Below are 55,837 nucleotides of genomic sequence, written 5' to 3' on the forward strand. Positions count from 1 at the left end.
CCCAATTCCCAATTCCCAATTCCCAATTCCCAATTCCCAATTCCCAATTCCCAATTCCCAATTCCCAATTCCCAATTACTGCTAAGTAATCACTGCTGACTAATGACTGCTCTTTGAGCGTACTTCATGTTACTGAGAACCGCTATAGTTCCGATCGCCAATCAGCAATAATTTCCTCATCGGCTGCCGCCCCAAAATAGTTACACTTATATATATCTTTTGCGATTTGCTTGTGCTATACTTTAAGAATGGGAGTGGGGGCAGTTTTTAAATTAATGCACGAATTTCTATTGTCTAATAATACCATGTCAAGGGCAAGAAGTAAAGTAGTTGACCCCAAAAAAAAATGAAAAATTTTTGAGATATCATGAAAAAAAGTAAAGCGCAAAAATCGTCAAATAAAGATAGGAAACTAGCGACAATTATGACATACGACTACGACTTGTTTGTGATCGGTGCGGGCTCTGGCGGATTGGCGAGCTCCAAACGCGCGGCATCCTACGGGGCGAAGGTGGCGATCGCCGAAAATGACTTAGTAGGCGGCACCTGCGTAATTCGCGGCTGCGTCCCCAAAAAACTCATGGTTTACGCCTCTACATTTTCGCACCTTTACGAAGATGCGGTGGGCTACGGTTGGAGTCCAGTAGAAAGCAGTTTCGATTGGGAAAAACTCGTCACCACCGTAGACACAGAAGTGCGGCGGCTGAGCAAACTGCACATCAGCTTCCTTGAAAAAGCCGGAGTGGAATTAATCTCAGGATACGCCAAATTTATCGACGCCCACACCGTCGAAGTTGGCGATAAAAAATACACCGCTGCTAAAATCTTAATTGCAGTCGGTGGCGAAGCTCACAGGGTGGACATTCCTGGTATCGAACACGCCATTACTTCCCGCGAAATCTTCTTGATAAAAGAGCAGCCGAAACGGTTGGCAATTTGGGGAGGAGGTTACATCGGCGTTGAATTTGCCTGCATTATGAACGGTTTGGGAAGTCAAGTAACTCAAATCATCCGGCGCGATTTAATTTTGAATGACTTTGATGGAGAAATTCGCACTAACGTGCAGGAAGGAATGGTTAAGCACGGGATCAATTTTGTGACGGGAAGCTCGATCGCGCAAATTGAAAAAACCCCAGAAGGTTTAAAATTAACTTTGTCGGGAGAATCGGAAGAAACCTTGACAGTTGATGCGCTTTTGTGTGCTACCGGACGTTGGCCCAACTTGGAAAAATTGGGTTTGGAAAATGCGGGAGTAGAAACTGATCAAGGTGCGATCGCAGTTACCAAAGACAGCCGCACCAGTCAACCGCACATTTTTGCCGTCGGAGATTGCACCAACCGGATTAATTTAACGCCAATTGCGATCGCCGAAGGACGCGCTTTTGCCGATACTGAATTTGGCAACAATCCCAGAGCAATCAGTTACGAAAATGTGCCGTCAGCCGTATTTTCCCAGCCGGAAGCTGCTACAGTCGGCTTAAATGAAGAGCAGGCTAGAGCAAAGTTTCCCGAATCAATTAAGTGCTACACAGCCAAGTTCCGACCGATGTTTCATTCTTTGACAGGTGCAGACGAAAAGACTTTTGTCAAGTTAGTTGTTGAGACTAATACTGACAAAGTTTTGGGCGTACACATGGTGGGGAAAGATGCGGGCGAGATTATTCAAGGTATGGCGATCGCGGTTAATATGGGAGCGACAAAGAAGGACTTCGATGTGACTATTGGCATTCATCCATCGACTGCAGAAGAGTTTGTGACTCTGCGGTAAATCTTAAATCGGGACTGCCCACAAATTACTCGTATTACTCGTTACCAGGAAGAGCCTGGTAACGCAGATAGGCGAGGCTCTTCCTCCTCTTTCCCCAGCGAGGCAGAGCCTCTAGATATAGGTTCCCCGGCAGAGCCAGGGAACCAGTTAATTACTCGTTAATTACTCGTTACCAGGAAGAGCCTGGTAACGCAGATAGGTCGGCTCTGCCTCCTCTTTCCCCAGCGAGGCAGAGCCTCTAGATATAGGTTCCCCGGCAGAGCCAGGGAACCAGTCAAATCAGTTAAACCCATGCGGTAGTTGGTTTTCGCTTCTTCCTTCTTCCTTCTTCCTTCTTCCTTCTTCAATAATTTGAACCTTTTTCACACCTCTCCTGTCTAAACACTTCAGATAACGAACTGGTGGGGGAGACTTCACAGGTGTTAGGTGTGTCAGCCAATGTTTTAAACGATGACTGTTCCGACTCGGACTTAGTTGCTGAGTGTCTAAAGGGCGATCGCACTTGCTTTCGCTACCTTTACAAACGCTACCAACACAAAGTCAGGTCAACCCTTTACCAACTCTGCGGCCCGTCACTTCTTGACGATCTAGCACAAGAAGTATTCCTGCGAGTCTGGAAAGGATTGCCAAAACTCAAGCAACAAGACAATTTTTCTACTTGGCTTTATCGAATCACTTGGAATGTGGCTTCCGACCAAAGACAAGCATTTGCTAAACAGCATTCTTTTGACTCCAAGCTCAAAAATCAAGAAACAATGGATCGAGTTATTGTCAACAATCACACATCCGACTTGATGCAGTTACACTATCAAGATTTAGTGCAGCGCGGCCTGGATAAATTGAGCTTTGAACACCGTAGCGTTTTGGTGTTGCACGACCTAGAAGATATCCCGCAAAAAGAAGTATCCCAAATTTTGGGACTGCCATCAGGGACTGTCAAATCTCGCGTGTTTTATGCCAGAAATGCTATGCGGCAATTTTTGCAAAAACAGGGAGTTCACGAACTATGAAGGACGGAAATAGTGACAAAAAATTAGTTAATTTTTTAAAGCAACATCGCCCAAATGTTCCTGAATCTGCCCCAGATTTTGAGCTAAAACTTTTAGCAGCAATAGATAGGAATGAGGCGACGGTAGATTTGAATCACCTAGGAGAAGCGCGATCGATCGAGGCTACTAAAAAGTCAAAAATCCTCCGTTTTCCCCAATGGGCTTTTCCTACTGCGATCGCTGCAAGTCTGCTAGTTTTTGGGTCAGGTTATCGCGTCCTAGTTACCGCCCAACATCAGAAGGATGAGGCGGCACACCTAGAAGCATTTCTGGTCAATAACTGGGAGGCTGTATTGAAGGAGCCTTCAGCGGACAACTTGCTGGAACGATCGCCAACTGACTTGTTTAATTACGCTGTTACTCCTGACAGCGAACAGCCAAAAAATAACTAATCTCAAAGAGGTAATTTTCATGTCTATTCGCCGAATTTCTGCCATAGCAGTTTTAATGTTAACCCTCGGCACTACAGCCGCTGCGACAGCCGTTTCTGCCCCCGCCCAAGCGGAAACAATTGCCCAAAATCAGCCTTCCAATCGACCCGCTGGTAAGAAAGGCGGGCTGTTCGAGCAACTCAATTTAAGCGCCGATCAAAAGCAGAAAATGCAGGCTGTGCGCGATCGCTACAAAGACCAAGTTTCCCAGCGAATGCAAGCCGTCCGCCAAGCCAGACAAGAATTGGAAACAATGATGTCTAGTGCGACAACAAATGCCAGCCAAATGCGCGATAAAAACCGCCAAATCATGGGATTGAGACAGCAGTTAGAAGAAGCGCAATTTGAAAGTATGCTAGGAATGCGAGAAGTGCTCACGCCCGAACAGCGCACCCAACTATCTCAACTGATGCAGCAGCGCAGGGAAGCTGCTAAAAACCGGAGGCAAAACAGCCAAAAACCGCAGTAACATACAAGTAGTTTTGAGTCGATATTCTAGTATTTCAGGTGCGCGCTACTCAAGAATCAATTTGTAGCCTGCGCCTGAAGCACAGGAGAGTTAACTGTCAGCCACTAGAACTCAGTCAAACTGCAAAAAGTAATTTTACCCGCTAGTTATATTGGCAAAGTGTGCAGTGTTTACCCTACAATTAAGTTGTAAGGTATGCACTGCACACTTTGCTGATTAAAGTTACAGTAATTACAGTTTGCGATCGCATTAATACCACATAAATCAGATTTTTATCGGGATTATATCATGTCCGATAGACTACCATAACAAAAACGGTTCGTAGTGTGTCCTGGTTTCCGCTCCGGGATTGCGGTAAAGTCCGCACGCGCGATCGTTACTTATTGCGGTCAATCTATCGGATATTATATTAAAGGTTTAGATGCAGTTTTTGGGGAAACAAAATGATTTTCAATCTAATAGTGCGTCCGCGACTAAATTAGTTAGTAAATCTCATCAAAATTTCGCAATGAATATACAGAATAATTCAACTTACATTTATTTACACGGATTTGCTTCAAGCCCAGATTCCGCTAAGGCTAAATATTTCCAAAATCGCTTTTCTTCCCTAGGAATTGACCTAAAAACTCCCGATCTCAATCAAAACGATTTTTCCCGTCTCACCCTCACCCGCCAATTAAACCAAATAGAAACAGAATTTTGGCCAACCCAATCCTCCCCATCTCCGGCAGAAAATGTAAACAATCTAGGGGAAGTTACAATCATTGGGTCAAGTTTTGGCGGCTTGACGGCGGCTTGGTTGGCCCAGCGACAATTATCGGTAAAACGAATAGTTTTGTTAGCGCCCGCTTTTCAATTTCTCTCTCACTGGCTGCCGCTGTTGGGACAGCAACAGTTAGAAAAGTGGCACTCCGAGGAGTATTTACCAGTTTATCATTATGGCGAACAGCGCTATCTGCCACTGAATTATCAGTTTGTGGCAGAAATGGATCAATACCCTGAAGAAAAATTAATGCGGTCAGTCCCTACGTTAATTGTTCACGGGAAGCATGATACAATCATACCGATTCAAGCTAGCAGAAATTTTTCCGAGCACCGTCCCTGGGTGCAATTAATCGAATTAGAAGACGATCATTCTTTGGGAAATGTCCTAACGGAAATTTGGGAAACGATTCAAAAGTTTTGCCAATTTCCCAATTAAACTTAGACTGCACCAAAAAATTGGTACAAGTTTTCGATACTCCCAAAGTATCGAACATAAAATTTTAGACTTTTGTTCAAACTCTCAGATTTAATGGGAGAGTTAATCGAAAATCTAAAATTCTTCAATTTCAAATCGACTTACCAACTTGCAAGTGTCAACAATCAAATGACTGAACAAGATTCATCGACTCGCACCTTAGCCGTTGACATTGGCGGAAGCGGCATCAAAGTTATGGTTTTGAATGCTGAAGGTGAACCTCAGACGGAACGCAGCCGTTTAGAAACGCCTCAACCGCCGAAACCGGAACCGGTATTAGAGGCGATCGCCTCTTTAGCAAGCGCACAAGGAGAATTTGACCGAGTATCCGTCGGTTTTCCCGGCGTGGTTTGTCGCGGAATCACCAAAACCGCAGTAAATTTAGATCCGTCTTGGGTCGATTTTGACCTAGCAACTACCCTCAAAGACCGTTTGGGAAAACCTGTGCGAGTGGCGAATGATGCCGACATTCAAGGATTGGGATCGATCGCTGGGACGGGCGTAGAATTAGTAATTACCCTCGGCACCGGTTTCGGTTCTTCCTTATTTGTCGATGGTATTTTGGTGCCAAATCTAGAGTTAGGACATCACCCGTTTCGCAAAGGGGAAACTTACGAACAGCAATTAGGGCGATCGGCATTAGATGCAGTCGGCACCAAAAGATGGAATCGCCGTCTGGAAAAAGCGCTGGTTTCTCTGCAAAATCTGTTTAACTGCGATCGGCTTTACATCGGTGGCGGCAATACAAAAAAAATTGCTTTTGATTTACCGCCGCAGGCTAAAATAGTACCGAATGTCAGCGGTTTGTTGGGCGGGATCGCTTTGTGGCGCGATTTAAATAATCATTAGTCATTAGTCATTAATCATTAGTCATTAGTCATTAGTCATTAGTCATTAGTCATTAGTCATTAGTCATTAGTCATTAGTCATTAGTTATTAGTTATTTGTAAGAATGAAGAATTTACCAACTAGATATTAGAGATTAATGACTAATAACCCTAATAGTGTAAAACTAAATCGTAATTAGACCATCTACAATCTCAAAGCTGAAATCATACTATGCTGCCTTTTATCCGCCAAGACTTAGCCGAACTTACCGCCTACACTCCCCATCCGGGTGGCGCATCAACAGAATCAGCGCACTCGGAAATTGTAATCGATCGCCTAGACACCAACGAATGCCCCTACGACTTACCAGAAGAATTAAAACAAAAGCTTGCTTGGACTTACCAGCAGTTAATTGAAACAAATCGCTATCCCGACGGAGGCCACGCAGCACTCAAAGAGGCGATCGCCCAATACGTCAACGAATCCCTAAATGTCCCCCCCCTTAACCAGAGTGTTCTCCTAAATGTCTCCCCCCTTAACAAAGGGGGGCAAGGGGGAGTTACACGGCCCAAAAATGCCATTACAGCCGACAATATCTCTGTCGGAAACGGTTCCGACGAACTAATTAGATCGCTCTTAATTGCAACCTGTCTGGGTGGCCAAGGCTCAATTTTAGTCGCCAATCCCACCTTTTCGATGTATGGCATTATCGCGCAAACCCTCGGTATTCCCGCTGTCAGTGTTGCGCGAAAAGAGGATAATTTTGCGATCGATCTAGAAGCAGCAAAAAGGGCGATCCTCTCCGAGGGCTGCGCTAACGCCCAAAATCAAAATCCCCCCGTGCGCGCCGTCTTTGTCGTCCATCCCAATTCCCCCACAGCCAATGCTTTGACACCAGATGAGGTGGATTGGTTAGAAACATTACCGCCCGATATTTTAGTAGTAATTGACGAAGCTTATTTTGAATTCAGCCAAAATACCTTAGCAGACAGATTGCACCTACACCCGAACTGGGTAATTTTGCGAACATTTTCCAAAGCATTTCGACTAGCATCAATGAGAGTCGGATATGCGATCGCCCATCCCGAATTCACAGCCGCCTTAGAAAAAATCCGCCTACCCTACAACCTCCCCAGTTTATCGCAAACCGCAGCCGAATTCGCCCTAGCCCAGCGACAGCTACTGCTAGCAGTAGTTCCCGAAATTATAGCGGAAAGAGCCAAATTAATTGCAGCGCTAACTCAGCAGCCAAAATTGCAAGTTTGGCCGAGTGTGGCAAACTTTGTTTACCTGCGGGTGAAAGCCGGTGAGGGTAAATCGGCAGAACAGGAACAGCAACAAATCATGCAGCAGCTAAAAGCTAGAGGTACTTTGATTCGGCACACCGGCGGAGGTTTGCGAATTACGGTAGGAAGTCCCGAGGAAAATCAGCGCACAGTCGATCGAATTGGTGCGATTTTGACTTAATAAATTAGTTTGCAGCATCGGAATGCCAGTTTTTTATCCTTTCCTGAAAACCAAAATCCGATGCTGCGAAGTTATCGCGGTTATTTTCCCTGATAAAATATATGGCATTTTTAACGATCGATTTGCCTGGCCGCGCGAATAGTTTTGGGAAATACGCCTACTAAAAGTGCCAAAGCTTCATCGGGAATTTGTGCCACTGTTTCCCCATCAAAATATTGTTCAAACTGAGTTAAAATCATTTGTGCCCGTTCCAAAGCTACAGGCTTGGCCGTTAACTGTTCCGTTAACCGCACCCAATGTCGCCGAATTTCAAAAGCTTTCTGTTTTTCTTCGGGAGATTGAGGACAAACCAAACAAAAATCCCCCACCGGAATCGCCCGCACAGAGTCAACATCAAAAGCACCGCCAACCGCAGCCCCCGGCCCGGCAAACTCTGCGTGAAAGCGTTTAATCAAAATTAGACCGTTCCGGCGACGGCAATCTACCATCAACAGTTGGCCGTTGTTGATTTCTGCGAGAATTTCAGAGGGGTTGGTGTACTCAGTCAAATCTGTGCCAAGGTTTCGATGTCGCAAGTCCGGGTCTGCACAAAGGCAGATGCGGACAATAGCGTTAGAGTTAAAATCAGAGCTGGATGAAATCTCAAATCTGCGATCGTCCAGCGATCGAGATTATTCATTTAAACTTATAAATTAATACTGTCACAAGGTGGTAGCTTGAGCGCGATCGAATATCAAATGCAGGTAAAACAAGTAGTAGACACCCTGAAAGCGGATCTCCCGACGCTGTTTGAGAAAGACATCTCCTACGACATATACACAAAAGCCATCTATTTTCAAGATCCCGTCAACAAATTTAAAGGAAAAATCAACTACCGCATTATCTTTTGGACTTTGCGATTTCACGGGCAGCTATTTTTTAACGAGATTTACTTCGACCTCCACGACGTAAGTCAGACAGCCCCTGATACTATTGTGGCAAATTGGACTGTGCGCGGGACGCTGCGCGTACCCTGGAAAGCTCAAATTTTTTTTAACGGCTACTCTACCTACAAAATGGATGAGGACAGCTTGATTTACCAACATATCGACACTTGGGACAGAAAACCCGGAGAAATTTTAAAGCAGTTTTTGGGCAAGGGAACAGTTTTACTCAAATAGTAGCAGGGGACTGCACGTAAACCGTAGGATTTTCCATCGTAAACACAATACCGTGGACTGCAAGAGATTTAGCAATTTGAACGCTTGCTAACTCTAGTAGGCGTTTACGCACCTCAACCGCATTATCCTGAGAGCCTAAAATTGCCAAACTAACCCTTAATCTTTTTCCCGAACCATCGGCGAGAGCAATATTTGTGCTGTTAGGATCGATTCCTGATAGGAAAACAATTTTTTCCATAATAGCTTGCTGCACTAGAGCATATTCTCGTTCTCCTAAAGCACTTGCAAAATCCATATACAGTAACACCATAATTTTTTTGGCAAGAGTAACGTTTTCAATTTCTACACTGACTAATATAGAATTGGGCATCACAATAATTGTACCCGTACCGAGAGAACGAATTTTTGTCGATCGCAAGCCAATACTTTCTACTTTCCCCAACTCTCCAGCGGGTAGACGGATATAGTCACCAGTAACAAAAGGGCGATCTAAATACAATACTAGAGTAGCAATCAGTTGTTCGAGAATTTTTTGGGCTGCAAAGGCGACGGCTAAACCAACTAACCCCAAACTAGCAACCAAACCAATCAAGTCAAAGTTTACGCTGCGGGCAAATGTTACCAGTGCTACAATAAAGATAAAGACATTCAACACAGTTTCAAATACTAAAATTGCATCATCGCTACTGGGATTAAATTTTCCCCCAAACTTGAATCCATAGGTACGCAAGTAGCGGCTAGTAACTTTTGTAGATAGCCAATAGAGACAGCCAACTACAAATAAATTAGCAATCGGTTTTAGCAGCTCATACACAACTGGTGCTAATGTTTCTAGCAAGCTCAGAGACCAACTGATACAAATAGAGAGGACAGAAAATTGCACGAGGATTTCGCTTGGTTGAATAATTGCCAGATAAATATTTTCTGCTGAGTGGATGTCTAGCTTTTTTATGGCAAATCTCAATAAGGCTGGAGCGTAATGGCTAAATACAAAAGAGCTTCCTAATGCTCCCAAAAATATCAGCCACTGGGGCTGAGAAAATGGGGAAAAAATCTGATAACGAATACTTCGCAATACCGGGAACCATTCCGAACTCACTAGGGCGATCGCTAACCAGGCGAAACCAAAAATAACCTTGGTAAAAATACCAGTTTCCCACTTGGCTATTTTGGCAACAATTACCAACAAAAACCGCAATAGTATAATAATTCCTATGCCAATTAAAATCCACAAACTTCTCTGCAAAATGTATTGTGGAGTTCGTTCTTTTTTAGCCTTAGCGACCGCCCTTTCTAGAATATTTTCCCATTGCTTAGCTTGTTGAGACAAAGAAAAGTTTGGTAAAACATCGTTTGCCGTAACTGTCAACAGGTAATTGTTGTTTAATGAAATTGAGGTAGCGCTTGAATTAGGATCGTTACGCACATCGAAATTTATGACTTTCTCATTAGAAATCGCATCAGCCAGTAAATTATTGGCAAATTGGGTACGATCTAATGCTGAAAACCGATCCACAGGTTGCAAATAAAACAGCGGAATGCCATCAACTACTATAGGAGAACGAGGGCCGTCAGCACATCGAGCCAAACTCATCGGAAAAGTAGCCAAAAACAAAGCGATCGCAAATAAGAATATCAGCTTCATTGGTCGCTTAAATAGGAATTGGAGCATCCACATAAATCGTTGGTTGGTTAATGGTAAAAGAAATATTATGTTTTTGGAGTTGTTTGGTGATTTGTTGGGTAGCCAAATCCAGCAATTGCCGCCTCAATTCCATAGATAATTCATTAGAACCCAAAATGAAAAAAGAAATTTGGGCTTGGTTGTCACTGAAGGAAACCTCTGTGCTGCGCCAGTCTAAACCAAAAATGTCCATCGTGCTCTCCATCACGGTTTGGCGGATTAGTGCTTGCTCCTGAACAGATACCTGTTCGGGAAACTCTAGCATCATGATGGACATGACTTTCTTTGCGCCTGTAAAGTTCTCTATGGTAACTTCCGTCAGGGAATTATTAGGAATAACTGTGAGAGTGCCTTTACCAGAAGTACGAATTTTTGTTGACCTTAAACCAATACTTTCTACTCGTCCAAAAGTGCCTTGTTTGCCCATAGGCCCGTCGGATAAACCAATATAGTCTCCAACTTGAAAAGGGCGATCGAGAGTTAATACAATTCCTCCTAAAAATTGTTCTAAAGTCTTCTGAGCAGCAAAGGCAATAGCAACACCTCCAATCCCCAAGCTAGCAAGTATGCCTCCAACATTAATATTATGGCTAATGCAAAATACTAAAATTATTATTACAGCGATCGCAAAGTCTCCCAGATAACGAATTAAAAAGATAGACTCGCCTCTTACTTTAGGGTTGGACTCAAAAGTTGCGCCTAAAATTGTGGTATTAAAAACGTCTCGAAATAAACTTGACACTAGCCACCCGCCACAGAAAGTGATGCCGGCACTCAAACAAAACTCCATCAATTGTAGCCATTTAGTTTGAGGGATTAAAACTAACATGACTTCCATCGCCGACAGAGTTAATAACATTAAAATTAGGCTTCTAGAGGCAAGCAATACACCAATATAAGTCTGTGTCAATAAGCTTGGGGTAAACCAAGTTAAGATTAATCTCAAGGTTGGGAACGCTATCAGTCCAGCTAATCCCCCAATCCCTCCGGCTAGAAAAATCAGGATAACTTGCAAAAAGCGATCGCCATAATTTAAAGGCAGTTGTGTGAACATAAATAGCACATTAATTGTTGTTGTCATGGTCAAACCAACTGTATTATAATAGTTGAAAATTGACAGTTGAAGTTGACAGTTGACAGTCGTCATTAGTGCGAGCTTGAAAACTCGCGAACCTAGTCATTAGTCATTAGTCATTAGGAAGAAAAAAGAAGCAAGCAGGAATAATTTAGTTTAAGTTATTTAGGGGCAACTGAGTTATTTTCAGATTTGAGTAAAGTTTTGCGTAATGTTGCCTCTAGTTCCGGTGACAAAGCCAAAGGGATGCTCCCGGAGCGGACGTGCAAATCTCGTTGAGGAAACGGAATTTCGATTTCATGCTCTCGAAACAGTTCTTCAATACGGAAAAATAAATCACTCTTGACGCGATACTGTGCGATGGGTTCAACAATCCAAACCCGCAGCTCAAAATCCAAGGAACTCTCACCAAAACCCAAGAAAAAAACAATCGGTTCAGGAGTCTTCAAGACATCAGAATGTCCCCTACCAGCTTTTAGCAATGCCTCCTTAACTTGATTGATATCACAGCCGTAGGCAACACCAACTGGAATTCTGATTCGCGACACAGAATTCTCATAGTTCCAGTTAGTTACATCATCCTCTAAGAAGCGGGAATTGGGTAAAATAATCGAAACTTGATCTAGGTTGCGAAGCACTGTACTGCGAGCGCCAATACGGATCACAGTGCCTTCAATTTTACCGACATTCACAAAGTCGCCTACCCGAATCGGACGTTCAAAGAGCAAAATCAGACCGCTACCAAAGTTTTTAGCGATATCCTGAAATCCAAAACCGATACCAACTCCTAATGCACTAAAGATAATTGTTAGAGAACTCAGGTCAATTCCCCATATTTGCATCAGAACGATGGTTCCTATAACAACCAGCAAATATTTGGCAATCACAGCAACGGCTTCTTGACTGCCTCGACTGATACGGGTGACTTCCAAAATTCGCAGTTTAAATAATTTAGAAATAACGCCGCTAAGGACAACCCATCCCAGGATTAGAGCAGCTAGAATTAGCAGATCGGTGACTGAGTAATTGTTGCGTCCTACAGACAGGGCTTTAGATGTGAAAGTGCTGACTAAACTGCTGGTTAGGGTGTAACTCCAAATCCGAGTTACCGGAAACAGATTGGTAATGTAAAGGGCGGTGACAATCCAAAGCGCAACTCTTGCGAAAAACAGAGTTAAGTTAAATAATAAGTTCAGAGCTTTGGGCGAATCATCAACTCCAACTTCTTCGTTTGATGGTTCGACAAATCGCTGGATTGCAGCTTGTCTGGCCGATCGCCACAGCCATCCCAATGCTTTGTTGAGTGCGATCGCCAGCCCTACAGTAGCCGCTGCCAGCAGCAGCATATTTTTGATAAATCCGGCGCTTCTTTCTTCTTGAGCTTGCTGCAAAGCTTGACGGAGTTGTTGAGCCCAAAGATTAGCTTGTTCGGCGGGCGTGCGAGTTTCTTGCAGATCGGATTGAGTGACTGTCAGCAAGTATTTGCCATTAACCAGAATGGTGGGGTATTGATTGCGAACTTCTGTTGTGACTTCAACTGTTTCTTGAGATTGCTCAATTTGTTTGAGTCGCAAATTGAGCAAATCGGCCCGTTCGGCGGCTGTTAATGAGTCAGCATCGCTGACGCTAAAAAGCGGACGACCATCTACCACAATAGATGTCGCCGTCCGAGCGGCTTGAACGGGCCCGGCCAGCAAAATTAAGGTCAGCGCCAGGGCTGTGATGATTCCCAGTATTTGGTAACGAACAGATGAAAATTGCCGACGATTTAACATATTTTACCGATTTCAATGCTTCACTCCTCATATTCCGCGATGCTACGCCTCTCATAGACCTCCACCGCAAAGCAAGTTTTTGAAGAAGCAGGATGCCCGTTCTACAAGAATCGTTGGAGAGGTCTCAGGGAATTGCAAACTGGATATTGTTGACAAAGCCCCGTGCAACCATCAGAAGGATTAACGGCGCGGCAGTGCTTGAGGAATACCCTGCCAGCGCACTTTGGTACTTAATACTCAGATTCTTTTTGCATTATAACGGCTTGAACTGATTGAGTTACCCGCTCAGTTCCCTTAACACTGTTAGACAATGCTGGAAAGGACTGAAGTCCTCACTACCAACCGGCTCGAAAGGACTGAAGTCCTCACTACCAACCGGCAGGAAATGTTTAAGTATTAGTTTGAATCTAGTCCGGGCCGGCATTTGGAAAGTATCCAAGATAGAGAAAAAACCATCGCACTCTCTAATTACTCCGGTATATTCTCAACTCCCAAAAAGAGAGACAGTTCTTGATTTAAGCGACCCGATCGCACAAACTCAGCATAGGTGTCAGCTTCGATCGCCAGCAACTCCGCTCGAACTTGCTCAGCAATAAACGTGCTGAGATCGGGATATTCATCTTGAAGCCGATCGACCTCTGCCTCAATCCTCGTTAACTCCCCCTTAACCAGCGATTCTTGATACTCATAAAACTCCCGATCGACCCCCGGCTGGTCCTCCATCTCAGCCAACCGTTGCAACACCCTACCCAAAGCCGCCCGACGGGCGATCGCCTCCAAATACTCCCCGCGCATCGGCCCATCCCCCAGCAGATCCAGTTTTTCCAGAACAGGCTGAATAGTCAGTCCCTGCACCAATAAAGTAAACAACACCGTCCCAAAAACCGTCGCAATCACCACCTCCCGGCCCGGTAAACCTTCAGGTACGCTCAAAGCCAAAGCCACCGACACCGCACCCCGCAGCCCTCCCCACCACAACACCGTTTGCTCCTGCAGCGGAATGGCGGATGCGGCAAAACGGTTGCTAAGACTCCCCAGTCCGTAAATGGCGATCGCCCGCGTTACAATCACCGCCACAATCGTCACCGCGATCGCATCCAAATTTTCGCCCAAACTCCCAAACCGAATCTGATCGCCAATCAGCAAAAACACAATCGAATTTACAAAAAAAGCTAAAAATTCCCAAAACTCACTCACAATAATCCGAGTGCGAGGATTCATCCCGATGCGAGAACCAAAATTGCCCAAAATTAGCCCAGTCGTGACCACCCCAATCACCCCCGAACCCCCCAAATCCTCCGCAATCAAATAAGTACCGTAGGCCGAAACCAACGTCAGAGACTGCTCCACCAGAGGCAAATCGAACCGCTGCGTCAGATAAGAAATCGCAAACCCGATCAGCCCGCCAACCCCCAGCCCAATCCCCACCACCGTTATCAACTCCAGCACAATCGGCCCCGGCGATAAATTAGCAGTTCCCTGAGCAAAAGCAGCCAGAAATCCAAACGCCACAACTGCCATTCCGTCATTAAACAAACTTTCGCCTTCCATCAAAGTGCTGAGACGCTTCTCAACCCCCAACTCCCGAAACAAAGCCGTCACCGAAACCGGATCGGTAGCTGAAAGGGTAGCCCCAATCATCAGCGCAGTTCCCAAAGAAAGACCGGCAAACTGATTCAAACCAATTGCCACACCCGCAATGGAAATCAGCACACCGAAAACAGCATAAAGACAAATAGGAATTAAATCCTGTTTTAAACTCGACCACTTCAAATTCCAAGCAGCTTCAAACAGCAGCGGTGGCAGAAAAATCAACAGAATCAATTCAGGCGAAAGATTCACCAACCGCACATCGACCAAAGCCAGTCCTGCTCCCACAATCACTAGCAGCAGCGTATAGGGAATTCGGCGCAACCAACTAACAATTTGTGGCAGAGTTGCCACACTCAAAGAAACTGAAAGCACCAGTAAAAATTGCTTCAGATTGTCTTCAATGGCCACTTCTTGTAGACTCGTTTCTATCATTTTAAAATTTTCCTATTTGTAATGATCGGATTGCATATAGCAATCCTAAATGATTTTCTGTAGGGACACGGCAGTGCCGTGTCCCTACAGATGGGTTTTGGGGAAATCACATTCCGTCTTTTTGACACCAGTGTTAAAAACAGTCAGCGTGTCACTCCTCCTTCAACTGCATCCTGCTGAACAGAAGGTGAGGAATTTTGGGGCGGTTTTTTCAGAACTGTTTTTAACTGGACAATTGGTTGAGTTGCAGCTGCAGTTTTAGTAATATAGCGATCGGGCTTAATTTGCCATTTTGTTTGCAAATAATTGCGAACCGCCACCGATCGCCCGATCGCCGGCGCCCCAGCTTCCGAGGGCGCTTGACCGGAACTCATTTCAATCTGCAATTTAGGATTTTGCTGTACCGTCTTACCCAGTCGATCGAGCAATTGAACTTGATTTGCCGCAATTTGAGCTTGATTTAACGCAAAAGTAACCGTTCCAGCAACCGGCGCAATCCGATTGAAATTGACCTGCGCTGTAGGGTAATTTAATTGACTGCGGATATCATCCACCAGCAGCGCTTGTCCGTCGCGATCGAGATCCCGCGGACTAAAGTAAGCAATCTGAATCCTTAACGGCGTCAGCGGGCTAGTAATCGCCTGATAACTCATCAATTGAGCCGGTAGGGGCAAAATCAGGAAATCGAGGGCAGACTCCACAGCCGTCAAAAAACTCGATTGCAATTCCGCAACCGTCGGAGGAGGCTCCGGCTTGATTGTTGTTTCAGAAACCTTTGTTGGTAACAGCTCGTTAGAAGCTATGGGAATTTGAATCAGATTCAGAGCAATTGACTCCAACGGCCTCCCAAGTTTCGCTGACAGCAATTGCTTGTATTGCTCTCGTTCCGCTTCCGTGTAAACCTTGCTAGTAACTACCTGAAGTTGAGCGACTAATTTACGCTTTTGTTCTCGAAACGAAAGTTGACTGATGTACGATCGCACCTTACCATCAGGAAAGTTACCAAAGTTTTTTTGCCAGATTTCTGTAGTGCTATTACGCAGTTGATTTTCTTGCTGCTTGCGAGAGATTTCGTCACGAAGTTGATTGTAAGATTGATACAGAGGAATCGAAGTCAATAAAATAGTCATCAAAATCAGCAGCAGGCGACTTGGCAAACTACCGATGCGCTTCAATCGTTCCGACGCCGGAATTCGCTCGACCAAAGACTGCATCCAAATACTTTCTCCATTGGTTTCCCGCCACAAACGCACTCGCTCGCGCACGGGAAAACTATCAATATGCAGAACCAAAAACACCAGCATCGCCATAAACGTAATAGCGACTAAGTTGGTAAAAAACAGCAGCCCTCCCCCCCACGCCACCGCCAACCCGCTTCCGGGACTCAGACTCACCGACATCCCAATCCCGTAACCCACCACACACAGCGGCGGCATCAACGCCACCGCGATAGAAACCCCCGGAATAGAGGTAACAACCCCCTTAGCCTCCTTGCAAATAGCCACCGCCCCCACAGCCCCAGAAAACAGCGCTATCACTAAATCCAGCAAATTTGGCTGAGTTCTGGCCAGAATTTCGCTGGTCATTTCCTTAAACGGCAAAATCAATACCAACACCACCGCAAAGGAAATAGCCAGCGTGCAGCTCAAAATTAAATTAACGAGGGCCCGCAGCGCCAAAATCGCATCCCCAGCAGCCAAAGCCAGCCCGTTTGCCAAAATACTCCCCATTAAAGGTGAAATCAGCATCGCGCCAATGATGACGGCCGGACTATTCAACACCAATCCCAGGGTAGCTATCCCAGCAGAAAATAAAACTTGAATCCAATAACTGGCATCTGTCAGAGTCACGGACTGAGCAAGGTCCAAATAGACTTGTTCTTTGCGAACCGCGCTCACCCCTAAATTGTGAGCAAACCAGCGTCTCAACCGAAGGAACTGCGCTAATATCTTTAGGCGCTGCATTACATATCCTGAGAAACAATAAATATTTTTTACCAACCTAGTGTAGTGCATTGATGCCTATCTTTGTGGTGTCAGCATCAATAAGAGGCAGTTTGTGTAGCTTGGGTTGAGAGAAACTGAGATATTGCACTATTTTTTCTAAGCTGATCAAAACCGGGAATAGGATTAAAAATCTAAGTTTTAATCCTAGATTTTTAATCTTATTCCCGGTGTTTGCTTGTTGTGCAATATGTCAGGAAGCACGAATCCTACATTTCACTTCGCCCAACAATATCATCTATCATAAATCTTGCACCAATTTCAGAAATCGAGTTTTTGACTTCAATATTTAGTTTTCACTCAAAAATTAGGTCAAAAACCAGGTTTCTTTGGTTTCAAATGTCTAAAGGACTAATTAGCAGTACCGATAATTAAACCCGATCGCGCGGGCATATTCAACGCTACCTTCCGAGTTTCTCCCTCACCTTCCCAAACAAACTCACCCTTGCCAAACAGCAATTTCTCGTGAGGTAATTTCAAACTGGGAGTCTCAAAATTTACCTTTACCTCTTGAGTTGCCACATTCACCGCCACAATTATTTCCTCATCCTCCAAAATTCGCGCAAAGACGTAAACCGTGCCTTCAGCAAACAGAATTTTGTAAGTCCCTGTGCAGAGGGCGACGTATTTGTGGCGCAAAGCTATCAACTGTTTGTGGTAATCTAAAACATCAAGTTCCCAGTGAGCTTTTAAGGGAAAACTGCGGCGAGAATCTGGATCTAGAGCGCCCGGTAAACCAACTTCATCACCGTAATAAATGCTGGGAGCTCCGGGATAAGTTAACAGCAGCAAAGTCGCAATTTCTACACTAGCTCGATCGTCTCCAGCAATTGACAGCAACCTCGCAGTATCGTGACTGGCTAACAAATTTAGTTGAGTTAGCTGTATTTCCCACGGATATAATTCCAAAACTTTCTGAATCTTCTCGCCGTACTGCTTGGCAAACAGCGCCGGATAGGGGTAATAAGAACGACCTTCTAATTGGTTCATGTCTACCCGATCGCCCGCTGCAAAAGCAATAGTCGGGGCCGCAAACAGATAATTCATCACTCCGTCAAATTGACTGCCATCGAGCCATTCTCTGGCATCTTCCCAGACTTCGCCGACAATGTAAGCTTCGGGATTAACAGCTTTCACTCTGTCTCGAAATTCCTGCCAAAATCCCTCTGTTTTAATTTCAAAAGGAACGTCCAGCCGCCAGCCGTCAATGCCGAATTTAATCCAATATTCGGCGATTTCCATAATATACTCTCGCACTTCAGGATTGTCGTGATTGAACACGGGCAGCGCTCGATTGCCGTCCCAACCGAGATAATTAGCTGGGAAATTGCCGTCGTAGGCGGATAGGGGCCAGCCTTCAACTTGAAACCAATCTAGCCAAGGAGAATGGGGGCCGTTTTCCAGGATGTCGTGAAAGAAGAAAAAGCCGCGGCTGGCGTGGTTGAATACGCCGTCTAGGACAATTTTGATATTGCGATCGTGGGCTGCGTCTAGAAGCTCTTTAAACGCTGGATTGCCGCCCAACATCGGATCTACTTGATAGTAGTCGTGGGTGTGGTAGCGGTGGTTGCTGGCCGACTGAAAAATGGGGGTAAAGTAAATGGCATTAATGCCTAAATCTTGCAAGTAATCTAGCTGTTCCATAACGCCCCACAAGTCGCCTCCTTTGTAGCCTTGGAGGGTGGGGATTTCGTGCCATTCTTCCCACATGAAGTTTTGCAGGAGGCGCTTGCGGGGTTGTTTGCTTTTGGCAAAGCGATCGGGGAATATTTGGTAGAATACGGCGTGTTTAACCCAGTCGGGGGTTTGAATTTGCATACAATTTTCCTAGGTTGCTATGGCTTAGGCTACAGTAGCAGAGGTTTCTAGGGGATCTAGCTTTTGGTATAAAATATACGCTCGATCGAGTTTTGTCGATCGACCGATCGTAAAATATCACAAAAATTTGCCGTCAATCGGAGATTTATCACTGATTTTATCTGAGATATCGATCGTCCCGACTCAGGTGTGTCATTGGTCATCAGTCATTGGTCATCAGTCATCAGTGGTGTGTCGCTGGCTTTGGGTGCAACGTCATCAGTCAAAGGCTGGAACCATACCAAAGGGCGATCGAGCCTGGATGGATAAATTGCCACAAAGCGAGAATTAACAACAGAAAAATTGTAATTAACAGCCAAAACCCCGAACCTTATTCTGTCGTTAAACTTCCCTTATTTATCGATGGGTATTTTAACTCAAACCTCAAAATTTTTTTAAATATCCATGATTGATGGATGAGTATTTTAACTCACAACTCAACACTCATATAGCAACTCGAGCAACAGATGAGGTATCGATCCCTCAAGCCCTCAATCTCTCAATCCCCCAATCTAAAACTTGTAAGCTCGCGACTTGTCCGCTGGCGTAGCCGAAGCAAGCCGAAGTATCTAAAATCTCAACTTATCACCTTTTTGAAAAAGGCTACAACTATAGTCCCGCAGGCACTCCAACTCTCATAAACCTCGTTTTTTTCACTCCTGTAGAACCTGCGTAAAAAAATCGGTTTCTTGGAAAATCGTTGCTAATCCGAGAGATGCTCGATCGAGAACCTGGTATTTTTGCCTAGCCTGCGTCCTAGACTGTCTTATCGAGCGTAGGAACAAAGTATTTTGATTAAAAATCCCCGTTTCAGCACCAGCGACTGAACTCAAAACTCAAAACTTCCTTGCTCCCCCCCCTTGTCAAGAAGCCCTCACCATTAGACACTGAACTTGGAGAGTTAATCGACCCTAGGGAGAAAGTTCCTTGAAAAAAGTTTTAGCCATCATCCTCGGTGGCGGTGTAGGCACCCGCCTTTACCCCCTAACCAAACTGCGAGCCAAACCCGCAGTTCCCCTGGCCGGCAAATATCGCCTCATCGATATTCCTGTCAGTAATTGTATCAATTCCGAAATACTCAAAATCTACGTTCTCACCCAATTCAACTCGGCATCCCTCAACCGGCACATCGCCCGCACTTACCAGTTTTCTGGCTTCAGCGAGGGATTTGTCGAGGTGCTCGCCGCCCAGCAAACCCAGGAAAATGCCAACTGGTTCCAAGGGACAGCAGACGCAGTTCGCCAATATCTCTCGCTGCTAGAACAGTGGGACGTTGACGAATTCTTGATTCTCTCAGGGGACCACCTCTACCGCATGGACTACCAGAAGTTTGTGGAGAGACACCGCGAAACCAACGCCGATATCACCCTCTCGGTTTTGCCAATGGACGAGAAGCGGGCGTCGGATTTTGGTTTGATGAAAATCGACGAAAGCGGCCGCGTTGTTTCTTTCAGCGAAAAACCAAAAGGCGATCCGCTCAAACAAATGCAGGTGGATACTACTAAACTGGGACTGACAGCGCAGCAGGCTCAGGAAAGTCCTTACATTGCTTCGATGGGGATTTATCTCTTTAAAAAAGAAGTTTTGATTAAACTTCTGAAAGAATCTCCAAACCAAACTGATTTTGGTAAAGAGATTATTCCGAATTCTTCAAAAGACCATAACGTTCAAGCTTATTTGTTTGATGATTACTGGGAAGATATCGGAACGATTGAGGCTTTTTATGATGCTAACTTGGCTCTTACTAAACAGCCTAAGCCTCCTTTCAGTTTCTACGATGAAAATGCGCCGATTTACACTCGCCCGCGTTTCTTGCCGCCGACTAAGCTTTTAGATACTCACATCACTGAATCGATTATTGCTGAAGGCTGCATTCTCAAAAGTTGCCGGATCGACCATTCTGTGCTGGGAGTTCGATCGCGCATTGAAGCTGGATGTACGATTCAAGATACCCTGGTTATGGGTGCTGACTTCTATGAACCCGACGCCGAACGGCATTCGAGTTTGGACAACGGCGGTGTCGCCCTCGGTATCGGTGCGGATACTACAATTCGCCGCGCGATTGTGGATAAAAATACCCGCATCGGCCGCAATGTTCAAATAATTAATAAAGACCGAGTGGAAGAATCCAACCGCGAAAACCAAGGTTTTTACATCCGCAGCGGCATTGTCGTAGTCCTGAAAAACGCCACGATTCCTGATGGAACTATCATTTAGTTATTAGTCATTAGTCATTAGTGGTCAGCGATCAATTTTTTGATTTAAAATCAGCCACCTGAAAGTCAGGTGACTGATGATAAATAACTAAATTAGTGACCGATTACCAATGACCGATGACTGATAACTGATAACTGATGACTCAAGGGATTTTTTTTTAATTCATTATTAATTGCAACTGCTGATACCAGTTTGTCGCAATACTTGGCTTGATTTAAAGCACCGGGTTTTAATATGGTACTGTCTCTGTTACAGCCTTTCTCAAAAAAGTGAAAAATCAGTCGATTTTAGATTGGGATGGAGGGATTAAGAGATTGAGGGATCGATATTTCCTATGAGATATCGAACTGTTATACAGGGCGTTGTGAGACTGATATGTTCGATCGCCTGCGTCTGGCGGATGGCTTCTGATTCTTATATTTGCGATCGTAGCACGACTGACAAACGCGCTGCCCGTTTCTGAGCAACACACAAATCTCCGAACGATCTTTCCAGTCGTCGCAGCAGCCACAAGGCCAACTTAGCAAATAATTAATCATGTAAATACCCTGGTAGCGTCAAAAGCTTATTGATATATACTATCCTATCTTAATTTTTTTGAAAGTGTGTACTCTAGTTAACAAATGAGGAAGAGATTATCTTATATTTTTGTGATTTAAGTCAATGAAGAAAGTGTCAAAATAAGATATAGCGTTTCTCAAAAAGGTGATAAGTCAGTCGATTTTAGATACTTCGGCTTGCTTCGGCTACGCGACCGTACAAGTTTTGGATTTTAGATTGAATAATTTTTGATTGTCGATTTTCGATTGGGGAATTGAGGAATTGAGGGATTTTAGATTTTAGATACTTCGGCTTCGCTTAGCACAAGTTTTAGATTTGAGATTGAGGAATTGGGGATTGAGGGATTGGGGGATTGGGGAATCTATAGATTTTAGATTAAGCGATTGAGGGATTGAGGGATTTTTTATTGGGGGATTGAGGACTCGATCGCTCAATACTTCATATTTCGCTCAAACTGCTATAGTATAGCATCGGTACGGTTAGGAAAAAATGTCTCGTAAGGTTGTTGAATTCGGGCGCGTTTTAGGGTAAAGTACACTCACAATTTACGCTGGAAATTCTCCGAAACTTCCCGATAAGAACCTATTAGGATTGGGGTTGCTGGAAAAGCTAGAGACACAAAAGTGCGATCGCACCCTGCACCGCAAAAAACAGCAAAAAGAGCGATCGCCCGCGCCAATCTACCCTCATACAGAACTCGCACCAACTAGCCAGCAGCAGCTATCCCAGGCTCGCCTCAAGGGCGGCGGGACTCTCGGGCGCGCGGGCTACACCAAAATCAAGGGAGGCGCACAACGGCTAAAAATCTTAAATATCAGCCGGGTGCGGAAATTGCGATGTCCCGTAAGCAACAACCGAACTCGATCGAGTCCCAACCTTTGATAACCTATAATTTAAATCAGATGCAGCAGGCAGTTTTTACCCGAAGCATCAAACTAACTTGCGATCTTGCTAATTAGGGATTTATTTTTTCTAACAACTAACAACTAACAACTAACAACTAATAAAGAGAGGATTGCTTAATGGCTGCAACAGATTTTAAAGACTATTACGCTATTTTGGGACTCAACAAAACCGCCACTTCAGACGAAATGAAAAAAACTTTTCGCAAACTAGCGCGAAAATATCACCCGGACATGAACCCCGGGAACAAAGAAGCCGAAGCTCGTTTTAAAGAAGTAAACGAAGCTTACGAAGTGCTCTCAGACCCAGAAAAACGCAAAAAATACGACCAATACGGTCAATACTGGAAACAAGCGGCTACAACTGGCGGCGGATGGCCCGGCGGAAACAGTACAAATGTAGACTTTGGCGGCGTTGACTTCAGCCAGTACGGCAGTTTTGACGAATTTATCAATGCCTTGCTCGGCCGCGCTGGTGGCAGTGCTGGTGCTGGTCGCAACGGTCAGTGGAATTACAGCACCTACCGCGGCGGCACCGGCGGGCCGGGCGGTTTTGGGGGATTTGAAGATTTTGCGGGGTACGAAAACCGCAGCGCAGGAAGCTCTCTCGATACCGAGGTGACGATTTCCCTAACTTTGGGGGAAGCGTTTCGCGGCACTTCTAAGCGAGTCGCCACGGGCGAAGTTTCGATTCCTGCGGGTGTGAAAACCGGCAGCAAAATTAGGGTGAAAGGCAAAGGTCAAGTTGACCCGTACACGAAGCAGCAGGGAGATTTGTACCTCAAATTAGAAGTTTTGCCTCACGCTTTTTTCCAGTTTGAGGGAGAGAATTTAATTTGCGAAGTGCCGATAACTCCCGATGAAGCGGTGTTGGGAGCTTCGATTGAAGTGCCTGCGCCTGAAGGTACGATAGTGGTAAAATTTCCAGCCGGGATGCGTTCTGGCCAGTCTTTGCGGTTGCGAGGTAAAGGATGGCCGAAACCGAAGAAGGATGAACGCACTGATTTGTTGGTCAAAATTGCGATCGTCCCGCCCAAGGAACTCACGGCCCTAGAGCGCGAATGCTATGAAAAAATCCAGGCCAATCGCACTTTTAATCCCCGGAGCAATTTAAGCCAAGCGCTACTTTGAAACAACCTGTATTGCGCGTACCAGACAACGCCAATAAGGAAAGCGAGTCATCTGTGGGGTTGAGGGGGGTTTGCAAATATCGCGGATCTGAAGTTATCGATATTGGTGAACCCGTTGTGCATTGGATGCAAGCTCGATCGATCTATTCGTACTCGATCGTTCCACTTTCTCAAGACTCATCGCTAGCTGTTAGCTGACTGGGTTGGCTACCTTCTTGGATTTTAATGCTAATGTTTTTAGCTCCTTTTTTCTCCAAATCTTTGATGTAGCCGTTGGTGTTATGAGAAGCTTCATCTTTGCTTTCGTAGGGGCCAAAATAATAGGTGCGCTTGGGCAAATCTGTGTCAACTTCCACCCACCACTGGCGACTTCTACCGCCCATTGGTTGAGTTAGTATCCAGAAAGCAGCAACGTACATACCTAATAAATAAAGTCCGAACATAGTAGCTATCCCTGAAGTCAAGTAGTTTGTAATGTTCTTAAGCTACCAGGACAAATAGAGCTATGGATCGTCCTATATGCTGATTTAGCTCTGGTAATTGTTGAGGGTGAATGCTGGTTAATATCTGCATTTTGGTGGAGAATAGTTTGAGGTTTCGGCGATGTAAGTCGTTGCAACACGTACAAATTCTACTCCCAGCGGACTAGGAGAAGATGATGTTGATATTATTGTTGAGGTTTCAGTTAACTCAACATTCAAAATTTTTAAGCTGCGATACTCTCTGAAAATTCATCTTCGTCAATGGTGAGAGCTGAAGGCTGACACCGTTTGATGCGGATGCTTACTCTTTTGGCTCCTTCGCTTTCCAAATCTTCGAGATAGCCCGGAGTATGACTGGAGGCTTCTTGGTCGGTGTCGAAGGGGCCAAAATAATAGGTACAGCGAGGCAAATCTGTGACGATTTCTACCCACCATTTTTCGGGTCTGCGGGAGTTGGGCGCAGCAAGCACTGACAAGACTACGATGTAGATACAAAATAAATAAAATCCGAGCATTTTTCCTCTTTTGGGGTTATTTATTTTCTATTGGGCTTATGCTTATGAACCGGGTTTTTAGGATACGTTAGAGGTTGCAGAGTATCTCTCAAGAAACGGGGTTTCTCTTGTCCTGCGCGCAAGTCTTGTTATAAATTTACCAAGGCAATTTGTGCGATCGCCTCGATCTAAGTGCTGATTTTGAGGCGAGATATAAAATCCTAGGGAATAAGCTATTTTGTATTTAATTTTAAGCTCTATCGCTATAAATTGTCACGAGAGTTTAAGTATTGAGTAGCTGGCAATTTAGATGGGCGACAGATTGGTTTGGGAAATATGCCGAAATGTAGAGTGACTTTACGCTACCACCGCCACAGCTTAAAAAACTGTGGCTAAAATAGCAAAACCCGCCGCGGCGGGTTGTTTTGTTAAGCTATAAAATTATTCCAACAAATCTGATTTGTCGGCCCGCATCAGGAGGCTGAGGTTTAACGCTTGCCTTTGGGGAACTGTTCGATGCCAGCCCAACCGTAAAAAACTAGCTCGTCGTTTTGAACTCGGCAGCGGTCTACTCGTAATTGAGTGCCTTCTAAGGCAAATTTGTCTAAATCTAGCAAGTTATTTACGTGGGCAATTATAGCTTGACCCAAGTCTACTGCTTGCTGGTCGCCTCCGTATGTAACGCTGACAAATTGGATTTTGCGTCGGTCTTCTACTTGCAATTGAGCTGTAATATCTATGTTGACTGGTTCGCTGGAATTGCCGATCGCAATTTCGGACTGCAGCCTAATTGATTTGTCTGTTCCGAAGCTGACTTCTGTGTTTTGAAAGTGCAGAGATTGCTCTTGATATTTCAGCTTCTGGAGTTTTTCAACTACAAAAGGTGTGTTGAATGAGGTGGTTAAATCCGATCGACTTAAGACTATTCGCATATTTGCCTGGGTAGGCTGCCGCAATTTCACGCTTCCTGCAAAAATCGCCCCAAAATCAATGGAGAGTGCTTGCAGGTAGAGTTCCATCACTTCTATGCGAAGGCCGTTGTACATCAACATACCTTTGCCAATGAAGTCGAAACCATCGATGCTTCCCTGCAATAGTTTGGCTACTGGTTCGACTCGGATGTTGGCTTCGGCCTTTTCCGAACTTTTGAATAAGGCCGCGATCGCAGCTCCTGCTACTTTGCTGACAAGGCGATCGCCACTTTGACCTTGAAAGGATGTACCGCTAAACAAAGCTGCTACCATTTATGCGTTTGCTGATCTAATGTCGCTATTATAACCTCCCATTAAGAAATGTTAAAATAGCTTGTGCTTATTCACTTTATAAGTTGATCTTGTTTTTGATCTGCCTAGAAAGGAATATATTTGAAATTTAAGGACTCAGCGGGGTGCCTTGGAGACAGGCGCGATCGAGCAAAGCTCCATCCCATATGGTTTGTTCGATCGCAGCACAGAGCAAATTAGCCCCCGTCAGGTTAGCCCCGCGGAGTACGGCTCCATTCAAGATGGCTTCTTCCAAATCAGCGCCGGACAAATCAGCACCGGACAAATTAGCATGGCTCAAATCGGCAGATTGCAAAATTGCCCGAACCAAAGCTGCGCCGCGCAAATCGGCACCGCGCAAATCGACACCGCTCAAATCCAAATTGCCGATCGCAGCGCCTGTCAAAAAAGCACCCCCAAAACTTGCCTCGCGCACTAAAGCATTAGCAAAGGAAGCTCCGCGCAAATCGGCATTCCGAAAATCTGCGCCCCGCAAATCTGCGCCGCTCAAGTCAGCGCCGCGGAGGTTTGCTCGCAGTACCGCCCGCTGCAAATTAGCACCGGCGAGATTAGCTCCTGCTAAGTTGGCTTGAGACAAGTCGGCACCAGCGAGAGCGGCCCCTCCTAAGTCTGTGCCGGCTAAATCTCTGCCGGCCAACATATAAACTTTGCCTTTGCGTATAGCTTCGAGGTCGTTAGTCATTAGTTTTTGGTCAGTTGTCAGTTGGCAGTTGGCAGTTGGCAGTTGTCAGTTGGCAGTTGGCAGTTGGCAGTTGGCAGTTGGCAGTTGGCAGTTGGCAGTTGGCAGTTGGCAGTTGTCAGTTGGCAGTTGGCAGTTGTCAGTTGGCAGTTGGCAGTTGGCAGTTGGCAGTTGTCAGTTGTCTGTTGTTACCAATAACAAATAACAAATAACAAATAACAAATAACAAATAACCAATAACCAATAACCAATAACCAATAACTACTAACTAAAAACTACTAACTAAAAACTAATTCCCGCCATCATTTTATAACACCGGAGCGGCTGCGGTGGTTCGATCGCCCGATTCTTCCAACCAGACATTCGGCAATTGGCTGGGGCGGTTCGGTAACTCCATCAAACCCATTTCTGCGAGTCTGACGACGTTACCGAGAGTTTCTACCAAAGCCGGATCGAAGCGAGTACCCGACTGTTGCCGGCACTCTTCCAAAGCGGCGATCAAACTCAAGGCCGGACGGTCGCCGCGCGGTTGAGTCAGTTCTTGATAATAAGCTACCAATCCCAAAATCCGCGATGCAATAGGTATTTCTTCACCTCGCAAACCTTCGGGTCTGCCGCTGCCGTCCCATTTTTCCAGTTCGTGCTTGACAATTTCGGCTACTGGTGATATCTCCGGCATGGCTTGCAGCAGTTGGGAACCGATGAAACTGCGATCGCGCCAAAATGATAGAGTTGATTGGTCGAATTGATCGGGAGTGCGATCGAATACTTCATTTGGGGCCGAAACCAAGCCGACTCGAAACAGCAATCCGGCCAACCGTAGACGACGCAACTGCAAAGCCGGTAAATCCAGCAATTGCCCCAAAGTTTCTGACAGCGCCGCTACCTGCAAAGAAGCTGCGGGATTTGAACTATCGCGTTCGTCCACGCGCTGGGCCATCCGCAGAAAAGCTTGCAGTTTGTTGGCGTTCAAATTGCGGCTGACGCGCAAAGCTTGACCTTCCAATTCCCACAAATCGCGGGTTTGGCGGTTAATTGCTACCATTTGCTGCTGAGAACTTTGCAGGTAAGTGACGATCCGCGATACTACGCCGCTAATATCTGCCAAGGGCGGGCCTTTTGTGGCAAGAATCGATCGGTAAATTTCCTGCAAACTGTCGGCTAGGGGAGAATTATAATGTCGTGTCTGTTCTATAAAAATTTCTGCGGAGGCTGACACTAAGGACTGGTCAAAAGACCACAAACCGTAGAATTTTCGCTCTGTATCAACTTCTGGCTTGCCCTCTGGCAAATATTCTTCGCTGGAAAGTTCGCGGCAAAGCACCATTGCTTTGTATGTTGGAGCGAGGATGATTAAATTCCATTCTTCGATGATGGGGTCGTTTTCATCGAGATTGATTAAAGATACATTTTCTAATTGACCGGTTTTGTGGGTAGCGAAACCGCTGTCGGCTACTGCGCCGATGACAACGCGCCGAGAGGCGTTAGCAATATCCAGGTAGCGATCGGCTTCCTGCAAATACCATTTTCCCTGCTGAAACGTCACCAAAACTAGGGGTTTGAGTTCGAGTTCCTCCCCGCTGCTGGTTTGCAAGATGTGGTCTTCTAGGGCGTGACACAGGGCTACTAGGGTGTTTTTGAAGTAAACCCCGTAGCTAGAAGGCAGTTTTCCGTCGGGAAGTGTAGCTTGTAGTCTGGCGAGAGTTGATTCTGGATTCATTGCAAAAGGCGGTGCCGGCTCTTATTTATTGTAGCGGGCGATCGAGTTTTTTTAGCATTTTTTCTCATTCCCAGGCTCTAAACTGCGGCGCATCTAATTGTAACAATCTTATTTTTCTAAACTTTTGTGGGTGGGATTTGAGTAGCGCCCAAAAAGTTAAATTTAAACTGGCAATTTCAGGAACCCGGTTTCTTGCGTGATTTATCGTCACTCAACGCAAAACTCGTAGAAACCGGGTTTTTAGCGACATATCGATCAGCAATGAAACTGTCGCTACGTCTTGTCTGAATAAACTTTGTTTTACTTACCTTTTGTCCCAGAAACGTCCGCAATTAAATCGTCTTTATCAACTTTCGGAACAAAATCAGGCCGTTCTTTGGATTCCCAGCCGGGGGGACGCTTGGAGTTGTACCACGCAATGGAGCCGATACTAACCGCAGCCACAAATCCAACACCAAGAACTGAGATGGGAATAATTAGGTTGCTTTCTACCATTAGGTTAAAATCCTTATTTACTTTACTTCTTTATCATTTTATGTGCTTTGGGCGATCGCGCAATATATCTGAAGGCTGAAAAAGTGAGTGCATTGCAGCCATAATACTGAGATATGGGAATTTGGGGGCTGATTTTATGTCGCTGTTGACAATGGCATTGCTGTTAGCTGCCAGTTTTGCCCTCGGTGCTTTGCCGCTTACTAGCTGGGCGGTGCGACTGTTGGGCGGCGGTGATTTGAGGCGGTTGGGCACGGGAAATGTTGGTGTTTCGGCTGCTTTCATTCACGGCGGGAAATTGGCGGGGATTGCTGCGGTGTTGGCGGAAGTTGGCCGGGGTATTTTACCGGTTTTGGCGGGCAGATTTTACTTCCCGGATGCACCGGAAATTGCGATCGCCCTGTTGATTCCTCTAGTCGCTGCCCGGTACGCGATCGCCGGAGGTGGAGGTGTCACTAATGCCGTTTGGGGTCTTTTGGTGTTTTCGCCGCCGGTGGCTGTCTCGTCTGGCATCTGGGGGCTGCTGGTGTGGGGTTTGGCACAGCGGTGGTGGGGTAAGGGCGATCGGGCGAGACTGTTTGCTTCCCGCTGCGGCTGTCTGTGCACTCCTCTCTGGGTTTGGGTGTGGCGGCAATCAATGCCCGAATTTTTAGCAGCAGCCGGATTGGCTGTTTTGTTAGCAGCGATTAATATCCGTCAGGGTGATGATATGGCTTTATCTAAATCGGAACAATTGTTTTCTCTAGATGACTCGCTGGATGCTGCAATCTGCGGCGATAAAGCTGCTAAGTTGTCTCAGCTAAAACGCGCTGGTTTTAATGTTCCTAATGGTTGGATATTATCACAAGAAGCGGGCATCGGGCATCGGGCATCGGGCATCGGGCATCGAGGAAATAGTGATGATTTGTCAATTTCTGATGCTTTAATCCAAAACCTTAAAGCTAAAATCCCAAATCGCATAATTGTGCGCTCTTCGGCTGCGGGAGAAGATGGCGATTTTAGTTCTGCCGCCGGACAATATCAAACTATTGGGCCTGTTTTGACTGAAGCAGAATTGCTCGACGGCATTAATTGCTGCCACCAGTCTTATTGGACTTCCGAAGCTGTGGCTTACCGCCGCCAGCGACAACTCCCCGACACTCAAATGGCTGTTTTGATTCAGCCTTATATTGAAAGCCAAATTGCCGGAGTTATGTTCAGCCGCAATCCTTTAGATGGCGGTTCCCAAATCATTATTGAAGCTTTGCCGGCAGGTGCTGCATCTGTTGTTGGCGGGCAAGTTACTCCGGTTCATTTGGAAGTGGATTTTAGCCAAGTTGAAACTTTAGAAGAAAATTTAAGCGCCCTAGAATTTAGTTCAATTCTTGATAAACAAATCATCGCAGAATTAGTCAAACAAGCGCAAGCCATCGAAGCTTTTTTTCATGGCATCCCGCAGGATATTGAGTGGAGTTGGGACGGGGAAAAAATTTGGATTTTGCAAAGCCGCCCGATTACCAATTTGCAGCCGTTTTGGACGCGGACTATTGCAGCAGAAGTGATTCCCGGTGCAATTCGCCCGCTAACTTGGTCGATTAATCGGCCGCTGACTTGTGGAGTTTGGGGAGAGATTTTTCAGGTGGTTTTGGGCGATCGCGCTGCTAATCTAAATTTTAATGAAACAGCAACTTTGCTGGGTTCCCACGCCTATTTTAATGCGACTTTGTTGGGCGAAATTTTTCGGATGATGGGATTGCCTGAGCAGGGTTTGGAATTTTTGCTGAGAGGGCAGAAGATGGGTAAACCGCCTTTGGGGAAGATTTTGCCTTCTTTGCCCGGTTTGTGGCGTTTAGTGCAGCGGGAGAGGGCGCTAAATGCAGATTTTGAGGGCGATCGTACTTCTGTTTTTATCCCCGCGCTGCAAAGTCTGGAGAAGTCAGTTGGCAGTTGGCAGTTGGCAGTTGGCAATAGTAACAATGCCCAATGCCCAATGCCCGATGCCCAATTCCCAATGCCCAATTCCCAATGCCCAATTCCCAATGCCCAATTCCCAATTCCCAATGCCCAATTCCCAATGCCCAATTATCAATATTTGTCCGAGTTGTTCGCGAGAGCAGAGCAAATTCAGGAGTGGCTGAAACCGATTACTTATTACAATATCTTAGGGCCGATCGGGCTGGCAATTCGCAAGGCAATTTTTCGCGTTCCCGATGAATGGTTGGACAATGGTAATGCACCGGAAATTGCTTCGGTGCGGGCTTTGCAGCAGTTAGCAAAAAAGTTGCGACAAGCTGCAATTTCACAATCGGACGAGACTATTTCAACGCCACAACTAACGCAGATATTTGCTGAAAGTTCGGCGCTGCAAGCGGAATTTGCACAGTGGCTTGATACTTACGGATATTTGAGCGAAGTGGGGACCGATATCGCTGTTGCTACTTGGCGCGAACAACCGGAAATTTACCAAAAGTTAATCGTAACTATGGCTCAAAAATCTGCTGTAACTAATTTAGATGAAAGTCGAAAGTTGGGCTTGAGTTTTTGGCAGAAATGGCGATTGGATAAATGTCAGGAAAGAACTGCAGTCAAAAATGAAATTAGCCAAGTTTACGCCCGGTTGTTGGCTGATTTGCGCTGGACTTTTTTGGAGATTGAGGCTTGCGGATTGGTAATGGATGTATTTGCGGAAGCTGGGGATATTTTTTATCTGGAATTTGGGGAGATTCAGCAGTGGATTCGCAGTGGCGCGAGTGTTGGTTTTCAGGATACCATTAGCCAAAGGCGCGATCGCCTGTTAACCGATCGCGATCGCCCGATTCCCCCTGTAGTCTACGGCAATTTGCTGCCAAATTCTCGGCAAAGGTCGATCGACTCAGCAACATCTGCAACTGGCATTATGCAGGGAATCCCCGCAAGTATCGGCTGCGTCGAAGGTTTTATCAAGATTTGCCGCACCGCCACTACAGATTTAGGCGAAAGTGCGATCGTTGTCGTACCCTACACCGATGCAGGTTGGGCACCCCTGCTGTTAGGAGCAACAGCAATTATATCTGAAGTTGGCGGCCAATTGTCTCACGGAGCAATAATCGCGCGCGAGTACAAAATTCCCGCCGTTATGAATATTCCAGAAGCTACAACTCGCCTGCGAGACGGTCAAAAAGTGCGGGTAGACGGATATCTCGGCACTGTGGAATTGCTCGAATAAACGAAACGAAAAATAATGTAAAAACTCATGCCTGCGGTACGGGCAGGTTTTGCCAACAATAATTACCTAACCACCATAATCTAGTAAATGCGCCCCGACAGATAAAAAAGCCGTTTATTCACAATGGTGCAAGATATCCGCCCTACAAACCGCTCTCAAATTGCCTCTTTCCTAAAGTAAGAAATTCTGCACAACATAGTTCCCCAGATTTCTACCAGAACTCAAACCATCTACGTTAGCAGTCATGAAATGGATGCCTCCGTAAAGGCGGCTCATCCCCGATTCGTCAGCAGCTTCGGCAAAGTTTTCAAAAGTTCGCAAACTGTTGACAGATTTATCTCCCTTGTCCGCAAAGCCGTAATCCGAACCGAATGCAGCATTCAGAACAGGCTCTGCCGCACCGCTAAAGGTACTGTGGCCCGACGTGTACTCGGGGAACGGCGGAGTCGTTAGCAGCGGAGTCCACAGGGGGTCGGCTGTCGTGTTGGGGTTGTTGTCTCTGTCAGCTTCGCGGATAGCTGTCACCGGTCGCCACAAATTGTACTTGTACTTGGTATCCCAAGAGACAACAGCAGCATCGGCGAGGGCAAAATTTAGCAGGGCGAACAACCGGGCGTTATCTTCCAGAGAGTTACCCGCCAGGGCGGCTGCATCTTCGGCGATTTGGTTCCAGTGGCCCGGAGGCGTAAACGTGCCTGCACCGTTGGCCCAGAAGTTGGCGATGGCAGTTTGATCTGGGGTGCGCGTGAGACTGTCACTTTTGCCGATTTCTTTGATGAAGTTAACTTCCTCTGCGTACTTGGCGCTGTCAAGGGCGAGGGGGCCCTCTGTGCGAAACTGAGGACCGCTAGTCATAACAAAGGGAGTAACGCCGGGCCACTGCGGCGCCAGCCCTACAGCAAAAGCGGGGGTAGTCGGCGTCCAGAGACCGGGCTCGGTTGAGGGGGTGTACGGCACTTCTATCTTTGTGCCGTCTGCACTCCGCAAATCGATAATTTGGTCGGCAACTTTTTGTCCGAGGGCGATGCCGTCTTCTTTAGATTTACCGTCAGGAATTTTAGCTAAAGACGATGCGTATGCTTCGTTGAATGTGGCTGCTTGGGCTGGGTAGAGGCTGACTAAGACGCGGAGGGCAGCGGCTGCTGTGGCTGCTTCTGGTGATGTGCCTGCTGGTGCATCGATGCTGATCCGGTAAGGGCTGTATTTTTTGCTGATGGAGTTAACAGAGTCGTAAACGGCTGCCTGAACCATTGCCATGTTCCGGGAGGCTTGGGGAGGCGCGGTGTTGCCTGTCCGCACTGCATTCAGCATGACTCCGTTCCAATCGAGGATGGGGTTTCCCGATAGTTGAGTTGTGAAGTTGTCGCGGTTGATCGTGCTGCTGTTGACTCCTGGCAATACTGCTAAATATTCGCCCGTGAGTTTGTCTTGAATTACGGTGCTGTTGCTGTTAGCGTCCGTGCCTTGCTTGATGTCTAAGTCTTCAAATGTGAGGCCGTCTAGCAATCGAATTTTGTCGCTGCCACTGCCGAAGTCTGTGATGTAGTCGGCCGTGGCTAAAGTGCGGCCGCCATTGTCTTTAGCAATAGCAAATATATCATCGCCTGTGCCACCGGTCACGGTATCGCTACCTGCGCCGCCGTAAATGATATCGTTGCCGGAGTCGCCCAAAATTAGGTCGCTGCCTTTGCCTCCCCAGAGAATGTCATCGTCTGCACCGCCGGAAATCGTATCGTTGCCTCGATCGCCGCATATTTTGTCTTTGCCTGCATCGCCTTCGAGATAGTCGTCTCCGCTGTTGGCATAAATTATGTCGTTGCCATCCAAGGCGTTAATTCTGTCTGGTTCTGAACTTCCTTCGAGATAGTCGAATTTCGCCGTACCGGTAAGAGAAACCATTGGTATTTATGGGAGATTGTTCGTTAAATAATAGCAAAGACTCACAGTACAGATAAATGATCGCATCTGTTCGCTTCTGATTTATCTTATGATATTTTGCGCTTACTACGTAAATACCCTGACTTCAACTTTATGAAATCTTTAATGTTTAACTTATTTTTATAAATTTTGGGAATTCTTTGTACACAAAAGTACCTAATTTGTTCTAATTATTTACCATCTTACTGGCGTTCTTAATATTTTTTTAAGTTATCTACATGGTGAGAATAAAAGTATAAAATAACCGTAATTAATTCGGTATTTACTTAAGTACAATAGATGTGTGCGATTATTTGTTAAGCACTTCTCAATGCTGCGATCGGGTCGAGTTTGGAGGCCTGACGCGCCGGGACAACGCCGAAGAACAGACCTACAGTGCCGGATACGCTGACTGCAAGGGCGATCGCCACGGGTGAAATGCCAGCTTGCAGGGGCGTGAAATTACCTACAAGCAAGATACCGCCGACACCTACGCAAGTACCTACTATCCCTCCGGCAGCGGATAAAATTATAGCTTCGACGATAAATTGAAACAGGATATCTTGTTGCGAAGCCCCGATCGCCTTTCTGAGCCCGATTTCTTGAGTCCGTTCGCTTACAGATACTAGCATAATGTTCATAATCCCAATTCCGCCTACTAACAAAGAAATACTAGCAACAGCAGTTAGCATCAGTGTCAGGGCCCCGGAAATCGAGTCCATTGTCGCCATTAAATCTTTCTGATTTCTGACAGTAAAGTCATCTTCTGTAGTAATCTTGTGCCGCAGTCTCAGCAAGTTTTCTACCTGAAATTGAGCCGCGTCCATTTTCGACTCATCTTGAATAGAAATAAACAGCGAGGTGACAGCTAAACCGTAGGGAGATTTCCGCCCGACAATGCGGTTTGCCATTGTGGCGATCGGCACAACAGCCGAGTTATCATAATTCGTACCAAAAGATGTACCTTTGGATGCCAATACTCCAATCACTTTCATGCTGACATCTTTGACTCGTACTTGTTCGCCGAGGGGGTTAGCATTGTCAAACAGTTTCTCGGCCAATTCTGAACCGAGCACTACAACTTGATTGTTTTGCTTAACATCGAGTTCGGTCAAAAATCGCCCTTTAGCCATTTCAAAATTTCTGACTTCTAGAAATTCTGGAATCGTGCCAAAAATGAGAGCCGAAACATTTTTGTTGCTGTAGCGAACAATCTCCGAACTGTTGAGTTCTGCTGAAACACCTTGCACCGACGAGACTTGAGTGGCGATCGCCTTACCATCCTCTACTATCAATGTTTGAGGCGCGCTGGCGATCGAACTTCGCCTAGCATTGGGCACTCCCGGCCTCACGATCAATACATTTGTACCCAGGGATTGAACTTGTCCTGCTACAAATTTTTGTGCTCCCTCTCCAATTCCAATCATCGCAATTACCGAAGCGTTTCCGACAATCATCCCAATCATCGTTAAACTGCTGCGAGTTTTGTTTGCTACCAATGTTTGACCGGCCATTTTGACGCTTTCAATAAAATTCATACTTTGTTGTTTGTTGTTTGTTATTGGTTATTTGTTATTGGTTATTTGTTATTTGTTATTTGTTATTGGGCATCGGGCATCGGGCATCGGGCATCGGGCATCGGGCATCGGGCATTGTAATTGAAACCCACAAATAACCAATGACTAATGACTACTGACTAATGACTACTGACTACTGACTACTGACTACTGACTAATTAAGCACTTCTCAATGCGACAATCGGGTCTAATTTAGCAGCTTGTTTTGCGGGTACGATGCCGAAAAATAAGCCGATACTGCCAGAAACACCGACTGCAAGGGCGATCGCCACTGGAGACACGCTAGCTTGCAAAGGAGTGAAAGCAGACACCAAAAGCACACCGCCGATACCGAATCCAGTGCCGATCGCGCCACCAGCAGCCGACAAAATCACAGCCTCAATCATAAACTGAATCAAGATATCCTGCCCCGAAGCACCGATCGCCTTTCTCAGTCCAATTTCCTTAGTACGTTCCGTCACAGAAACCAGCATAATATTCATAATTCCAATGCCGCCCACAAACAGCGAAATTGCCGCCACAAAAGCCAACATCAGAGTCAAAGCACCAGTAATGCTGCCCAAAGTCTTCATTAAATCCTTCTGATTTCGGACAGTAAAATCATCCTCTTTAGTAATATTGTGGCGCAATCTGAGCAGATTTTCTATTTGAAACTGTGCCGCCCGCATCAAACTCTCATCCTTGATTGAAACCGAAATAAATGTTACCTTTGTCCCGTAGGGAGACGAGCGGCCGACAATGCGGTTTGCCATCGTTGTCAGCGGCAAATAAACATTCATATCTTGATTGTCGCCAAAACTCGAACCCTTTGACTGCATGACACCAATCACTTGAAAAGTCGAATTTTTGATGCGAATATATTGACCTATCGGCTGTGTATTGCCAAACAATTGTTCGGCAGCTTCTGAACCTAAAGCAACTACATTTTCTTGTCTTTCTAAATCTAATTTGCTTAAAAATCTACCTTTGGCAACATCAAAGCTTCTGACTGTCAGAAATTCTGGGTTGGTTCCGACAATGGAAGATGAGACGTTTTTATTGCGGTAAGTAACGAGTTGACTATCATTTAGAGTTGGTGAAACTTCTTGGACGGAAGGAACTTGAGATGCGATCGCCTCTGCATCTTCCAACACCAAAGTCTGAGGCGGAATCACCGGACGACTTTGCGCTTCAGGACTTCCGGGAATGATAAACAGCAAGTTTGAACCCAGAGAGTTAACTTGTCCCGCAATAAACGTTTGAGCTCCTTCGCCGATACCAATCATCGAAATGACAGAGGCATTACCAATAATAATTCCTAACATCGTCAAGCTGCTGCGGAGTTTGTTTGCCGTCAAAGTTGTGACAGCCATTTTGACACTTTCAAAAATATCCATAATTCAATTTTAGTAGTTTGTAGGGTGCGCACTGCGCACCGGTTAAGTTGATCGGATAAGCAATAAGCACCGGCTGACTAAATTTCAGGAAATCAGGACTGACGACCTAATCATCTTGGGTGCACAATGTCAAAGAAAGTCAATGTGTTAAATCTGAAGCACATAAGAAGCATTAAACCGCTATTTCACGTTCGGATTAGTCATAATTAAAGCAAGGAAAATTGCCTGGAATGAGCTTAGGTTCAAAATGAAAACGCTTCGGTGGGCTACAAAGTCAACCGGTGCGCAGTGCACACCCTACAAACTAATGACTAATGACTAATGACTACTTTTGATTCTTAATAATATCCTCCAACTTTTTACCAGCAGGAAGTTCAGTAAACACCCGATCGCCCGCCTTGGCACCCTCCAAAATCTGAATCTTGTTACCAATAGTCGATCCAACCGTCACAGGCATAAACTTCGGCTGCTGTTTCTCATCGGGAACTAGCACACCCGTTTGACCTTTATTAGTCACAATTGCCACCGTCGGCACAACTAAAGCATTGCTCAGCTTTTGACCGACAAATCTCAAATCTACATTCATACCCGACTGCAAGAAATCCTTGCCAGAGTCGATCGCAACTCGCACTTGAAACAGCGTCACATCCCGTTCCTTAACTGCTTCTGGCGCAATTAACTTAACGCGGCCTTTAAACACTTTATCGGGATAAGCATCAGCCACTATTTCAACTATTTGACCAGGTTTAATTTGACTGATATCTGCTTCCGGGACTTTCGCCAAAACCTCCACATCTCTAGCCAAAGCGACAATCGATGTCGAAGTAGCCGAAGTAGCTTCCGATGCCGAAGTTGCCGGAGTTACAAAAGCTCCTTGAATGGCGTATCTTTGGGTAATAATTCCCGCAAAAGGAGCGCGAACTTTCGTATCTTCTAACTGCACTTCTTGAAAACGGACTTGAGCCTGAGCTTCGGCTAAATCAGCTTTAGCGGCAGCTATTTCTTCGGGGCGAGCACCGTTTTCTTGGGCGGCCAATTGGCTTTTTGCTTCAGCAACTCCTGCTTCGGCTTTAGCGATTTCTTCTGGACGGTTGCCGTTTTCTAGTTGCGTTAATTTGCTTTTTGCTTCGGCAACTTCTGCTTCGCCTTTGGCAATTCCTTCCGATCGCGTACCGTTTTGCAACTGTTTTAATGCTTGCTGCTCGACATCGACAGCAGCTTGCAGTTGCTTAATTTGCGACTGCCGACTTTCTTGCAGTTGTTGCAGGCGTTTTTGAGATTCTGTTAATTTAGCTTGAGCAGTGCGATCTTCTTTGATTAATTCATCCAGTTTATCTTTAGCAAGAGCGCCTTCTTGCACTAACGGGCGGTTACGTTCCACCCGCTTAGCTGTTAGTTCGGCTTGGGCTTTACTCGATTCAATTTGCGTTTGTGCTTGGGCAATTTCTTGTTTAACACTGCCGGTTTGAGCATCTGCTAAGCGAGCTTGAGCTTGGGCTAAACGAGCTCGCCCTTGGCCTACTTCTTCGATGCGGCTACCTGCTCGCAGTTGCTGCAAATTAGCTTGAGCTTGGGCTAAACGAGCTCGCCCTTGGTTTACTTCTTCGACGCGGCTGCCGGCTTGGAGTTGAGCCAGAGTCGCCTCGGCTTGATCTAAGCGCGATCGGGCGCTGGCGATGTCTTCCGATCGATTCCCGGCTTCGATTTTGGCTAGTTTGGCTTGCACGCTGGCTTCGCGGGCTTTAGCTTGAGCCAGTTGAGCTTCTACATCGCGGCTTTCCATCCGCGCCACGATTTGTCCTGCTTCGACTTTATCGCCCTGTTCGACAAATAATTCTGCGATCCGCCCGGAGCCTTTGGGGCTGAGATTCACGCGCTGTACGGGCTGCACCGTACCGCTAGAGGTGATCCGCACGGTGAGGTTTTGGGCTTCCACCGGCACTGTCATCGCGGCGATCGCATCTACTTTCGGCTGCGATTTACTATTTACTAAATATATGGTAGTCGGTACAGCTAGCAACCCGGCTGCAACCAACCCGATCGCCCACCGCTTCGACTTCGGCGCGGGCTTCTTCGGAGACTGCTTTTGGGCGGTTTTATTATCTGCAATTTTGGTCTCTGGGGCCTTGGTGTCTGCAATCTTAGAATCTTCCACCTTGACCTGAGCAGCTTCCTCTTTAGGACTAACTATCATACCGACTTACCAGCTAATTTAATCTCAGGATTACCTTAAAGGTAAAATTTTTGCGGATGCTTGGCATCGTCTTTGAGACTCATCCTATCGGGTGATTTAAAAAAAGTTCCCCAACCAGCACCTATAAACAATTATAGCTAATTATTGCAGCATATTAAATAATGTTAAGCTTTTTCAGTCTCAAGATGTGGGCCCAAACTTCCCTCGCGCCAAACTCAGTCTATGGGAAGGCTTTCTTTGGGGTGCGATCGAGCGCTTGGTTGCGCCACAGTCATCGCAGGGCGATCGGGCAGTTTTAAGCTCGTAACCTTACAATATTAAGACGCGGATTATCATAAACCCGGTTTGGCGATCGCCAAGCTTAAATCCTGAATACATCTGCCCCGAACCCGCAACAGGTTAAAATATTTTGCAAATCCCTTAAAAATGGAAAACACCAAAAATGAATCGTCCTCAAAGCGTTACAATTCTGGCAATTTTGCAGCTAATTAGCGGGATATTCAGTATCCTTGACGGCTTGTTCATCTTGCTATTTGCTGGCATTTTTGGCGGTCTCGGTGCGGCAGTCGGCGGCGCAAAAGTTGGCACAGTAATCGGCGGATTCATTGCAATTTTTGCTGCGATCGCTTTAATTATCGGCATTATTTCCTTAGTCTTAACTTGGGGTTTGTTTCAACTCAAAACTTGGGCTTGGACGGGAACATTAATTATCCATGTCATCGCCATTTTGGCGCAAATTGCCAAATTGTTTGGCAGCGCAGGTGCAGCAGTTAATTTTTTAACTTTGGGTTTTGCAGCAGCTAGCATTTACTACCTGCTGCGGCCGGATGTTAAACAAGCGTTTTCTATTGGATCTATTAATCGTTTCTGATTTGTGAATAAGATTTTTTTTTGAACCGCAGAGGCGCAGAGGACGCAGAGAAAGAGAGGCAAATATAGAGGTTTACAAATAGTTTCAGGATTGTTATTGGCTCTAATTAACGGTAGCGAATTCTTGGGTCGAAAAAAACATAGGAAATATCAACCGCCAGATTAATCAATACAAAAGTCACAGACACAAAAATTACTCCTCCTTGAACAATGGGGTAATCCCGCGCCAGAATTCCGCTGTAAATCCAAGAACCAATTCCCGGCCATGAGAAAATCGTTTCAGTCAGAATTGCGCCGCCTAAAAGCGTTCCAAACTGTAAACCAATAGTTGTGACGATCGGCAAAAACGCATTTTTCAAAGCGTGTCTCAAAATTACCCAATATTCCGGCAAACCCTTCGCCCTCGCCGTGCGGATGTAATCTTGCTGCATCACTTCCAGCATAGCAGCACGGGTGATGCGAGCGATAATTGCTAGGGGGATAGTTCCTAAAGTCAAGGCTGGAAGGATGAGATGGGCGATCGCATCCCGGAAAGCCACCAAATTCCACTTCAGCAAAGAATCCAAAACATAAACACCCGTAATCGACTTAAAACCCAACCCCAAATCTACACTAATCCGCCCGCTAGGAGGCAGCCATTTCAGATAAACTGCAAACAAATAAATCGACATCAATCCCAACCAATAAACAGGCAAAGATACGCCTATTAAGGAACCGCTCATCGTTAGATTATCGAGCCAGCTATTTTTGCGAACAGCAGCCAAAATTCCCGCCGGAATTCCGATAATAACTGCCACCAACATCGCCGCCACCGAAAGTTCTAAAGTAGCAGGCCAGCGAATTTTAATTTCATCAATTATCGGAATCCCGCTAATAATGCTATTTCCCAAATCAAAGCGAAGCAAACTCCCTAAAAAAGCCAAATATTGCAAAGGTAAAGGCTGATTCAGACCCAACCTCGCTCTTAAGATTTCCACCTGTTCGGGAGTTCCCCGTTCTCCCAAAAGCACAGTCGCCGGGTCTCCCGGTATCAAATGCAAAAAAGCAAATACTAGCAGAGTGATTCCGAAAAGGACTGGCAATATTCCCAGCAAACGTTTAACAATATATTTAGCCATTTTTATAATTAATAATTCGCAACTAATAATCTCATATTTGCGGCATTTTTATAACAAATACATTTCTATTACTCTCTTTTTTTTGAGTCCCCGAAAGCGGAATTTGTGTGTGATATCAAATTCGGTAGCATCGGAACCAATGAACCGCGAAGATGCTTATAGCGCGTTAAAAAAAACGTACATCTTCTTCTTTCTCTAACTTCGCGTTCTAGCGCTGACGCGCCGCTTCGCGTACTGCGCCTTCGCGGTTCATATCAAATCCGGTAGCATCGGAATAATTCAGATATATATTCTCGGACTCTGTGTACTCTGTGTACTCTGCGGTTAAATCATTCCGATGCAACCGGAAACGATATCATTCGATCTTACCACCTATTAATTATTATTCCGGTGCAACCGGAAATGATATGAAGCAGCGATTTCCAATCCCCCGGAATTGATGGTTTAATTCATCCGATTTTGGAGCGCAGATCATTCTATGCCACACAGGTAAAACCAGCTATTTTCAAGACTTGCTCACATCCTCAAAAGACTCCGATCCCAAAGGACTCGGAACCCAACCTTGAATATTCTTGCGCTTCCCTAAAAGCGGCTGCGAATGTACGATCGGCAAACGCACAGCTTCCCCATGCAAAATCTCGCTAACTTCCGCATAAATTTTCGCCCTAACTGCTTTATCCCCACTCGCCCTTCCCCGATCCAAAAGTTCCAGAACTTTCTGATTTTTCCAATTTCCCAAATCCGCCGTCGAACCAGGCCCGAAGTGAGGATAATAAAAATTGTCTGGATCGCCATAATCTCCAGTCCAACCCATCATAAAAGCTTGAAAACCTGGAGGTTTTAGCCGATCGGCCAAATAAGCAGACCAATCCTTTGTCAGCAACTTTACCCGAATCCCGATCGCGCTCAAATCCGCCGCCAAAGCTTCAGCAATCGGCTTCGGCGTGGGAAAATAGGGACGGCTGACCGGCATATACCACAAATCCAAATCAAAACCGTTCGGATAACCGGCTTTCGCCAGCATTGCTTTAGCTTGCTGCGGGTTAAATTCGTAATCTTTAACTTTGTCTGACTGCGCCAAATTCAGCGCAGGCGGAACAAATTGCGAGTCATATTTGCCAAGTTCTCCCCAGAAAGCTTTGACTATGGCTTCCTTGTTGATTGTTTGGGCGATCGCCCGCCGCACCTCTGGTTTCGACAAAGGCGCGTAACTCGGATTTAACGCTAAATAACCCACATTAAAAGAAGGACGCAAAACAGTTTCTAAATTAGCATCCGCCTGCACTTCTTTCAATTGATCTGGCGTTAAATCCACAGTAAAATCAAGTTGACCGGCCCTCAATTGAGCCAGCCGCGCCGCCGGATCGTCAACAAACCGAATTACCAACTGATTGACTTTCGGCGTTCCAGTTTTCCAATAATTCGGATTTTTTTCTAAAACAATGCGATCGCCCGAGATCCATTCCTTAAACACAAAAGGCCCCGTACCCACCGCCAGCGACCCCGGAGTGCCGTATTTAGCCCCCGCTTTTTTCACCGCCGCCGGACTCGCCATCCCAAAATAACCCGACCCAATCGCCGCAGGAAAGGCAGCAAAAGGTCGATTTAAAACAAACTTAATCGTAGACTTATCAACAACGGTCACATCTTTTACCAGGGAATCTTTATCACCCTTAAATCCTGCAAAAAAGTCTTTCCAAATTTGATAAGTTTTCCCCGATTCTCGAAAACCGTCAGGATTTTTGGCATCCCACCAGCGATCGACATTAAACTTAACAGCGTCCGCATCAAAATCCGTCCCGTCGTGAAACTTTACCCCTGATCGCAATTTAAAAATCCAAGTTTTACCATCCGTAGAACTCGACCATTCCGTAGCGAGACTCGGTTCCAGTTCCACAGTTCCCGGTTTAAAATCAGTCAAGCGATTGTAAATTTGGTCGATCGCAATCACCGAATTGCCATCCGTAATATTTCCCGGTTCCAGATTGACAGGCGGCCCGCCCGCACCGTAAACTAAAGCACCCGGTGGAACTGCGGCGGGAGTTGGCCCAGTTGGAGAATTATTGCTAACCGTGTCTGAAGTAGTGCTGCAATTTGATAGAATTACAGCCATCCCAAAAAATAAACCTAATAAAACTAAACGCCAGGATTTTAACAATCTCATCTCAATAACTTCCGTTTAATAGCAAATTATACTCATATAAATAAAATTCTAAACGGCTCTTTCTCTCCCCTCTGCGATCTCTGCGTTCTCTGCGGTTCATTTCTCTTTCTAGCTACCAAGAGTGCGATCGGCGGTTTGTTGAAAAAAAATCTATAGCGGTTCTCAAAAAAGTGAAGTACGCACCAGCCACCCGCACCCGCGAGGCTTATTCCCGCGATCCGGTGTACCTCACAGCCAGGAAAAACGCTATAGTTTACTTCATAAAATAGGATTGCTATGGGCGATCGCACCACAAGCCTACAACTCATAACTCTCTTCACCCAGAGTCCCCGATTCTCCGATACCGAGAAACTCTTCATCCTCTGCTTCCTCAACAGCCAAATCAAAACTTTCAACCACAAACGGCAAACCGGCTGCCATCAAACCGCGCTGAATGCGATCGGGCGTTTCCTCAAACAACACAAATAGCGGATGAACCGCCTCAGCTTCATCGCTGAAAATATGTCTGTAGCGGTGCGGCATCACCCATTCGTAACCATTATCCAGCCAAACCTGAGACTGCCGCCAGCGACCCAACAAAGCAGAAAAATCCTCGCCCGGGCGGTGAATGAAAATCAAAATTTCCACTCCAATTTTAACTTTCCATTCGGGATCGCACATCAAAATCACCAAGTCGCAGGGCAAACAAACCGCCTGTCCGGGCGATATGCTAGTCCCCCCGCTTCCCGCATAGGAAACCCCGTCCCGCAAGCGCGCAATGGGCAAAGGAATGCTTATTAAACTTTCGTTGGCCCGGCGGATACTCGGAATCATTTCCATGTAAACCCGATATTTTTTCAGCAGGGCGATCGCGGCAGAAGATTCGCTGTACTCTGCTAGTAAGGCCTCGTAATGTGATTGTTTAACAGACATTTTAAATTAAGTAATAGGTAATTAGTCAACAGTCAACAGTCAACAGTTAACAGTCAACTGACAACCGCAAACTGCCAACTGACTGCTGACTATTTTTTACATCTTCTGAAACACTGCGAACATCGGCAAATACATCGACAGCAAAATCGAACCTACGATACCACCGACGACAACAATCATCAGAGGTTCTAGCATACTGGTAAGTCCTTTTACTGCTTCTTCAACTTCCGTTTCGTAGAAAGCGCCAACTTTCATCAGCATCTTGTCAAGTTCCCCAGTTTCCTCACCAATTGCCATCATTTGAATGGCCAAAGACGGGAAAACTTGCTGTTCTTGCAAAGCAATACTGATCATGCCGCCGCTTTGAATTTCCTGTCTCGCATATTCGATCGCATTAGATATCGCCTGGTTTCCCGCCACATCTCGCACAATTTCCAGCGAATTGAGAATCGGCACGCCCGATCGCGTCAGCGACCCAAATATCACGCAAAACCGAGCCACAGCAGATTTTTCGATCAAATCTCCAAAAATCGGTAACTTCATCGCAATCCGATCGATTTGCAGGTGGCCCATTGGAGTTTTGTAGTACATATCGAAGGCAAATTTTAGCGCTATAATCACCCCAATAACTGTTATCTGTTGGATCGGAGGCCAAGCCGTACAAAATGCACTAATTGCCAACATAAATAGCGTAAAAGCAGGCAAATCTGCACCAATATCCTTAAAGATTTTAGCGAAAGTTGGCAGCAAGAATATAGTCATTGCGAAAAAAATCACGATCGCGATAGAGAACACAGTCTTCGGATAAGACATCGCCGAATTAATTTCAGCCTCCGTTTTGTGATTTTTTTCCATCATCAGCGCCAGACGGTCTAGGGTTTCATCCAGCACACCACCGACCTCTCCCGCCGCCACCATACTGATAAACAGTTGGTCAAAAACATCAGGAAACTTCGCCATCGCCTCTGCCAAGTTTATCCCCTCCTGCACGTCAGCATTCATGCTCCTGAGCGCTCGCTTCAACTTCGCATTAGAACACTGCTCGTGCAGCACGGAAAGGCATCTCACGATCGCCACCCCGGCATTAAACATAGCCGCAAACTGACGAGCAAAAATAGCCATATCCTTAACAGTAAGACTGGTAAAGTTATACTCGATTTGCTCCTGAATCGCACTGAAATCAAAACTACCTTTCGGTTTTTCGCGGACAACGTTGGTAGCCACAGCTCACCTCTGAAAATTTATTAAAAATTAGTTGTCAGTTGTCAGGTGTTAGTTGTCAGGTGTCAGTTGTCAGGTGTCAGTTGTTAGTTGTTAGTTGTTAGTTGTTACCCATAATTAATAACAAGGGCCAACAGCAAACTGACTAATGAATAATGACTAATGACTAATGACTAATGACAAATGACAACTGACTACTGACGGAATTAATGAGCTCCTACCTTGGCGCCACCAACAGGTGCTGGGCCAATCAAGCGTTGGAGTTCGTCAGCCTTAGAAGCCTTCGCCATTGCCGATTCCCAAGTGATTTTCCCGGTTTTGTAAAGTTCAGCCAAGGCCATTTCCATCGTCCTCATACCCAACTTCGCTCCCATTTGGATTTGGGAGTAAATCATTGGAGTTTTACCCTCCCGGATCAAGTTAGACATAGCTGGAGTATTCACCATGATTTCCATAGCGCAACAACGGCCGCCCCCAATTTTCACTACCAAATTTTGGCTAGCAATTCCGACTAAAGAGTTAGACACCTGGGCGCGAACCTGGGGCTGTTGAATCGGTGGAAACACGTCCAAAATCCGATCGACCGTTGCACCGGCAGAGTTAGTGTGCAGCGTTCCCATCACCATGTGACCAGTTTCTGCCGCCGAAATTGCCAGACCGATCGTTTCCAAGTCCCGCATTTCCCCCACCAGAATCACGTCAGGATCTTCCCGCAGGGCTGCTTTGAGCGCATTAGAAAAACTCTTAGTATCTTCGCCCTTTTGACGCTGGTGAAACAAACTCTTGACATTCGGAAACACGTATTCGATCGGATCTTCAACTGTGAGAATGTGCTCTGCCCGCGTCCGGTTGATCAGATCCAACAAAGCAGCCATCGTAGTAGTTTTCCCGGAACCGGTTTGTCCCGTCACCAACAACATACCCCTCGGTCTTTCCGTCATGTCCCGCAAAATCTGCGGCACGCCTAAAGCATCTGCGTTAGGAATCTTGGAAGCCAGAGCCCGCATACAAGCAGCCCAAGCACCCCGCTCCCGGTAGACATTGACCCGGAACCGAGCCAATCCTCTCACACCGTAAGCACAGTCGAGCTCCCACTCCATTTCCAACTGCTTGCGCTGCATATTGTTGAGCATTTGGAAAATCAGGATTTGCACTTCCTCAGCAGACAGAATGTCGCCGTATTGCGTTTGAGGAGTTAGTTTACCGCTGACTCGGAAGAAGATCGGCGCACCCGCTTGGATGTGTATGTCCGAACCCCCTTGCTCTACCAGGGACTCCAGTACGTCTTCAATCATCAGACCCATAGATACCTCTCCTAGATCGAGTTGATAGTTATTGACTAATTTAACTCAGTTAACAGTTAACAGTTGACAGTGGGCAGTTGACAGTTGACAGTTGGCAGTTGGCAGTTGGCAGTTGGCAGTTGGCAGTTGACAGTTGACAGTTGACAGTTGACAGTTGACAGTTGGCAGTTACTACCAATAACTAATGACTACTGACTAATGACTACTGACTATTGACTACTGACTATTGAATCAATCCAAAAAGCGCGGTGTCAAGCAGTAGGGACAATCCAGCATCTCGGGCTTCAATTCGGCCCGACAAGTTTTGCAGGTAAGTCCCTGCTTGCGCTTAGCTTTCATTTCCGCCTCCAAACCCGAGTCAGTAAATGTCACCCGCTCGACTTCTTCAAAGGTAGTCGCGCCTTCTCGCACCAACTGCAAGCTGTAAGCCAACAAAGTTTTCATCCCTTCTTCTACTGCTGCTTCCTTAATTTGCTCTGTGGGAGCTCCTTGAGTGATCAGAGTTTGAAGCCGCTCAGTATTTTTCAGGTACTCGTAAACCCCTACCCGTCCTTTGTAACCTAGGCCGCCGCACTTGCGACAAAGTTGCTCGCGTTCTGCGAGTTCCTTCCTTTCTTCGACGGGTACAGTGTTGGCTTTGTGAACAGTCAGATCAATTTCTTGAGAAGCCGACAGACCGTACTTACCGAGTTCTGCGGCAGTAGGCTGGTAAGGAATGCAGCATTTGTCGCAAACGCGCCGCATCAGACGCTGAGCCAACACGCCCAACAGAGCGGCCGAAACCATGAACGGTTCTACGCCCATTTCTGCCAAACGCGCGACTGCCCCGGCTGCGTCGTTGGTGTGCAGCGTCGTCAGCACCAAGTGTCCCGTCAAAGCAGCTTCCAGAGCCGTTTTTGCCGTTTCCTTGTCCCGCGTTTCCCCCACCAGCATCACGTCAGGGTCTTGCCGCAAAAATGCCCGCAGAATGTTGGAAAAAGTCAAGTCTTTTTCCCGAATTACTTGACATTGGGTAATTCCGGGCAAAGCATATTCGATCGGGTCTTCCGCCGTACTGATATTAACCCCCGGATCGTTGCGTTCCGCCAGAATCGAGTACAGAGTAGTTGACTTGCCCGAACCCGTCGGCCCCGTCACCAAAATTAGCCCGAACGGACGGCTAGCAGACTCTCGGACTAAAGCCAAAGTTTCCTCGTCGGAGATTAACAAACCCAAACCCAACTGAGTGCTGGAACTGTCCAAAATCCGCAGCACAATTTTTTCGCCGTACCGCGAAGGCAAGCTGTTCACCCGGAAATCCACCGTCCGTCCCTCGAACACCCGGCGGATGCGGCCGTCTTGAGCTTGTCGGCGTTCGGCAATGTCTAGGTTGGCAATAATCTTGAAACGAGCCGTAATCGCTTGGACTACCTGCTTGGGAAACCGGAAATACTCTTGCAGCACCCCGTCTTTCCGCATCCGAATCCGCATGAACTCTTCTTGAGGTTCTACGTGGATGTCAGACACTTTTTCCGACAAAGCTTTAGCCAAAATGATATTCACGGCCTTAATTACCGGAGCTGCTTCAGCATCGTCTAAGGTGTTAGCTAGGTCTTCTTGATCCGAACTCTCCTCTTCGAGCGAGAGCTCGCCAAAATCTCCCTCCCCTAAATCCATCTTTCTCTGCTTTTCGACTTCAGCTTTTTTAGCTTCCCTCTTAACTTCGTCGTCTTGATAGGCGGAAGTTATATCCTGATAGTCGTCTGGGGTAATCACCAAGCGCTGAAAACTCAAGCCGTGAGGCTTCAAAATCCGCCGCAAATCTTCTTGAGCGTTGAGGTTGTCGGGATCGACCATTGCCACCACAACCGCCGGAGGCTCAGTTTCCGTTTTGGCTACGGGTAAAAATCGGCCTTGGTGACAAATATCGATCGAAATCTTCAAGCCCTCAAGCATAACTCCGAGTTGCTCGTTAGACAGGGCGCTCATCTCCGGGTCAAATGCCTCAACACCGTAGACTATCTTCCTTTCAAACATCTGCTGCTTTTTATAAAGCCGCAGCAATTCTGGTGGCAATGGCTGCCCGGTAAGTGCTTCTAATACCTCCGTCAACCGCTTGCCCGAGTTCCGGCTATCAATTTGAGCTTGCTTCAGTTGGTCGATGTTGACGTAACCCGACTGAATCATCTTGTTGAGAGCCGGAGTAAAAGGGCTCAGAGCAACTATCGATGTGGAGCGAAGCCCCTGGGATGCGTTAGTCATAGAAAAACACTCAATAGGTGGGAAACTCAGTCACAAAGAGTGCTGAGAGGAAAACCAACGCGGGCTTTTAACCCTCGTATGCTTTGCTTATGGATGAGCTATTGTGATTTGATGGCTCAATCCGTATATGTCAAGTGTAAGCTCGTAGTCCGCTCTAACTTTGGTCTACAAATTGACGAGAGTTTGGAGGGGGTTGCCGATGCTTGCCATCAGATATTGTTCGTGGAGTGCCGACTTTGTTTAGTTACCGGATGAACCCGCGAGATACTCTGGTTATAGCCTCGTGGCACATCACTTGGGGATTTGCCCTGGGGTGTGTCGCTTTTGTGCGATCGTTTTATATTCGCAAATTGTTTGGTCAAATGACCGGGCCCTCGCAGGCGCGGTGCGTCTGTACTAGGTTCAAGCTCGGCTATGTGCTTGTTAATGATGATAGCTTTGACTAAGGGGTCGATCGATCTTTTGAGATATATTTTGATTAATTATCTGCGATCGCCCGATCGGAGTCCGATCGCGCCTACTTTGAGCAGCTCTAGTTTTGGGTCGCCAAATATTACTGTAATTATATAGCAGTTCTCACTTTCGATGAGGTTTCGCTCCCTCAATCTCAAATCTCAAATCTCAAACTTGTACGCTCGCGATTTGTGAGCCAGCGATTTGTGAGCCAGCGAAGCCGAAGCAAGTCGAAGTATCTCAAATCTAAAACTGGTACGCTCGTGATTTGTGAGCCAGCCTAGTCGAAGCAAACCGAAGTATCCAAAATCTCAACCTGTACGTCACTTTTTAGAGAAACGCTATACCTTGATATCCCACCTTTGTCACTCAAACTTGATGATTCATAAATCCTGGCAATCACCTAATTAGATATTTTTCGTATTTACAGATTGCTAATCTAGATATCAAGATATAATTTTTATGATTTTCATTTCCAAATATTTCAAATTTTAAAAGCTTAAATATCAGCAACACAAAACAGTTTAAACCAGCAGTTACAGCATTTTTATGATAGGTAACGGATTCCCAGAAATCGCTCAATAGCAAAACATAACTTTTGAAAAAAACTTTTATTATATTAATTCATCCTAACCTGTTGAATTTTTATCATCTTATCAAGACTAACAATGTATTTGATTCGTTAAAGAGGATTAACTACTATTTTATATAAAAATAGTGGTTAATTATATTGTCAAAACTCTCTAGACAACCTCGAATTGCAAGTATTGATGGCGTAGCATTAATATTTTACAACTCTTATTTTATAATTAGACTCGAATTATAACCAGCAAACCAGATATTATAATCCAATCGCGGGAATAGCACTTTTTTAAAAAGGCTTTTTACCAATGGAGAAATGCTTCCTGTTTTTCAACCCAATAACTTACTTCAAATTTTGCCTTAAACAATTAGATTGATTGACTTAATTTAACTGTATTTTTAAGCAGATTTTGAATCTATAATTTCCCTAAAAAAGCGATAAACTGTAATAGCAAAAGCTATTATTAAGAAATTTCCTAATCTTATTAAAACATACAAGTTCGCGCTGTGCCAACTTTCATCGCAGCAGAGAGACACATTGCAAAATCAATAGTTTGAAGGGCGCTGAGACAGGCTAAACTCGGTCTGCTAGCGAGGGAAAATTGCCAGGGATAGTATAAATTCAGACTGACACTGATACTCTAAAAAAAGATTTAAATGCGATCGTATTAATCCCAAACAAGGCTCTAACAAAAGGTTTGTTACTGGCTCCTGCGATCGGTAGAGATATAAACAACACTTTCAAGATTTTATTGAAAGCTTGGACGGATGTTTCGACAAAGGCGCGAAATATCCTATAAATTAGAGGGTGCCATACAGAGTAAATTCTAGTTCTCTCGATTTACCGGGTTAAGTGTATCTGCTAGAATTGATAGGGTTCTGTCGCGCAGCTATTATGATTGAAGAGGAAAAACAGCAAGATCTAGATCCTGGCTCAACTGGGGAAACCCCAGAGGGTTCGCCAATGGCAAGCGAAACTCCGCCAGCACCAGCAAACTCGAACGAATCTGCCGATTGGGAACTCGAACTTGCTCGAGCTTATCAAAGTGCTCAGGCTGACTCGAAGCCAAACGCCTCCGGGGATGCTCTCACGGGCGGTTCCACCAACAGTCCGACTGTAAATGATGGGGCTGAGTCTTGGAAGAGGGAACTGGCCGAGGCGAGAGATGAAAAAGAGGCTTTGAAAACTCAAGTGCAAGCCGCATCCGCTCAAGTAGAAGAGCTAAAAAATCAAAGTCTCCGCCTAGCAGCAGATTTTGAAAACTTCCGCAGGCGCACCCAAAAGGAAAAAGAAGAGTTGGATTTACAGGCAAGATGTGGCACGATTAAAACCCTGTTACCGGTAATCGACAATTTCGAGCGCGCTCGATCGCACATTAAGCCGCAAACCGACGGCGAAATGAACATTCACAAAAGCTACCAAAGCGTTTACAAGCAAATGGTAGACAGCCTCAAGCAAATCGGGGTTTCTCCGATGCGCCCCGAAGGCGAACAGTTTGACCCCAACTTTCACGAAGCTCTACTGAGCGAACCAAGTGACGAACACGAGGAAGGAACAATCATCCAAGAACTAGAACGCGGCTACATTCTGGGCGATCGCGTCTTGCGACACGCCAAAGTGAAGGTTGCAGCGCCTGGGATATCTGTGGTAGCCTCAGATGAAAATCCCGATAGTTCGGAAAGTTAATCGGGATACAACCTACTGCATTCCTCGAAGTCACTAACCCCCGAAGAGAATTCGGGGGCGTGAAGGCGGCAGGCTCACTAACTTCTTAACTATGGACTAAAAGCGGATTGGCGCTTTTTCAACAAATTCGGAAAAATGTTTGAACCCGTCCAAAAACGGGTACCTTCCCCCCGACTCATACCATTTTCGATTGGTGATTTGTGATAGGGAATGACTGACCTCATAAAAATTTGGAACCAAGGCCGATATTTGAATTTTTTCTGGGAACAGGTATGTGTAGCATCGATTCCCAAATTTTAGACTTTTGTGCGAGATTCCACATTAATCTGTGGAGTCAATTCTTCAATCTAAAATATAAAATCGATCGGTCTTTATATCTGGCCCTAGGACATCAAGTTTATTTCCTACAAATCCGGTCGGGTGGTGCTTGTTAAAACAAGCTGAGTCGTTTTTCATCCCCCAACTTGTAGTTGGACGTTTGCAAACATCCTACAAAGTTTTATGAGGCGCTATGGTAAAAATTATTGGAATTGACTTAGGCACGACTAACAGTTGCGTAGCTGTGTTAGAGGGCGGTAAACCCGTCGTGATCGCCAATTCGGAGGGCGGCCGCACAACTCCGAGCATCGTAGGATTTGGTAAAGGGGGCGATCGCTTAGTCGGTCAACTAGCCAAGCGGCAAGCTGTAACTAATGCTGTAAATACTGTCTACAGCATCAAACGATTTATCGGACGCAGGTGGGACGACACGGAAGAAGAAAGAGCCCGCACTCCCTATACCTGCATCAAAGGCAAAGACGACACCGTTAACGTCCAAATTCGGAACAAGGTTCACACCCCCCAAGAAATCTCGGCAATGGTACTCCAAAAGCTGAAGCAAGATGCTGAAGCTTATTTGGGACAACCTGTGACGAAAGCCGTGATTACAGTGCCAGCTTACTTCACAGACGCTCAGCGGCAAGCTACTAAAGACGCCGGTACGATCGCGGGTTTAGAAGTCCTGCGGATCGTCAACGAACCGACGGCGGCCGCCCTTTCCTACGGACTCGACAAGCAAAATATCGAACAAAAAATCTTGGTATTTGACCTCGGTGGCGGTACTTTCGACGTTTCGATCCTGCAACTGGGAGACGGAATTTTTGAAGTCAACGCCACCGCAGGTAACAACCATCTCGGCGGAGATGACTTTGATGACTGCATAGTTCAGTGGCTGGTAGAAACTTTCCGCACTCAAGAAGGCAGCGACCTCTCAAAAGACAAAATGGCCTTGCAGCGCCTCAGAGAAGCCGCAGAAAAAGCGAAAATTGAACTCTCTCTCTCGCAATCCACCTCCATTAATTTACCCTTCATCTCCTCTGATGAAAAAGGGCCGAAACATTTAGAAATGGATCTTTCTAAATCTCAGTTTGAAAAACTGGTGGGTCATTTGGTACAAGCGACGATCGATCCGGTGACTCAAGCCCTCAAAGACGCAAGTCTGACCCCCAAAGATATAGACAGGATTATTTTAGTCGGAGGCTCAACCCGAATTCCGGCAGTTCAAGAGGCAATTAGCAAGTATTTTGGTGGCGCTTCTCCTGATAGATCCGTGAATCCCGACGAAGCTGTAGCTGTAGGCGCGGCAATTCAAGCCGGAGTGTTGGGCGGCGAAGTCAAAGATTTGCTGCTGCTAGACGTGACACCCCTCTCCCTGGGACTCGAAACCCTCGGCGGGGTGTTCACCAAAGTAATCGAGCGCAATACAACTATCCCCACCAGTCGATCGCAAATGTACAGCACGGCGGCGGACGGGCAAACTTCGGTAGAAATTCACGTACTCCAAGGCGAACGCGCATTGGTTAAAGACAATAAAAGTCTCGGCAAATTCCTGCTCAAAGGCATTCCCGCAGCCCCCCGCGGCGTACCTCAAATCGAAGTTACCTTTGAAATCGATGCCAACGGCATTCTCAAAGTGGCCGCAGAAGACAAGGGAACCGGAAAAGAACAAAGCATCCAAATCTCCAATACAGGAGGATTGAGCGAAACCGAAGTCGAGCGGATGCGCCAAGAAGCCGAACTCTACGCTGAGGAGGACATCAAGCGCGTTCAACTTGCCGAACTCAAAAATCAAGCCGACACGCTGGTCTATAATTGTGGTGTCACTTTAAAAACCAACGCGCAATTGCTCGGCGACGACCTCAAAGTCGCAGCCGAAACAGCAGCAACAACTTTGAAGGCCGGGATGGCTAACCCCGACATCACAACCGAGCAACTAGCCGAGCAAATCGAAGCTTTCAAGCAACTGCTATACTCGCTCGGGACAGCAGTCTACGAGCAAGCTCGCAGCGCAGCCCCGTCAGGAGTAGAGGTTGAAAGCGAGACGATTTCACAACCAACAGAGGTTGCAGCTACCGACGACAGCATTTCGCTGACCCCGGATCTGCTGGTGGCGCTCCAAGCTCCGCCGGAAGCTCCACCGCCACCGGAACCCAAACCGGAACGACAACCGGAACGACAGCCGGAACCAAAGTCAAAGCGACAACCGGAACGACAGCCGGAACCAAAGTCAAAGCGACAACCGGAACGACAGCCGGAACCAACAACACAGGTTCAAGAACCTGAAGTTGATGAGATGAATCCTTTCCTTTAGAGATGAAAAGCTAAAAATTAAAAGTTAAAAATTCTCATTGTTAATTCTTGATTTTTAACTTTTAATTGGTAATTTCAGGAAAGGTTGCCCGTTTTTTTTTCGTACACTTTTTGTTATTTACCTCCAGGCAAGCAGCTTTATGGCCGGTGATTACTATGAAATATTAGGCGTTTCTCGCAGCGCAGACAAAGAAGAAATTAAGCGTGCTTACCGCCGCCTAGCTCGCAAGTTCCATCCAGATGTCAACAAAGAATCTGGTGCTGAAGAGCGGTTCAAAGAAATTAACCGCGCTTACGAGGTACTCTCGGAACCGGAAACCCGCGCCCGTTTCGACCGTTTCGGCGAAGCAGGCGTGACCGGTGCAGGCGCACCTGGATTCCAAGACTTCGGCGACAGCTTTGCTGACATCTTTGAAAGCTTCTTCCAGGGGTTTTCCACGGGTGCGGGCGGCCAACAACAAGGTCGCAGACGCAGCGGCCCGGTGCGCGGCGACGATTTGCGACTGGATTTGCGGCTGGATTTCCGCGAAGCAGTGTTTGGTGGGGACAAAGAACTCCGCATCAAACACCTAGAAACCTGCGAAACTTGCACCGGGACTGGTGCAAAACCGGGAACCAGACCTCAAACCTGTTCGACTTGTACCGGTAGCGGGCAAGTCCGCCGCGCTACTCGCACTCCTTTCGGCAGCTTTACTCAAGTTTCAGTTTGCCCCAGTTGCAACGGCACTGGGCAAGTGATTGAAGACAAGTGCGAAACTTGTGGCGGTCGGGGCCAGAAAGAAGTGATGAAAAAGCTGAAAATCACTATTCCCCCTGGGGTTGACAACGGTACTCGCTTGCGTGTCTCCAATGAAGGGGATGCGGGAAAACTGGGCGGGCCGCCGGGGGATCTTTACGTGTTCTTGGCGGTGAATGAAGACCCGCTATTTAAGCGGGAAGGCATTAATGTTAATTCGGAAGTGAAAATTAGTTACTTGCAAGCAATTTTAGGCTGTCGCTTGGAAGTGGAAACTGTAGATGGGCCGACGGAATTGTTGATTCCTACGGGAACTCAGCCTGGTACTGTTCTGACTCTGGAGAAAAAAGGGGTGCCGAAGTTGGGAAATCCTGTCAGTCGCGGCGACCATTTGATTGCGGTGTCTATTGATATTCCGACTAAGGTGACGGCTGAGGAGCGCGAGTTGTTGATGCAGCTTGCTAAGCTGAAGGGCGATCGTACTGGTAAAGGCGGCTTGGAAGGATTTCTGGGCAATTTGTTTCAGAAATAAGCAAATATTTGACACCCAATGGGTGTCAAATTTTCTTGTTTGATGATTCCGTGGCAATTTTTTAAATTCTCTCTCAAAAAAATGCGCGCAATTGCACGCATTTTGCCCAGGTAGAATAATGCGTTGGCATTTTGTTTAATTCTCTCTCAAAAAAGTGAGCGCAATTGCGCTCATTTTGTACAGGTAGAATAATTGTTCGGCAATTTGTGGGAAGAGTCCTCAAAAAAATGACACCAATTGGTGTCAAAAATCGGCGGTAGAATAATTGTTCGTCAATTTGTGGGAAGAGTCCTCAAAAAAATGACACCAATTGGTGTCAAAAATCGGCGGTAGAATAATTGTTCGTCAAT

The 55,837-nt window shown here is 46.1% G+C and carries 43 protein-coding genes; 18 read left to right on the forward strand and 25 right to left on the reverse strand.

Annotated elements, in window-relative coordinates:
* Window positions 1-424: 424 nt before the first annotated feature.
* The gene (gene gor, locus QUB13_RS17025) at window positions 425-1,768 is read left to right on the forward strand and encodes a glutathione-disulfide reductase (RefSeq protein WP_333382735.1); all 1,344 of its coding nucleotides are present in this window, start codon (window positions 425-427) and stop codon (window positions 1,766-1,768) included.
* 158 nt (window positions 1,769-1,926) lie between these two features.
* Here gor and QUB13_RS17030 read toward each other — a convergent pair whose 3' ends face one another.
* A complete protein-coding gene (locus QUB13_RS17030; RefSeq protein ID WP_333382736.1) occupies window positions 1,927-2,115 on the reverse strand; it encodes a hypothetical protein in 189 nt (62 codons plus the stop codon).
* A gap of 72 nt (window positions 2,116-2,187) precedes the next feature.
* On the opposite strand from QUB13_RS17030, the gene QUB13_RS17035 reads away from it, so the two are divergent.
* From QUB13_RS17035 to QUB13_RS17060, 6 genes are all read left to right on the forward strand, one after another.
* Window positions 2,188-2,778: a sigma-70 family RNA polymerase sigma factor gene (locus QUB13_RS17035; RefSeq protein ID WP_333092715.1), complete on the forward strand. Its 591-nt coding sequence runs from the start codon at window positions 2,188-2,190 to the stop codon at window positions 2,776-2,778.
* Complete coding sequence (locus QUB13_RS17040) at window positions 2,775-3,209, forward strand: hypothetical protein (protein WP_333382738.1); 435 nt, start codon at window positions 2,775-2,777, stop codon at window positions 3,207-3,209. The genes QUB13_RS17035 and QUB13_RS17040 overlap by 4 nt, the downstream gene beginning before the upstream one ends.
* Window positions 3,210-3,228: 19 nt before the next feature.
* Entirely contained in the window at window positions 3,229-3,717 is a 489-nt protein-coding gene (locus QUB13_RS17045; RefSeq protein WP_333382740.1) for a Spy/CpxP family protein refolding chaperone, read from the forward strand.
* A gap of 508 nt (window positions 3,718-4,225) precedes the next feature.
* A complete protein-coding gene (locus QUB13_RS17050; RefSeq protein ID WP_333382742.1) occupies window positions 4,226-4,918 on the forward strand; it encodes a YqiA/YcfP family alpha/beta fold hydrolase in 693 nt (230 codons plus the stop codon).
* A gap of 168 nt (window positions 4,919-5,086) precedes the next feature.
* Window positions 5,087-5,806: an ROK family protein gene (locus QUB13_RS17055; RefSeq protein WP_333382744.1), complete on the forward strand. Its 720-nt coding sequence runs from the start codon at window positions 5,087-5,089 to the stop codon at window positions 5,804-5,806.
* Window positions 5,807-6,016: 210 nt separating this feature from the next.
* Window positions 6,017-7,252 (forward strand): histidinol-phosphate transaminase, encoded by a 1,236-nt coding sequence (locus tag QUB13_RS17060; RefSeq protein WP_333382746.1) that lies wholly within the window; start codon window positions 6,017-6,019, stop codon window positions 7,250-7,252.
* A 110-nt stretch (window positions 7,253-7,362) separates the two neighbouring features.
* Here QUB13_RS17060 and QUB13_RS17065 read toward each other — a convergent pair whose 3' ends face one another.
* The gene (locus QUB13_RS17065) at window positions 7,363-7,827 is read right to left on the reverse strand and encodes a hypothetical protein (RefSeq protein WP_333382748.1); all 465 of its coding nucleotides are present in this window, start codon (window positions 7,825-7,827) and stop codon (window positions 7,363-7,365) included.
* A gap of 162 nt (window positions 7,828-7,989) precedes the next feature.
* On the opposite strand from QUB13_RS17065, the gene QUB13_RS17070 reads away from it, so the two are divergent.
* The gene (locus QUB13_RS17070; protein WP_333252269.1) at window positions 7,990-8,412 is read left to right on the forward strand and encodes a DUF2358 domain-containing protein; all 423 of its coding nucleotides are present in this window, start codon (window positions 7,990-7,992) and stop codon (window positions 8,410-8,412) included.
* Here QUB13_RS17070 and QUB13_RS17075 read toward each other — a convergent pair.
* From QUB13_RS17075 to QUB13_RS17105, 7 genes are all read right to left on the reverse strand, one after another.
* Window positions 8,405-10,057: a mechanosensitive ion channel family protein gene (locus QUB13_RS17075; protein WP_333382750.1), complete on the reverse strand. Its 1,653-nt coding sequence runs from the start codon at window positions 10,055-10,057 to the stop codon at window positions 8,405-8,407. The genes QUB13_RS17070 and QUB13_RS17075 overlap by 8 nt on opposite strands.
* Window positions 10,058-10,064: 7 nt before the next feature.
* Window positions 10,065-11,177: a mechanosensitive ion channel family protein gene (locus tag QUB13_RS17080; RefSeq protein ID WP_333382752.1), complete on the reverse strand. Its 1,113-nt coding sequence runs from the start codon at window positions 11,175-11,177 to the stop codon at window positions 10,065-10,067.
* Between the two features lie 155 nt (window positions 11,178-11,332).
* Window positions 11,333-12,946, reverse strand: coding sequence for a mechanosensitive ion channel family protein (locus tag QUB13_RS17085; RefSeq protein ID WP_333382755.1), 1,614 nt, complete (start codon window positions 12,944-12,946; stop codon window positions 11,333-11,335).
* A gap of 468 nt (window positions 12,947-13,414) precedes the next feature.
* Window positions 13,415-14,971, reverse strand: coding sequence for a cation:proton antiporter (locus QUB13_RS17090; RefSeq protein ID WP_333382757.1), 1,557 nt, complete (start codon window positions 14,969-14,971; stop codon window positions 13,415-13,417).
* 143 nt (window positions 14,972-15,114) lie between these two features.
* The gene (locus QUB13_RS17095) at window positions 15,115-16,935 is read right to left on the reverse strand and encodes a DUF389 domain-containing protein (RefSeq protein ID WP_333382759.1); all 1,821 of its coding nucleotides are present in this window, start codon (window positions 16,933-16,935) and stop codon (window positions 15,115-15,117) included.
* Between the two features lie 390 nt (window positions 16,936-17,325).
* On the reverse strand, window positions 17,326-18,792 hold the full coding sequence (locus tag QUB13_RS17100; RefSeq protein WP_333382761.1) for a glycoside hydrolase family 13 protein: 1,467 nt from the start codon (window positions 18,790-18,792) through the stop codon (window positions 17,326-17,328).
* Window positions 18,793-18,998: 206 nt separating this feature from the next.
* Window positions 18,999-19,151 (reverse strand): hypothetical protein, encoded by a 153-nt coding sequence (locus QUB13_RS17105; protein ID WP_333382763.1) that lies wholly within the window; start codon window positions 19,149-19,151, stop codon window positions 18,999-19,001.
* A 607-nt stretch (window positions 19,152-19,758) separates the two neighbouring features.
* Between QUB13_RS17105 and QUB13_RS17110 the strand changes: the two genes are divergently transcribed.
* The 3 genes from QUB13_RS17110 to QUB13_RS17120 all read left to right on the forward strand — a co-directional run bounded on the left by QUB13_RS17110 (window position 19,759) and on the right by QUB13_RS17120 (window position 23,642).
* A complete protein-coding gene (locus QUB13_RS17110; protein ID WP_333382765.1) occupies window positions 19,759-21,048 on the forward strand; it encodes a glucose-1-phosphate adenylyltransferase in 1,290 nt (429 codons plus the stop codon).
* A gap of 1,158 nt (window positions 21,049-22,206) precedes the next feature.
* Window positions 22,207-22,491, forward strand: coding sequence for a hypothetical protein (locus QUB13_RS17115; RefSeq protein WP_333382767.1), 285 nt, complete (start codon window positions 22,207-22,209; stop codon window positions 22,489-22,491).
* A gap of 140 nt (window positions 22,492-22,631) precedes the next feature.
* The gene (locus QUB13_RS17120; RefSeq protein ID WP_333382769.1) at window positions 22,632-23,642 is read left to right on the forward strand and encodes a DnaJ C-terminal domain-containing protein; all 1,011 of its coding nucleotides are present in this window, start codon (window positions 22,632-22,634) and stop codon (window positions 23,640-23,642) included.
* A 169-nt stretch (window positions 23,643-23,811) separates the two neighbouring features.
* On the opposite strand, the gene QUB13_RS17125 is transcribed toward QUB13_RS17120, so the two are convergent.
* From QUB13_RS17125 to QUB13_RS17140, 4 genes are all read right to left on the reverse strand, one after another.
* Window positions 23,812-24,084: a DUF1816 domain-containing protein gene (locus QUB13_RS17125; protein ID WP_333092688.1), complete on the reverse strand. Its 273-nt coding sequence runs from the start codon at window positions 24,082-24,084 to the stop codon at window positions 23,812-23,814.
* A 263-nt stretch (window positions 24,085-24,347) separates the two neighbouring features.
* Complete coding sequence (locus QUB13_RS17130) at window positions 24,348-24,638, reverse strand: DUF1816 domain-containing protein (protein ID WP_333194640.1); 291 nt, start codon at window positions 24,636-24,638, stop codon at window positions 24,348-24,350.
* A gap of 467 nt (window positions 24,639-25,105) precedes the next feature.
* A complete protein-coding gene (locus QUB13_RS17135) occupies window positions 25,106-25,861 on the reverse strand; it encodes an LmeA family phospholipid-binding protein (protein WP_194070489.1) in 756 nt (251 codons plus the stop codon).
* Between the two features lie 127 nt (window positions 25,862-25,988).
* Window positions 25,989-26,582 carry a pentapeptide repeat-containing protein gene (locus tag QUB13_RS17140; protein ID WP_194070490.1) on the reverse strand — a complete coding sequence of 198 codons (594 nt, stop codon included), beginning with the start codon at window positions 26,580-26,582 and terminating at the stop codon, window positions 25,989-25,991.
* Between the two features lie 21 nt (window positions 26,583-26,603).
* Here QUB13_RS17140 and QUB13_RS17145 point away from each other — a divergent pair, with 21 nt between their 5' ends.
* A complete protein-coding gene (locus QUB13_RS17145; RefSeq protein ID WP_333382771.1) occupies window positions 26,604-26,777 on the forward strand; it encodes a hypothetical protein in 174 nt (57 codons plus the stop codon).
* A gap of 109 nt (window positions 26,778-26,886) precedes the next feature.
* Here the strand turns inward: QUB13_RS17145 and QUB13_RS17150 are convergent, their stop codons facing one another.
* Complete coding sequence (locus tag QUB13_RS17150) at window positions 26,887-28,299, reverse strand: HD domain-containing phosphohydrolase (RefSeq protein ID WP_333382773.1); 1,413 nt, start codon at window positions 28,297-28,299, stop codon at window positions 26,887-26,889.
* Between the two features lie 300 nt (window positions 28,300-28,599).
* A complete protein-coding gene (gene psb35 / locus QUB13_RS17155) occupies window positions 28,600-28,794 on the reverse strand; it encodes a photosystem II assembly protein Psb35 (RefSeq protein WP_333382775.1) in 195 nt (64 codons plus the stop codon).
* A gap of 136 nt (window positions 28,795-28,930) precedes the next feature.
* Between psb35 and QUB13_RS17160 the strand changes: the two genes are divergently transcribed.
* Complete coding sequence (locus QUB13_RS17160) at window positions 28,931-31,975, forward strand: glycerol-3-phosphate acyltransferase (protein WP_333382777.1); 3,045 nt, start codon at window positions 28,931-28,933, stop codon at window positions 31,973-31,975.
* A 171-nt stretch (window positions 31,976-32,146) separates the two neighbouring features.
* Here the strand turns inward: QUB13_RS17160 and QUB13_RS17165 are convergent, their stop codons facing one another.
* From QUB13_RS17165 to QUB13_RS17180, 4 genes are all read right to left on the reverse strand, one after another.
* Window positions 32,147-33,874: a chemotaxis protein CheB gene (locus QUB13_RS17165; RefSeq protein ID WP_333382778.1), complete on the reverse strand. Its 1,728-nt coding sequence runs from the start codon at window positions 33,872-33,874 to the stop codon at window positions 32,147-32,149.
* A 335-nt stretch (window positions 33,875-34,209) separates the two neighbouring features.
* Window positions 34,210-35,430: an ABC transporter permease gene (locus tag QUB13_RS17170; protein WP_333382779.1), complete on the reverse strand. Its 1,221-nt coding sequence runs from the start codon at window positions 35,428-35,430 to the stop codon at window positions 34,210-34,212.
* Between the two features lie 197 nt (window positions 35,431-35,627).
* Entirely contained in the window at window positions 35,628-36,845 is a 1,218-nt protein-coding gene (locus QUB13_RS17175; protein ID WP_333382781.1) for an ABC transporter permease, read from the reverse strand.
* 325 nt (window positions 36,846-37,170) lie between these two features.
* Entirely contained in the window at window positions 37,171-39,039 is a 1,869-nt protein-coding gene (locus QUB13_RS17180) for an efflux RND transporter periplasmic adaptor subunit (protein ID WP_333382783.1), read from the reverse strand.
* Window positions 39,040-39,200: 161 nt separating this feature from the next.
* On the opposite strand from QUB13_RS17180, the gene QUB13_RS17185 reads away from it, so the two are divergent.
* Window positions 39,201-39,338, forward strand: a complete 138-nt coding sequence (locus tag QUB13_RS17185) for a hypothetical protein (protein ID WP_333382785.1) — start codon at window positions 39,201-39,203, stop codon at window positions 39,336-39,338.
* Between the two features lie 143 nt (window positions 39,339-39,481).
* Window positions 39,482-39,910: a hypothetical protein gene (locus QUB13_RS17190; protein ID WP_333117897.1), complete on the forward strand. Its 429-nt coding sequence runs from the start codon at window positions 39,482-39,484 to the stop codon at window positions 39,908-39,910.
* Window positions 39,911-40,016: 106 nt separating this feature from the next.
* Here QUB13_RS17190 and QUB13_RS17195 read toward each other — a convergent pair whose 3' ends face one another.
* From QUB13_RS17195 to QUB13_RS17220, 6 genes are all read right to left on the reverse strand, one after another.
* A complete protein-coding gene (locus tag QUB13_RS17195; protein ID WP_333382787.1) occupies window positions 40,017-41,027 on the reverse strand; it encodes an ABC transporter permease in 1,011 nt (336 codons plus the stop codon).
* A gap of 505 nt (window positions 41,028-41,532) precedes the next feature.
* Window positions 41,533-43,191, reverse strand: a complete 1,659-nt coding sequence (locus QUB13_RS17200; RefSeq protein WP_333382790.1) for an ABC transporter substrate-binding protein — start codon at window positions 43,189-43,191, stop codon at window positions 41,533-41,535.
* Window positions 43,192-43,488: 297 nt separating this feature from the next.
* Window positions 43,489-44,103: a hypothetical protein gene (locus tag QUB13_RS17205; RefSeq protein WP_333382792.1), complete on the reverse strand. Its 615-nt coding sequence runs from the start codon at window positions 44,101-44,103 to the stop codon at window positions 43,489-43,491.
* A gap of 96 nt (window positions 44,104-44,199) precedes the next feature.
* Entirely contained in the window at window positions 44,200-45,327 is a 1,128-nt protein-coding gene (locus QUB13_RS17210) for a type II secretion system F family protein (RefSeq protein WP_333382794.1), read from the reverse strand.
* 203 nt (window positions 45,328-45,530) lie between these two features.
* The gene (locus tag QUB13_RS17215; RefSeq protein ID WP_333382796.1) at window positions 45,531-46,628 is read right to left on the reverse strand and encodes a type IV pilus twitching motility protein PilT; all 1,098 of its coding nucleotides are present in this window, start codon (window positions 46,626-46,628) and stop codon (window positions 45,531-45,533) included.
* A 231-nt stretch (window positions 46,629-46,859) separates the two neighbouring features.
* Entirely contained in the window at window positions 46,860-48,869 is a 2,010-nt protein-coding gene (locus tag QUB13_RS17220) for a GspE/PulE family protein (RefSeq protein ID WP_333382798.1), read from the reverse strand.
* Window positions 48,870-50,799: 1,930 nt separating this feature from the next.
* Here QUB13_RS17220 and grpE point away from each other — a divergent pair.
* From grpE to dnaJ, 3 genes are all read left to right on the forward strand, one after another.
* Window positions 50,800-51,591 carry a nucleotide exchange factor GrpE gene (grpE, locus tag QUB13_RS17225; RefSeq protein ID WP_333382800.1) on the forward strand — a complete coding sequence of 264 codons (792 nt, stop codon included), beginning with the start codon at window positions 50,800-50,802 and terminating at the stop codon, window positions 51,589-51,591.
* Window positions 51,592-52,102: 511 nt separating this feature from the next.
* Window positions 52,103-54,220 carry a molecular chaperone DnaK gene (gene dnaK, locus QUB13_RS17230; protein ID WP_333382802.1) on the forward strand — a complete coding sequence of 706 codons (2,118 nt, stop codon included), beginning with the start codon at window positions 52,103-52,105 and terminating at the stop codon, window positions 54,218-54,220.
* Between the two features lie 139 nt (window positions 54,221-54,359).
* Complete coding sequence (gene dnaJ, locus QUB13_RS17235; protein ID WP_194009412.1) at window positions 54,360-55,487, forward strand: molecular chaperone DnaJ; 1,128 nt, start codon at window positions 54,360-54,362, stop codon at window positions 55,485-55,487.
* Window positions 55,488-55,837 lie beyond the last annotated feature (350 nt).

The organism is Microcoleus sp. B4-D4, assembly GCF_036705185.1.
In the GTDB taxonomy this organism is placed as follows: Bacteria; Cyanobacteriota; Cyanobacteriia; order Cyanobacteriales; family Microcoleaceae; genus Microcoleus.

Excerpts from the sequence above, each read along its gene's own strand:
- QUB13_RS17180 (WP_333382783.1), bottom strand. The coding sequence starts at position 39,039 with ATGATAGTTAGTCCTAAAGAGGAAGCTGCTCAGGTCAAGGTGGAAGAT.
- QUB13_RS17185 (WP_333382785.1), top strand. The coding sequence starts at position 39,201 with ATGTTAAGCTTTTTCAGTCTCAAGATGTGGGCCCAAACTTCCCTCGCG.
- QUB13_RS17195 (WP_333382787.1), bottom strand. The coding sequence starts at position 41,027 with ATGGCTAAATATATTGTTAAACGTTTGCTGGGAATATTGCCAGTCCTT.
- dnaJ (WP_194009412.1), top strand. The coding sequence starts at position 54,360 with ATGGCCGGTGATTACTATGAAATATTAGGCGTTTCTCGCAGCGCAGAC.
- QUB13_RS17085 (WP_333382755.1), bottom strand. The coding sequence starts at position 12,946 with ATGTTAAATCGTCGGCAATTTTCATCTGTTCGTTACCAAATACTGGGA.
- QUB13_RS17040 (WP_333382738.1), top strand. The coding sequence starts at position 2,775 with ATGAAGGACGGAAATAGTGACAAAAAATTAGTTAATTTTTTAAAGCAA.
- gor (WP_333382735.1), top strand. The coding sequence starts at position 425 with ATGACATACGACTACGACTTGTTTGTGATCGGTGCGGGCTCTGGCGGA.
- QUB13_RS17160 (WP_333382777.1), top strand. The coding sequence starts at position 28,931 with ATGTCGCTGTTGACAATGGCATTGCTGTTAGCTGCCAGTTTTGCCCTC.
- psb35 (WP_333382775.1), bottom strand. The coding sequence starts at position 28,794 with ATGGTAGAAAGCAACCTAATTATTCCCATCTCAGTTCTTGGTGTTGGA.
- QUB13_RS17190 (WP_333117897.1), top strand. The coding sequence starts at position 39,482 with ATGAATCGTCCTCAAAGCGTTACAATTCTGGCAATTTTGCAGCTAATT.
- QUB13_RS17055 (WP_333382744.1), top strand. The coding sequence starts at position 5,087 with ATGACTGAACAAGATTCATCGACTCGCACCTTAGCCGTTGACATTGGC.
- QUB13_RS17060 (WP_333382746.1), top strand. The coding sequence starts at position 6,017 with ATGCTGCCTTTTATCCGCCAAGACTTAGCCGAACTTACCGCCTACACT.
- QUB13_RS17175 (WP_333382781.1), bottom strand. The coding sequence starts at position 36,845 with ATGGATATTTTTGAAAGTGTCAAAATGGCTGTCACAACTTTGACGGCA.
- QUB13_RS17070 (WP_333252269.1), top strand. The coding sequence starts at position 7,990 with ATGCAGGTAAAACAAGTAGTAGACACCCTGAAAGCGGATCTCCCGACG.
- QUB13_RS17125 (WP_333092688.1), bottom strand. The coding sequence starts at position 24,084 with ATGTTCGGACTTTATTTATTAGGTATGTACGTTGCTGCTTTCTGGATA.
- QUB13_RS17200 (WP_333382790.1), bottom strand. The coding sequence starts at position 43,191 with ATGAGATTGTTAAAATCCTGGCGTTTAGTTTTATTAGGTTTATTTTTT.
- QUB13_RS17090 (WP_333382757.1), bottom strand. The coding sequence starts at position 14,971 with ATGATAGAAACGAGTCTACAAGAAGTGGCCATTGAAGACAATCTGAAG.
- QUB13_RS17165 (WP_333382778.1), bottom strand. The coding sequence starts at position 33,874 with ATGGTTTCTCTTACCGGTACGGCGAAATTCGACTATCTCGAAGGAAGT.
- QUB13_RS17215 (WP_333382796.1), bottom strand. The coding sequence starts at position 46,628 with ATGGGTCTGATGATTGAAGACGTACTGGAGTCCCTGGTAGAGCAAGGG.
- QUB13_RS17150 (WP_333382773.1), bottom strand. The coding sequence starts at position 28,299 with ATGAATCCAGAATCAACTCTCGCCAGACTACAAGCTACACTTCCCGAC.
- QUB13_RS17130 (WP_333194640.1), bottom strand. The coding sequence starts at position 24,638 with ATGCTCGGATTTTATTTATTTTGTATCTACATCGTAGTCTTGTCAGTG.
- QUB13_RS17080 (WP_333382752.1), bottom strand. The coding sequence starts at position 11,177 with ATGACAACAACAATTAATGTGCTATTTATGTTCACACAACTGCCTTTA.
- QUB13_RS17135 (WP_194070489.1), bottom strand. The coding sequence starts at position 25,861 with ATGGTAGCAGCTTTGTTTAGCGGTACATCCTTTCAAGGTCAAAGTGGC.
- QUB13_RS17095 (WP_333382759.1), bottom strand. The coding sequence starts at position 16,935 with ATGCAGCGCCTAAAGATATTAGCGCAGTTCCTTCGGTTGAGACGCTGG.
- QUB13_RS17100 (WP_333382761.1), bottom strand. The coding sequence starts at position 18,792 with ATGCAAATTCAAACCCCCGACTGGGTTAAACACGCCGTATTCTACCAA.
- QUB13_RS17220 (WP_333382798.1), bottom strand. The coding sequence starts at position 48,869 with ATGACTAACGCATCCCAGGGGCTTCGCTCCACATCGATAGTTGCTCTG.
- QUB13_RS17045 (WP_333382740.1), top strand. The coding sequence starts at position 3,229 with ATGTCTATTCGCCGAATTTCTGCCATAGCAGTTTTAATGTTAACCCTC.
- QUB13_RS17050 (WP_333382742.1), top strand. The coding sequence starts at position 4,226 with ATGAATATACAGAATAATTCAACTTACATTTATTTACACGGATTTGCT.
- QUB13_RS17075 (WP_333382750.1), bottom strand. The coding sequence starts at position 10,057 with ATGAAGCTGATATTCTTATTTGCGATCGCTTTGTTTTTGGCTACTTTT.
- QUB13_RS17120 (WP_333382769.1), top strand. The coding sequence starts at position 22,632 with ATGGCTGCAACAGATTTTAAAGACTATTACGCTATTTTGGGACTCAAC.
- QUB13_RS17205 (WP_333382792.1), bottom strand. The coding sequence starts at position 44,103 with ATGTCTGTTAAACAATCACATTACGAGGCCTTACTAGCAGAGTACAGC.
- grpE (WP_333382800.1), top strand. The coding sequence starts at position 50,800 with ATGATTGAAGAGGAAAAACAGCAAGATCTAGATCCTGGCTCAACTGGG.
- QUB13_RS17140 (WP_194070490.1), bottom strand. The coding sequence starts at position 26,582 with ATGACTAACGACCTCGAAGCTATACGCAAAGGCAAAGTTTATATGTTG.
- dnaK (WP_333382802.1), top strand. The coding sequence starts at position 52,103 with ATGGTAAAAATTATTGGAATTGACTTAGGCACGACTAACAGTTGCGTA.
- QUB13_RS17170 (WP_333382779.1), bottom strand. The coding sequence starts at position 35,430 with ATGAATTTTATTGAAAGCGTCAAAATGGCCGGTCAAACATTGGTAGCA.